At 62.1% G+C, this 56,091-nt stretch carries 61 protein-coding genes and 1 tRNA gene (1 of these 62 only partly in view); 36 read left to right on the forward strand and 26 right to left on the reverse strand.

The genetic code is table 11. From position 1 onward, the window contains the following. A partial coding sequence (locus RI518_RS02485; RefSeq protein WP_310689257.1) for a hypothetical protein occupies positions 1–1,161 on the reverse strand: 1,161 nt, incomplete at its 3' end. A 46-nt stretch (positions 1,162–1,207) separates the two neighbouring features. Then, on the reverse strand, positions 1,208–2,176 hold the full coding sequence (locus RI518_RS02490; protein WP_310689258.1) for a quinone oxidoreductase: 969 nt from the start codon (positions 2,174–2,176) through the stop codon (positions 1,208–1,210). A gap of 109 nt (positions 2,177–2,285) precedes the next feature. Here RI518_RS02490 and RI518_RS02495 point away from each other — a divergent pair, with 109 nt between their 5' ends. Beyond that, the gene (locus tag RI518_RS02495) at positions 2,286–4,307 is read left to right on the forward strand and encodes a cytochrome c oxidase assembly protein (RefSeq protein WP_310689259.1); all 2,022 of its coding nucleotides are present in this window, start codon (positions 2,286–2,288) and stop codon (positions 4,305–4,307) included. Positions 4,308–4,351: 44 nt separating this feature from the next. Here RI518_RS02495 and RI518_RS02500 read toward each other — a convergent pair whose 3' ends face one another. Next, positions 4,352–5,290, reverse strand: coding sequence for a hypothetical protein (locus tag RI518_RS02500; RefSeq protein WP_310672171.1), 939 nt, complete (start codon positions 5,288–5,290; stop codon positions 4,352–4,354). A 66-nt stretch (positions 5,291–5,356) separates the two neighbouring features. Between RI518_RS02500 and RI518_RS02505 the strand changes: the two genes are divergently transcribed. Continuing rightward, positions 5,357–6,655, forward strand: a complete 1,299-nt coding sequence (locus RI518_RS02505; RefSeq protein ID WP_310689260.1) for an AAA family ATPase — start codon at positions 5,357–5,359, stop codon at positions 6,653–6,655. 29 nt (positions 6,656–6,684) lie between these two features. On the opposite strand, the gene RI518_RS02510 is transcribed toward RI518_RS02505, so the two are convergent. Then, a tRNA-Gly gene (locus RI518_RS02510) sits at positions 6,685–6,758 on the reverse strand. 46 nt (positions 6,759–6,804) lie between these two features. On the opposite strand from RI518_RS02510, the gene dcd reads away from it, so the two are divergent. Then, positions 6,805–7,395, forward strand: coding sequence for a dCTP deaminase (gene dcd / locus RI518_RS02515; RefSeq protein WP_310689261.1), 591 nt, complete (start codon positions 6,805–6,807; stop codon positions 7,393–7,395). Here the strand turns inward: dcd and idi are convergent. Further along, positions 7,362–7,922, reverse strand: a complete 561-nt coding sequence (idi, locus tag RI518_RS02520) for an isopentenyl-diphosphate Delta-isomerase (RefSeq protein WP_310672174.1) — start codon at positions 7,920–7,922, stop codon at positions 7,362–7,364. The two genes, dcd and idi, sit on opposite strands and share 34 nt — an antisense overlap. Positions 7,923–8,009: 87 nt before the next feature. Here idi and RI518_RS02525 point away from each other — a divergent pair, with 87 nt between their 5' ends. Genes RI518_RS02525 through RI518_RS02545 form a run of 5 tightly spaced genes read left to right on the forward strand, consistent with a single transcriptional unit; the run spans position 8,010 to position 12,047 of the window. Further along, complete coding sequence (locus tag RI518_RS02525; RefSeq protein WP_310672175.1) at positions 8,010–8,918, forward strand: phytoene/squalene synthase family protein; 909 nt, start codon at positions 8,010–8,012, stop codon at positions 8,916–8,918. Further along, positions 8,915–10,504, forward strand: a complete 1,590-nt coding sequence (gene crtI, locus RI518_RS02530; protein ID WP_310689262.1) for a phytoene desaturase family protein — start codon at positions 8,915–8,917, stop codon at positions 10,502–10,504. The genes RI518_RS02525 and crtI overlap by 4 nt, the downstream gene beginning before the upstream one ends. Positions 10,505–10,513: 9 nt before the next feature. Continuing rightward, positions 10,514–10,840 (forward strand): lycopene cyclase domain-containing protein, encoded by a 327-nt coding sequence (locus RI518_RS02535; RefSeq protein ID WP_310672177.1) that lies wholly within the window; start codon positions 10,514–10,516, stop codon positions 10,838–10,840. Then, positions 10,837–11,169: a lycopene cyclase domain-containing protein gene (locus tag RI518_RS02540; RefSeq protein ID WP_310672178.1), complete on the forward strand. Its 333-nt coding sequence runs from the start codon at positions 10,837–10,839 to the stop codon at positions 11,167–11,169. The genes RI518_RS02535 and RI518_RS02540 overlap by 4 nt, the downstream gene beginning before the upstream one ends. Further along, on the forward strand, positions 11,166–12,047 hold the full coding sequence (locus RI518_RS02545; protein WP_310689263.1) for a prenyltransferase: 882 nt from the start codon (positions 11,166–11,168) through the stop codon (positions 12,045–12,047). The genes RI518_RS02540 and RI518_RS02545 overlap by 4 nt, the downstream gene beginning before the upstream one ends. A gap of 102 nt (positions 12,048–12,149) precedes the next feature. Here RI518_RS02545 and RI518_RS02550 read toward each other — a convergent pair whose 3' ends face one another. After that, a complete protein-coding gene (locus tag RI518_RS02550) occupies positions 12,150–13,556 on the reverse strand; it encodes an MFS transporter (RefSeq protein WP_310672180.1) in 1,407 nt (468 codons plus the stop codon). A gap of 209 nt (positions 13,557–13,765) precedes the next feature. Between RI518_RS02550 and dnaK the strand changes: the two genes are divergently transcribed. From dnaK to RI518_RS02580, 6 genes are all read left to right on the forward strand, one after another. Further along, on the forward strand, positions 13,766–15,667 hold the full coding sequence (gene dnaK, locus RI518_RS02555; RefSeq protein ID WP_310672181.1) for a molecular chaperone DnaK: 1,902 nt from the start codon (positions 13,766–13,768) through the stop codon (positions 15,665–15,667). Continuing rightward, positions 15,667–16,299, forward strand: a complete 633-nt coding sequence (locus RI518_RS02560) for a nucleotide exchange factor GrpE (RefSeq protein WP_310672182.1) — start codon at positions 15,667–15,669, stop codon at positions 16,297–16,299. The genes dnaK and RI518_RS02560 overlap by 1 nt, the downstream gene beginning before the upstream one ends. Before the next feature lie 64 nt (positions 16,300–16,363). After that, a complete protein-coding gene (locus RI518_RS02565) occupies positions 16,364–17,338 on the forward strand; it encodes a DnaJ C-terminal domain-containing protein (RefSeq protein ID WP_310689264.1) in 975 nt (324 codons plus the stop codon). A gap of 24 nt (positions 17,339–17,362) precedes the next feature. Beyond that, positions 17,363–17,833 carry a heat shock protein transcriptional repressor HspR gene (locus RI518_RS02570; protein ID WP_310672189.1) on the forward strand — a complete coding sequence of 157 codons (471 nt, stop codon included), beginning with the start codon at positions 17,363–17,365 and terminating at the stop codon, positions 17,831–17,833. Beyond that, entirely contained in the window at positions 17,833–19,995 is a 2,163-nt protein-coding gene (locus RI518_RS02575; RefSeq protein WP_310689265.1) for an AAA family ATPase, read from the forward strand. Before RI518_RS02570 ends, RI518_RS02575 begins: the two co-directional genes overlap by 1 nt. A 10-nt stretch (positions 19,996–20,005) precedes the next feature. Continuing rightward, positions 20,006–20,581 (forward strand): nitroreductase family protein, encoded by a 576-nt coding sequence (locus tag RI518_RS02580; RefSeq protein ID WP_310689266.1) that lies wholly within the window; start codon positions 20,006–20,008, stop codon positions 20,579–20,581. A gap of 36 nt (positions 20,582–20,617) precedes the next feature. On the opposite strand, the gene RI518_RS02585 is transcribed toward RI518_RS02580, so the two are convergent. From RI518_RS02585 to RI518_RS02595, 3 genes are read right to left on the reverse strand one after another with little or no spacing between them, the layout of a single operon-like run. Next, positions 20,618–21,679 (reverse strand): beta-eliminating lyase-related protein, encoded by a 1,062-nt coding sequence (locus RI518_RS02585; protein ID WP_310689267.1) that lies wholly within the window; start codon positions 21,677–21,679, stop codon positions 20,618–20,620. A gap of 21 nt (positions 21,680–21,700) precedes the next feature. Beyond that, positions 21,701–22,534, reverse strand: coding sequence for an exodeoxyribonuclease III (locus tag RI518_RS02590; RefSeq protein ID WP_310689268.1), 834 nt, complete (start codon positions 22,532–22,534; stop codon positions 21,701–21,703). A 3-nt stretch (positions 22,535–22,537) separates the two neighbouring features. Then, positions 22,538–23,488: a hypothetical protein gene (locus tag RI518_RS02595; RefSeq protein ID WP_310689269.1), complete on the reverse strand. Its 951-nt coding sequence runs from the start codon at positions 23,486–23,488 to the stop codon at positions 22,538–22,540. A gap of 135 nt (positions 23,489–23,623) precedes the next feature. On the opposite strand from RI518_RS02595, the gene pyrE reads away from it, so the two are divergent. Genes pyrE through RI518_RS02620 form a run of 5 tightly spaced genes read left to right on the forward strand, consistent with a single transcriptional unit; the run spans position 23,624 to position 27,124 of the window. Beyond that, entirely contained in the window at positions 23,624–24,130 is a 507-nt protein-coding gene (gene pyrE, locus RI518_RS02600) for an orotate phosphoribosyltransferase (protein WP_310672190.1), read from the forward strand. Further along, a complete protein-coding gene (locus tag RI518_RS02605) occupies positions 24,127–24,759 on the forward strand; it encodes a septum formation family protein (RefSeq protein ID WP_310689270.1) in 633 nt (210 codons plus the stop codon). Before pyrE ends, RI518_RS02605 begins: the two co-directional genes overlap by 4 nt. Positions 24,760–24,793: 34 nt before the next feature. Beyond that, positions 24,794–25,471: an RNA methyltransferase gene (locus RI518_RS02610; protein WP_310689271.1), complete on the forward strand. Its 678-nt coding sequence runs from the start codon at positions 24,794–24,796 to the stop codon at positions 25,469–25,471. 40 nt (positions 25,472–25,511) lie between these two features. Beyond that, positions 25,512–26,804 (forward strand): adenylosuccinate synthase, encoded by a 1,293-nt coding sequence (locus tag RI518_RS02615; protein WP_310672005.1) that lies wholly within the window; start codon positions 25,512–25,514, stop codon positions 26,802–26,804. Positions 26,805–26,827: 23 nt separating this feature from the next. Beyond that, positions 26,828–27,124, forward strand: coding sequence for a chorismate mutase (locus RI518_RS02620; RefSeq protein WP_310672004.1), 297 nt, complete (start codon positions 26,828–26,830; stop codon positions 27,122–27,124). Here the strand turns inward: RI518_RS02620 and RI518_RS02625 are convergent. From RI518_RS02625 to purD, 8 genes are all read right to left on the reverse strand, one after another. Beyond that, positions 27,104–27,697 carry a YqaJ viral recombinase family protein gene (locus tag RI518_RS02625; RefSeq protein WP_310672002.1) on the reverse strand — a complete coding sequence of 198 codons (594 nt, stop codon included), beginning with the start codon at positions 27,695–27,697 and terminating at the stop codon, positions 27,104–27,106. The two genes, RI518_RS02620 and RI518_RS02625, sit on opposite strands and share 21 nt — an antisense overlap. A 12-nt stretch (positions 27,698–27,709) precedes the next feature. After that, positions 27,710–30,016 (reverse strand): phosphoribosylformylglycinamidine synthase subunit PurL, encoded by a 2,307-nt coding sequence (purL, locus tag RI518_RS02630; RefSeq protein WP_310689272.1) that lies wholly within the window; start codon positions 30,014–30,016, stop codon positions 27,710–27,712. Positions 30,017–30,024: 8 nt separating this feature from the next. Beyond that, complete coding sequence (locus RI518_RS02635; RefSeq protein ID WP_310689273.1) at positions 30,025–30,489, reverse strand: DUF3817 domain-containing protein; 465 nt, start codon at positions 30,487–30,489, stop codon at positions 30,025–30,027. After that, positions 30,486–31,181, reverse strand: coding sequence for a phosphoribosylformylglycinamidine synthase subunit PurQ (gene purQ / locus RI518_RS02640; protein WP_310689274.1), 696 nt, complete (start codon positions 31,179–31,181; stop codon positions 30,486–30,488). The genes RI518_RS02635 and purQ overlap by 4 nt, the downstream gene beginning before the upstream one ends. Next, positions 31,181–31,435, reverse strand: a complete 255-nt coding sequence (gene purS / locus RI518_RS02645; protein WP_310671999.1) for a phosphoribosylformylglycinamidine synthase subunit PurS — start codon at positions 31,433–31,435, stop codon at positions 31,181–31,183. The genes purQ and purS overlap by 1 nt, the downstream gene beginning before the upstream one ends. Before the next feature lie 46 nt (positions 31,436–31,481). Further along, positions 31,482–32,276, reverse strand: a complete 795-nt coding sequence (locus tag RI518_RS02650; protein WP_310689275.1) for an SGNH/GDSL hydrolase family protein — start codon at positions 32,274–32,276, stop codon at positions 31,482–31,484. A gap of 89 nt (positions 32,277–32,365) precedes the next feature. Next, positions 32,366–33,229 (reverse strand): phosphoribosylaminoimidazolesuccinocarboxamide synthase, encoded by an 864-nt coding sequence (locus tag RI518_RS02655; protein WP_310689276.1) that lies wholly within the window; start codon positions 33,227–33,229, stop codon positions 32,366–32,368. Continuing rightward, positions 33,213–34,472 carry a phosphoribosylamine--glycine ligase gene (gene purD / locus RI518_RS02660; protein WP_310671996.1) on the reverse strand — a complete coding sequence of 420 codons (1,260 nt, stop codon included), beginning with the start codon at positions 34,470–34,472 and terminating at the stop codon, positions 33,213–33,215. The genes RI518_RS02655 and purD overlap by 17 nt, the downstream gene beginning before the upstream one ends. A gap of 40 nt (positions 34,473–34,512) precedes the next feature. On the opposite strand from purD, the gene RI518_RS02665 reads away from it, so the two are divergent. Both RI518_RS02665 and RI518_RS02670 read left to right on the forward strand, forming a co-directional pair. Next, a complete protein-coding gene (locus RI518_RS02665) occupies positions 34,513–34,887 on the forward strand; it encodes a sterol carrier family protein (RefSeq protein WP_310671995.1) in 375 nt (124 codons plus the stop codon). A 4-nt stretch (positions 34,888–34,891) separates the two neighbouring features. Beyond that, on the forward strand, positions 34,892–35,245 hold the full coding sequence (locus RI518_RS02670; protein WP_310689277.1) for a hypothetical protein: 354 nt from the start codon (positions 34,892–34,894) through the stop codon (positions 35,243–35,245). Here the strand turns inward: RI518_RS02670 and purF are convergent. Both purF and RI518_RS02680 read right to left on the reverse strand, forming a co-directional pair. Further along, positions 35,242–36,699: an amidophosphoribosyltransferase gene (purF, locus tag RI518_RS02675; protein WP_310689302.1), complete on the reverse strand. Its 1,458-nt coding sequence runs from the start codon at positions 36,697–36,699 to the stop codon at positions 35,242–35,244. The two genes, RI518_RS02670 and purF, sit on opposite strands and share 4 nt — an antisense overlap. Positions 36,700–36,927: 228 nt before the next feature. Further along, entirely contained in the window at positions 36,928–38,601 is a 1,674-nt protein-coding gene (locus tag RI518_RS02680) for a hypothetical protein (RefSeq protein ID WP_310689278.1), read from the reverse strand. A gap of 223 nt (positions 38,602–38,824) precedes the next feature. Between RI518_RS02680 and purM the strand changes: the two genes are divergently transcribed. Further along, positions 38,825–39,922: a phosphoribosylformylglycinamidine cyclo-ligase gene (gene purM / locus RI518_RS02685; RefSeq protein WP_310671990.1), complete on the forward strand. Its 1,098-nt coding sequence runs from the start codon at positions 38,825–38,827 to the stop codon at positions 39,920–39,922. Here purM and RI518_RS02690 read toward each other — a convergent pair. The 3 genes from RI518_RS02690 to RI518_RS02700 all read right to left on the reverse strand — a co-directional run bounded on the left by RI518_RS02690 (position 39,919) and on the right by RI518_RS02700 (position 41,226). Continuing rightward, positions 39,919–40,089 (reverse strand): DUF3073 domain-containing protein, encoded by a 171-nt coding sequence (locus tag RI518_RS02690; RefSeq protein WP_310671988.1) that lies wholly within the window; start codon positions 40,087–40,089, stop codon positions 39,919–39,921. The two genes, purM and RI518_RS02690, sit on opposite strands and share 4 nt — an antisense overlap. A gap of 190 nt (positions 40,090–40,279) precedes the next feature. Next, entirely contained in the window at positions 40,280–40,693 is a 414-nt protein-coding gene (locus RI518_RS02695; protein ID WP_310689279.1) for a CrcB family protein, read from the reverse strand. Then, positions 40,690–41,226 (reverse strand): CrcB family protein, encoded by a 537-nt coding sequence (locus tag RI518_RS02700; RefSeq protein ID WP_310689280.1) that lies wholly within the window; start codon positions 41,224–41,226, stop codon positions 40,690–40,692. The genes RI518_RS02695 and RI518_RS02700 overlap by 4 nt, the downstream gene beginning before the upstream one ends. A gap of 108 nt (positions 41,227–41,334) precedes the next feature. Between RI518_RS02700 and RI518_RS02705 the strand changes: the two genes are divergently transcribed. Continuing rightward, positions 41,335–42,042, forward strand: a complete 708-nt coding sequence (locus RI518_RS02705) for a hypothetical protein (RefSeq protein ID WP_310689281.1) — start codon at positions 41,335–41,337, stop codon at positions 42,040–42,042. Here RI518_RS02705 and RI518_RS02710 read toward each other — a convergent pair. Both RI518_RS02710 and RI518_RS02715 read right to left on the reverse strand, forming a co-directional pair. Next, a complete protein-coding gene (locus tag RI518_RS02710) occupies positions 42,015–42,656 on the reverse strand; it encodes a hypothetical protein (RefSeq protein WP_310671984.1) in 642 nt (213 codons plus the stop codon). The two genes, RI518_RS02705 and RI518_RS02710, sit on opposite strands and share 28 nt — an antisense overlap. Next, the gene (locus tag RI518_RS02715) at positions 42,646–43,518 is read right to left on the reverse strand and encodes a DMT family transporter (RefSeq protein ID WP_310689282.1); all 873 of its coding nucleotides are present in this window, start codon (positions 43,516–43,518) and stop codon (positions 42,646–42,648) included. Before RI518_RS02715 ends, RI518_RS02710 begins: the two co-directional genes overlap by 11 nt. 98 nt (positions 43,519–43,616) lie before the next feature. Here RI518_RS02715 and cysK point away from each other — a divergent pair, with 98 nt between their 5' ends. From cysK to RI518_RS02730, 3 genes are read left to right on the forward strand one after another with little or no spacing between them, the layout of a single operon-like run. Beyond that, positions 43,617–44,552 carry a cysteine synthase A gene (gene cysK, locus RI518_RS02720; RefSeq protein WP_310671981.1) on the forward strand — a complete coding sequence of 312 codons (936 nt, stop codon included), beginning with the start codon at positions 43,617–43,619 and terminating at the stop codon, positions 44,550–44,552. Between the two features lie 3 nt (positions 44,553–44,555). Beyond that, positions 44,556–45,095, forward strand: a complete 540-nt coding sequence (gene cysE, locus RI518_RS02725; RefSeq protein WP_310671980.1) for a serine O-acetyltransferase — start codon at positions 44,556–44,558, stop codon at positions 45,093–45,095. 3 nt (positions 45,096–45,098) lie between these two features. Continuing rightward, positions 45,099–45,809 carry a lysophospholipid acyltransferase family protein gene (locus tag RI518_RS02730; RefSeq protein WP_310671978.1) on the forward strand — a complete coding sequence of 237 codons (711 nt, stop codon included), beginning with the start codon at positions 45,099–45,101 and terminating at the stop codon, positions 45,807–45,809. 24 nt (positions 45,810–45,833) lie between these two features. On the opposite strand, the gene trxA is transcribed toward RI518_RS02730, so the two are convergent. After that, positions 45,834–46,220, reverse strand: coding sequence for a thioredoxin (gene trxA / locus RI518_RS02735; protein WP_310671976.1), 387 nt, complete (start codon positions 46,218–46,220; stop codon positions 45,834–45,836). Between the two features lie 123 nt (positions 46,221–46,343). On the opposite strand from trxA, the gene RI518_RS02740 reads away from it, so the two are divergent. The 8 genes from RI518_RS02740 to RI518_RS02775 all read left to right on the forward strand — a co-directional run bounded on the left by RI518_RS02740 (position 46,344) and on the right by RI518_RS02775 (position 53,359). Then, positions 46,344–47,978 carry an amidohydrolase gene (locus tag RI518_RS02740; RefSeq protein WP_310689283.1) on the forward strand — a complete coding sequence of 545 codons (1,635 nt, stop codon included), beginning with the start codon at positions 46,344–46,346 and terminating at the stop codon, positions 47,976–47,978. Positions 47,979–48,101: 123 nt separating this feature from the next. Continuing rightward, positions 48,102–48,566, forward strand: a complete 465-nt coding sequence (locus tag RI518_RS02745; RefSeq protein ID WP_310689284.1) for an isoprenylcysteine carboxylmethyltransferase family protein — start codon at positions 48,102–48,104, stop codon at positions 48,564–48,566. Positions 48,567–48,663: 97 nt separating this feature from the next. Beyond that, complete coding sequence (locus tag RI518_RS02750) at positions 48,664–49,407, forward strand: TetR/AcrR family transcriptional regulator (RefSeq protein ID WP_310689285.1); 744 nt, start codon at positions 48,664–48,666, stop codon at positions 49,405–49,407. A 24-nt stretch (positions 49,408–49,431) separates the two neighbouring features. Next, the gene (locus tag RI518_RS02755) at positions 49,432–49,614 is read left to right on the forward strand and encodes a hypothetical protein (protein WP_310671971.1); all 183 of its coding nucleotides are present in this window, start codon (positions 49,432–49,434) and stop codon (positions 49,612–49,614) included. 79 nt (positions 49,615–49,693) lie between these two features. Then, entirely contained in the window at positions 49,694–50,851 is a 1,158-nt protein-coding gene (locus tag RI518_RS02760) for a Re/Si-specific NAD(P)(+) transhydrogenase subunit alpha (RefSeq protein WP_310671970.1), read from the forward strand. 3 nt (positions 50,852–50,854) lie between these two features. Continuing rightward, a complete protein-coding gene (locus RI518_RS02765) occupies positions 50,855–51,166 on the forward strand; it encodes an NAD(P) transhydrogenase subunit alpha (protein ID WP_310671969.1) in 312 nt (103 codons plus the stop codon). Continuing rightward, complete coding sequence (locus RI518_RS02770; protein ID WP_310689286.1) at positions 51,163–52,536, forward strand: NAD(P)(+) transhydrogenase (Re/Si-specific) subunit beta; 1,374 nt, start codon at positions 51,163–51,165, stop codon at positions 52,534–52,536. Before RI518_RS02765 ends, RI518_RS02770 begins: the two co-directional genes overlap by 4 nt. 19 nt (positions 52,537–52,555) lie before the next feature. Beyond that, the gene (locus RI518_RS02775; RefSeq protein WP_310689287.1) at positions 52,556–53,359 is read left to right on the forward strand and encodes an SDR family oxidoreductase; all 804 of its coding nucleotides are present in this window, start codon (positions 52,556–52,558) and stop codon (positions 53,357–53,359) included. Between the two features lie 138 nt (positions 53,360–53,497). Here RI518_RS02775 and RI518_RS02780 read toward each other — a convergent pair whose 3' ends face one another. Next, the gene (locus RI518_RS02780) at positions 53,498–54,205 is read right to left on the reverse strand and encodes a response regulator transcription factor (protein WP_310689288.1); all 708 of its coding nucleotides are present in this window, start codon (positions 54,203–54,205) and stop codon (positions 53,498–53,500) included. Between the two features lie 118 nt (positions 54,206–54,323). Here RI518_RS02780 and RI518_RS02785 point away from each other — a divergent pair, with 118 nt between their 5' ends. Further along, entirely contained in the window at positions 54,324–55,169 is an 846-nt protein-coding gene (locus RI518_RS02785) for a UbiA family prenyltransferase (protein WP_310671964.1), read from the forward strand. Further along, positions 55,166–56,091: the 5' portion of an NAD(P)/FAD-dependent oxidoreductase gene (locus RI518_RS02790; RefSeq protein WP_310671962.1), read on the forward strand. It continues 487 nt past the right edge of the window; 926 of the gene's 1,413 nt are visible here — the first part of the coding sequence; the start codon lies at positions 55,166–55,168; its stop codon lies off the right edge, out of view. Before RI518_RS02785 ends, RI518_RS02790 begins: the two co-directional genes overlap by 4 nt.

Here is a 56,091-nt window from a genome sequence, read left to right on the forward strand (position 1 = left end):
GTCAGATTTATCGACCCACCTTTCGAGAATGGTTCTCGCCCCAACGGTGTCATTAATCCATATCGTCGCACTGTTGAGGATCCCGTCGTTATACACGGCAGCGAGGTCCCCGTCGTACTGACTGAGGTACCGCCATGGGTCCTCGTGGACAAATGCGTCGACATCGATGTAGAGGAGGGGGCCGCTAAGACTCTCTCGTGCTTGAGACATCCATAACGGCTTGAGCAGTGTGGTGCGCACCCAGTTCTTTTCGGGTTCGACTTCAAAAAAGTGATAGTCCAAACCCAGGCGGTCAAGAGTCGACTTCAGCCTCGCCGCCTCGGCCCGGTAAACCTCATCCGGGGTGTGAAAAGCAATCACCGTGCCGGGCGTGATGTCCACCACGAGGTCTCGCTTAGGCACCAGATTTTCGGCTTTGGGATAGCCCATCTCCACCGCTGTGGATTCGAGCTCTGGGCTTAGCTGAATCTGCTGGATGGCGCGTCTGGTGTTCTTGTCATTAGCGGTCCAGGACGCCCGGTGGGTCATGGCAATGGTGTGCTCCATCAGTGCCGTGAGCGCCGCCTCAGTCTGTCGACCCACATCACCGAGGCCGTCTCTTATCGACTCGATGGCGACGCGAGGCTCGGACTCGAGCTGAGCCCGCTCAATGGTCACCAGAGTCGCCCCGCTGTGGCTTCGCCACGCCTCTAGGCCATCGATCCTGGCGAGCACACCCGGGCCGGTGAGACTCTTCTTTCCGCGGGGACCGAACCGGAAGCGGTAATCAAAGCCATCCACGTATTGGTGTGGCACCCGGTCGTCGCTCGCACAGACGCTATCGCGGGGATCCGCGCTGGTGGCCACGACGACAATGCGTCGGTACCGGCCCACATCCGCCGTGAGTTCTTCGGCGCGGGTGATGTCATCCGGGTGCCACGACCACACGACCGGCTGGAAGTTTCCCTTCAGGGCACTGGCCGCGCTCGGGTGTTCCGGGAGGCCCAGAGACGGTGCTACTCGGCGTATTTCTTCGACCAGGAAATAGAGGCTCGGAAGGTCAGTGCCGGTCACAATCACGTGGGTCGCTAGGTGTCCGCGAAAGACTGCTCGCACCCGGTGGCTGAGCACATTCGCAGAGTCGAGAAGGCGAGTGCGCAGAACACGAAGCCGTTTGATCACCCGCCCAGCCTATCCAGGCCTCTCGCTCACACCCCCGCGGGTGTCGTTAGGGCAGGAGGAGAATTTTTCCCGAATAGTCCCGGGACTGGATGGCCCGGTGGCCGCCGGCGGCATCGGCGAGAGGAAATGTCGCCGCCACGCTCACCTCCAACTGACCCGACTCGATGGCCGCAAATAGCTCACCCGTTCGCCACGCCCGCTCGCTCGCATCGGCCATGAAATGACCGAGTGTCGGTCTGGTCACCACCAAAGACCCCAGGCCGCCTAGCCGCTGGAGGTCAAAGGGCGGCACTGGGCCACTGGCGGCGCCATAAAGCGCGAGTGTTCCCCGCGGTCGAAGGCTTCCCAGGCTGTCCTCAAAAGTATCTTTTCCGACGCCGTCGTAGACCACATCTACACCGCGACCGTCCGTGATCTCGTCGACCCGCTTCGCCCACGGTTCTTCGTCGTAGCGAATGACGTGGGCGGCTCCCGCGTCGAGTCCGCGCTGGGCTTTTTGTGCACTCGAGGTGGTCCCGATGACCGTCCCGCCTTTGGTGCGAATCATTTGGGTGAGTAACAGCCCGACCCCGCCGGCCACGGCATGAACCACCGCGGTGGTGTCCGCTCCCACCGGGTACACGCTGGTCGCGAGATAGTGGGCGGTGAGTCCTTGCAGCATTGCGGCGGCCGCCTGGGAAAAATCAATCGACTCCGGAATCCGGTTGAGTGCGTCGGTGGGGACGCGAACATATTCCGCGTAGCTTCCCGCCACCATTGCCCAACACACCCGGTCACCAACGGACCAACCCTCGACTGCCGAGCCCACCTGGGTAATTTCTCCCGCACCCTCTTGCCCGGGAGTAAACGGTAACGGGAGTGGGTAAGCACCCTCGCGGTGGTATGTGTCGATGTAGTTCACGCCAATGGCGTGGGCCTTCACGACAACGTCGTGCTCCCCGGCCTCCGGGGTCTCGACCTCGACGTATTCCAATACGTCCGGACCGCCTGTGTGTGACACCTGTATTGCGTGCATCGCACCATTGTCCCACCAGCGTCACTGCACCGGGGCCACCCCATCAGGGCCAGCGGTGCGGACTCGCCGCTCCGGGCAGTTGTGTAGCGGGGTGTCTTAACCTAAAAGAGTGAGCGTAACCGTGCAGGCACAACCCAGCCGCCTTCCCCTGGCGGTATTGGCGCTCGCCGGTATTCCCGCAGTCGTGTTCGGCTTGGTGTGGGGTGGCGGTGCCGTTGCACCTCTGGTGGTCGACCCGGGTGTGGGGGTGCGCTACGGACTGCCGGCGGCCATGTTGGTGCTCCGCTTAGCGTCTTCGCTCACCCTGGGAGCGCTGCTCTTTGCGGCCCTGGCCCTTCCCCAGGACGACCCCGCCTATGAGAAAACAATGCAAATCGCGGGCTGGTCGGCTGCGACCTGGAGCGTCTCGAGCGCGCTCGCGGCATTGCTCACGTTTCAGTCGGTGTATTTGGAGCCGATCACCGCGAGCGACCGTTTTGGAAACCTGCTGGCACTGTTTTTTACCGAGACGGAGTTTGGTCGCGCCTGGTTAATGTCCACCCTGCTGGCCGCGATTGTCACCATTGTCTCCATCGCGTCCCGGGCTTATGGACCGGTCTTTGTCGCGGGTGTTTTGGCGGTGGCCGCGCTGTGGCCGCTGGCCGAACTGGGTCACACGGCCGGAAGCGCCTCCCACAACCAGGCCCTCACGTCCGCGTTTTTGCACTACGTCTTTACCGGTTTCTGGGTGGGTGGTCTCGCCGCTTTCGCGATGGTGTTCACCATTCTTCGGCGGCGACCCGAGCTGTTGGTCGCTGCCCTGAAGCGCTTCTCGAGCATCGCCTTGATTTCCGTCGTCGTTGTGGCCTCATCCGGGATACTAAACGCCTACATTCGGGTGGGTTCGGTGGAGCAACTGGCCACGCCGTATGGCCAACTGGTCCTCGCCAAGACGGCCACCCTCGCGGTGTTAATCGCCGCCGGTGCCTGGTATCGCACGCGCACCATCAACAACGTGTCTTCCGGAAGTGTGAGTGCACTGGGGTCGCTGTGGCGAACCGTCACCGCAGAACTGGTGGTGATGGGCGTCGCGGTCGGGTTGGCTGTCGCGTTGGCGAGAACAGAAACACCGGTCGATGAGACCCCCGCCAGTGAACAGTTGGCTCCCACACCGGCGGAATATCTGACCGGCAAACCGCTACCGCCAGAGTTTGACTGGACCAGGGTGTTTACCGTCTGGGAGTTGGATTTGTTGTGGGCACTGATCGCGGTGATGGGCACCGCGTTCTACCTGGAGGGGGTGCGGCGCTTGCGGGCCCGCGGTGACCACTGGCCGATCAGTAAAACCCTGTTTTGGTTCTCGGGGATGGCACTGTTGTTCTTCACCACCAGTTCGGGACTCTACGTCTACGGGGTGTTTCTCTTCAGCGTGCACATGGTCGCCCACATGATTCTCAGTATGGCCATTCCGCTGCTGTGGGTGCTGGCCACTCCCGTCACGTTGGCCGCCCGGGCCATCGAGGTGCGAAAAGATGGCTCGAGGGGTCCCAGAGAGTGGATTCTCACGGCCGTGAATTCGCGCTATTTGGGCATCATTGGACACCCCCTGGTCGCGGCACCACTGTTTGCCGTGTCGCTGATCGTGTTTTACTACTCGCCACTGTTCGCCTGGGCGGTAGAAGATCACCTCGGTCACGTGTGGATGACGCTGCACTTTCTGCTCAGCGGCTACCTGTTTGCCCAAGTGTTGGTCGACGGTGACCCCCACCCGCACCGTCCCGTATATCCCCTCCGGTTAGTCATCGTGTTGGCCACGATGGCCTTCCACGCTTTCTTCGGGTTAGGCCTCATCATGGGCGAGGCGCTTCTGGTGCCCGAATGGTTTGGCGCGATGGGACGCGAGTGGGGACTCCCACCGTTAGAAGACCAACAGCAGGGTGGTGAGTTGGCCTGGGGGTTGGGCGAGATTCCGACCCTCGTGCTCGCGATTTTGGTCACCTGGGCGTGGAGTCGGGGAGATGAGCGCGAGCAAAAGCGTCGCGACCGGCGTGCCGATCGCGACGACGACGCCGAACTCCAGGCCTACAACGCGATGTTGCAGGAGCGCGCCGAGCACGACCAACGAGTCGCCGAGCGCCGCGGGGCGCGCTGAGAACCTCGCCCCGGTCGATTCGTGGCCCTAGTCGGTTCTTGGCCCTAGTCAATTCTCAGCGCAGGGGAGTCGGTGTCCAGACCGGTGACGTCGCCGGTGAGGCCGAAAGCGACGACTTCTTCGTAGGAGCGCAGCGAACCGTCGAATAGTGACTGCACGGTGGCGTTGATGGTGGCCCGGCCGCCCAGTGCCACCATGTTCCAGGTGTAGTGATCGTCTGTGGGTTCGAGAGACACGGCGGGCGGTTGGCTAATGGACCACTCGGGCAGTGTGTAGAGCCGGTCAGTAAGTTGAACGCCAAACGGGCACGAGGAGGGTTGGAGTACTTCTCGAAGCGCACACTCCCCGAGGTATTCGGCCACCGCCGAATGGACCTCATCGAGTAGGGCGCTGGTGGGGCTCGCGCGTAACTCGAGTGACCACGTCGAGGCGGGCTCTGACAGCACAGTGCTGTAGACCTCGGTTTCCAGCCACTGGCTGCGAGCATCGACCGTGTAGTAGCCGGGGACTAACACCTCGGTCTCCAGTGAGCCTTCGTGGTCTAGACCCGTCCCAGAAATGCGCACCTGGTCGAGGCCACTGAGGGTGGTGTCGATTGTCGCGGTGGGGGGTAGCGAAAACTCCCACTGGTCAAAAAGCCCCCACAGGCGCGGCGCACCAGAGAGGGTAAACACCGACGATTCAGTATTTCCGTCCAGTTGATACTCGCTTCTCACGAGGACCCGACCGTCCTGGGTGTCCTGAACACCGCTGATGGTGATCTGGGAGGGCAGAGTGTCGGCATCGGGGAAGACCAGTGGGGTGCGCTCCAGGCCCGCGAGGGCGCTCGCGGCGGGAACATCACCGGCTTCTAGCGTCTCGAGATAGTCGGTCACGACGGCTTCTGCCGAGTAGACGGTGTGGTTTAGCCAGGAGAGCCCGCCCAGCCACACAGAGACCACACCCGCGAGGGCGATCGACCAGGTGATGATGACTCGCCTCATCACCCCAGTCTAAGAAGCGCGGGGACCAACCCCGGTAGCCTGGTCACAGGCAAGAGTCGGGAGACCATGACCACTGCGGCGGACCAGAACGAGGACATCCTCGCCCTGTTGGAGTCCAGTTTTGACCACGTGTTTATTACGGGTCCTGCGGGGACGGGCAAAACCACGCTCCTGCACGCCTTTGTCGAACAGACCGATAAGCAGGTGGTCGTTGCGGCCCCTACCGGCGTCGCCGCCTTGGCGGTGGGCGGCCAGACTCTGCATTCTCTGCTTCGACTACCCCTTGGCATCATCGGCGACCGGGATTTGGGTTTTTGTCCCAAAGAGGTCCTGCAGATGCTGCGCGCTGCCGATGCACTCGTCATCGACGAGGTCTCGATGGTGAGCTCGGACATGTTGGACGCCATCGATCGGCGGCTTCGACAGGCCAAGGGACGAAAAACGGTGCCCTTCGGTGGAGTACAGCTGATTATGTTCGGGGATTTGTATCAGTTGGCCCCTGTGGTGAGCGGCGACACCGAAAAACAGTATTACCGCGATCGTTACGATTCCGCCTGGTTTTTTGACGCCCGAGTGTGGGACCAGGCGGGCCTTCGCACGGTGGTATTGGACACCGTCTTTCGCCAAGCTGACCCCGCGTTTCAAGCGGTGTTGAATTCGCTTCGAGACGGCAGTCTCGATCCGGATACCGGCCGGATGCTGAACGAACGAGGCTCGATTCCCCCGGATGACCCCGACACGATTACGTTGGCGACCACCAATGAGACGGTTCGTCGAATCAACCACAACCGCCTCGAGGCACTCTCCGGCCAGACCCAGATTGCGGTGGCTGACATCGAGGGAGACTTTGGTAAGTCTCGACAGTTTCCCGCCGATGAAGAACTGGCGTTGAAGCCGGGGGCGCAGGTGATGTTTTTACGAAACGACACCGGGAGCGATCAGGGGCCGCGCTGGGTCAATGGTTCTTTGGGGGTCGTGGAGGATATTGCCGACACGGTGACGGTGAACATCGACGGTGATTCGGTGGAGGTGGAGCCGGTCACCTGGGAAAAAATTCGCTACGAATACAACTCGGGGACGAAAGAGATCACCAGCGACGTGGTCGCCGAGTTCACCCAGTTTCCGTTGCGCCTGGCCTGGGCGGTCACCATTCACAAAGCCCAAGGAAAAACCCTCGACCGGGCCATCATTGATTTGGGCCCCAGGGCGTTTGCCGCCGGACAGACCTATGTGGCCTTCTCCCGGCTGACAAGCCTCGAAGGGCTACACCTCGCCAGGCCGCTGAAACCCTCCGACATCATCGTCGACGGGGACGTGAAACGGTTTTTCGCCACCGCGTCGAATGAGGCCCACGCCCTGTGGTGACAGCAGCAGGCACAGCCTTCTGGCAGATGTGGAGCGAGTGACGGGAATCGAACCCGCGCTATCAGCTTGGGAAGCTGAAGTTCTACCATTGAACTACACTCGCCGGCACCAGCCGCAGCTGGTGGGAAGCAGTCTACTAGGCTGTCTTTGTGCTCTTATCGGATGGTGACATTCGCGCTGAGGTCAGCGCACAACGGGTCGTTCTCGACCCGTGGGACGAATCCATGGTCCAACCCTCCAGCGTTGATGTGCGACTGGATCGGTTTTTCCGGCTCTTTGATAACCACAAATATCAGCACATCGATCCGGCAATCGACCAGCCCGATCTGACCCGACTGGTGGAAGTAGAGCCCGCCGAATCGTTTGTGCTCCACCCCGGCGAGTTTGTGCTGGGCGCCACCTACGAAGTGGTGAGCCTGCCCGATGATGTGGCCGCCAGGTTGGAAGGAAAAAGCTCGCTCGGCCGACTGGGGTTACTCACCCACTCCACGGCAGGCTTTATCGACCCCGGCTTTTCTGGACACGTCACCCTGGAGCTCTCCAACGTGGCCACCCTGCCGATCACGCTGTGGCCGGGAATGAAAATCGGGCAATTGTGCTTCTTTCGGCTCTCGTCTCCGGCGGAGCACCCGTATGGCTCGGCGCGCTACGGCAGTCGCTATCAGGGCCAGCGCGGTCCGACCGCGTCACGCTCCTCGGCGAATTTTCACCGCACCGACGTGTCCGGCTCCACCCCGTAGCGACCCGGCCACGCGTCGAGTTGCATCACCAGCCACGGGCTAAACGCAAACGGCGTCGCCGAGACCGCCTGGGCTAACTGCGTCGGGTCGACCCACTCCCACTGGGCCACTTCATCGTCTGCCGGGTGCGGGTCGGATTCGGCGTAGGCGATAAAGACGGGACATATTTCGTTTTCGACGACGCCGGAGGCGTCGACCGCGCGGTAGCGAAAGTCGGGAAGTGCCGGTTGTATCTGCGAAATGCCGAGACCAATTTCTTGTTGGACCCGCCTGGTGACGGCATCGGTCATGTCTTCACCGGGTGCGGGGTGGCCACACACGGCGTTGGTCCACACACCGGGCCAGGTCTTTTTACCCAGTGCGCGCCTGGTCATTAACACGTGGCCGTCTCGGTTGAAGATGTGGCAGGAGAAGGCGAGGTGGAGGGGGGTGTCGGCACTGTGCACGGTGGCTTTATCGGCGACGCCGATGGATTGGCCGTGGTCGTCGACCAATACGACCTGCTCGGAGGATTCTGTTTTCTCCACGCGCTACCCTTCAGTTGGTGGCGTCCTGTTTCGGGATTGTCCTGACAGTATTGAGCCTAGCCACGCAGGAGAGAAAGGTCAGTGTCGATGACGCAATTAGACACTCGAATTGACCTTTATACCAAAGCGGCAGAAGAGACCGCCTCCGGGGTCATTCGGCTCTACTCGACGTCATTCGGTCTCGCTTCCCGTTTACTCGAGGCGCCCTGTCGCCGACACATCGAAAACATCTACTCTCTGGTGCGCCTCGCCGACGAAGTCGTCGATGGGGTCGCCGGTGAAGCGGGAATCGACGCGGCCGAGGCGGGCCAAATGCTCGATCGACTGGAAGCCGACACCGAGCGGGCAATGGAAACCGGCTACAGCACCAACCTCATCGTCCACGCGTTCGCCCACTCGGCCAGACACGTGGGAATCACCTCGGAGCTCACCACACCGTTCTTCCAGTCGATGCGCGCGGACCTGTCCGAGACCACCCACGACGAGGAGAGCTTCTCCCGCTACGTCTACGGCTCGGCCGAAGTGGTCGGGCTGATGTGCCTGAAAGCGTTCGTGAAAGATCGCGACTACACCGAGGCTCAACACGAACAGATGGTCTCCGGTGCGCGGGCACTGGGTGCGGCCTTTCAAAAGGTCAATTTTTTGCGCGACCTGGCGGTCGATTTTGACGCTCTGGGTCGAAGCTACTTCCCCGGCGTGACCCCCGATTCGATGGACGAGGAGACGAAAAACCGCCTGCTCGATGACATCGATGAGGACCTGGCCGAATCGGCCAGGGCGCTGCCGCTGCTACCGGCGGGATCGAGAAAAGCGGTCGGACTCGCTCAGGCGCTCTTCGATGAACTGGGTGTGAAACTGCGCCAGACACCCGCCGACAAACTCTTGACCCACCGAGTCAGTGTGCCCAGCGCCCGGAAAGCGCAGCTCGCGCTCGCGGTGGCGGCGGGATGGCTCCCCGGTGGTAAATGGCGACACGAGAAAAGGACAAAGGCATGACACAGCGAGTGGTCGTAATCGGCGCCGGCATGGGTGGTTTGGCCTCCGCGTCCCTGTTGGCAAAAGACGGCTACGACGTGGTGCTGCTCGAAGCCTTGGATCACGTGGGGGGTCGTGCGGGCAACTGGGAAAAAGACGGTTTCCGCTTCGATACCGGGCCGTCCTGGTATTTGATGCCGGAAGTCTTTGACCACTTTTACAAACTGATGGGCACGAGCGCGGCCGAAGTGTTGGACTTGCAGCGCCTAGACCCCGCCTACCGCGTCTACTTCGAACCAGAGGATGGCCAGGCGGCCGAGTCGGTCGACGTGATGGGCGACCGGGAGTCAAACCTCGACATGTTTGAGTCTTTGGAGCCCGGTTCGAGGCCCGCGATGGAGCGCTACCTCGATTCGGCGAAAGAAACTTACGAGATCGCCAAAAAGTATTTCCTCTTTACCTCCTTCCAAGATTTGCGGCCGCTGTTTGTCGGCGAGGTGCTCAAGCGGGTCACAACCCTGTATCGACTGCTGACCACGCCGATCTGGAATTTCGCCTCCAAGCACGTGAAGTCGCACCGGGCTCGGCAAATTCTTGGCTACCCGGCCGTGTTTTTAGGATCGAGTCCCTATTTGGCGCCCGCCATGTTCCACCTGATGAGCCACCTCGATCTGGAAGACGGTGTGCTCTACGCCCAGGGGGGATTTAACCGGGTGATGGAGTCGATTAAAGACATCGCCGTCGACCACGGGGTCGATTTACGCCTCAATTCCCGGGTGACCGGAATTGAGACCGACAAGAGCTCGGGTAAACCACGGGTCAGCGCGGTGAACTATCACGACAGCGACGGGGTGGTCCACCGGGTCGAGGCCGATCTGGTCGTCTCCGGTGCTGATCTGCACCACACCGAGACCACCCTGCTGGATACAGCCGAGCAAACCTACGGTGAGCGCTACTGGAAAAAGCGCACCGCGGGACCCTCCGCGGTGCTGTTGTATTTGGGAGTGAAGGGCGAAGTGCCGGAGCTTCTCCACCACAGCCTGTTTTTCACCGAAGACTGGGAGGGCAGTTTCGGGAAAATTTTCGCCACTCCACCCCAGATTCCAGACCCCGCCTCGCTGTATGTCTGCAAACCCAGCGTGATTGACCCCGATGTCGCCCCAGAGGGACACACCAACCTGTTTGTCCTGGTTCCCATGCCCGCTGACGTGTCGATGGGTAAAGGCGGGATGGACGGCGAGGGTGATCCCGCGGTGGAGCAGGTGGCCGACCGCGCGATCGAACAAATCGCCCGCTGGAGTGGCGCTAAAGATTTGGCGGAGCGCATTGTGCTGCGCCGAAGCGTCGGCCCAGCCGATTTCGAATCTCACGTGAACGCGTGGATGGGCTCCGCGCTGGGACCCGCCCACACCTTGACCCAGAGTGCGCTGTTTCGGACAGGAAACGTCAGCAAGAAAGTCGACGGTCTGTATTACGCGGGCAGTTCGACCATTCCCGGCATCGGGTTGCCGATGTGCATCATTTCTGCCGAAGTGATGCTGAAGCGCCTGCGCGGTGACACGTCGACGACTGCGCTGCCAGAGCCCCTGGTGCCACAGCACGCGTAGGGCGCCCCGGTGTTGAGCTTTGCGTATCTCACCGCGTTAGTGGTGTCGCTGTTGGGCCTTGGTCTCATCGACAAACGACACCGATTGGCCCTTTTTGGGGGAGAGATTGCGCGCACCCTGATCACGCTGGTCGTCGTAGTCGCCTTTTTTCTGGTCTGGGATGTGGTGGGAATTGCCGAAGGGGTCTTTTTCCGGGGCGGTGGTCCCTACCAAACCGGGCTTCTGATCGGCCCGGAGCTACCCCTGGAGGAAGTGTTTTTCTTGACCCTCCTGGGTTACGTCACGCTACTGTCGTATCTGGGCTTTGAGCGATTTTTTGCGAGGGCGAAGCGATGACCTACTGGTTGATCAACATCTGGTTTCTCCTCGCCGCCCTGATCATCGCGGTGGTGGCCGCACTGTGGCCGAGGCTGCAGAAGGGGGACGGCAGACAGCCTGGCCCCCATTTTCGCGCGATGCTCGCCGCCCTCGCGGTGGTCTTGGTCCTCACGGCGGTGTTTGACAACGCCATCATTGGCTTTGGCATTGTCGACTACGACCCCGGAAAAATCTCCGGTGTTCGCTTGGGTGTTGCCCCGCTGGAGGACTTTGCCTACACCGTGGCGGCGGCGCTGATTGTTCCGGCCGTGTGGACGATGCTGGCCAAGCGCTCGGGTTCGTCGTGACGGCTCTGCGGTCGTTGGTGCTGAGCTCCAGGCCGCTCAGCTGGGTGAACACCGCGTTTCCGTTCGCTGTGGCCTACTACGTGAGCACGCAGAGCGTCGATTGGCGACTGCTGGTCGGTTCGGTGTTTTTCCTCATCCCCTACAACGTCTTGATGTATGGCATCAATGACGTTTTCGATTACGAATCCGATGTGCGAAACCCCCGAAAGGGCGGTGCCGAGGGCGCTCTGCTACCGCCCGCCCTGCACCGCGTGATGCTCGTCACGTCCACACTCCTCGCGGCGCCCTTCGTCGTCTGGTTGGTATTTCAGGGCCAGTGGCCCTCGTGGGTGGTGTTGGCGCTGTCGCTTTTTAGCGTGGTGGCCTATTCGACGCCCCCGCTGCGGTTTAAGGAAATACCGGGCCTCGATTCGGTGACCTCGAGTGTGCACTTTGTCTCACCCGCCCTCTACGGCCTGGCTTTGGGTGGCGGGCTGTGGGCTGGGGAGCCGCTCGGTCAGACGGCAACGCTGGTGCTGCTCGCGTTTTTCCTGTGGGGCATGGGCTCGCACGCCTTTGGCGCCGTCCAGGATGTGATTTCTGATCGGGAGGCGGGAATCGGCTCGGTCGCGACCATTTGGGGTGCCCGCTCGGCCGTCTGGTTCGCAGTCGCCCTCTACGGCCTCGCCGGTGGGTTGATGCTGTTGAGCCCGTGGCCCATTAGCCTCACCGCGATTATTGCCCTGCCCTACCTGGCCGCCGTGCTCCCCTTTGTCACGATTACCGATCAGACTGCGCGCCGCGCCCACGGCGGCTGGCGTTGGTTTTTGGGCATCAATTTTTTCGCCGGCGCCGTGGTCACCCTGGTGGGTATTAACGCCGGGTATCTACCCGGCTAGATCCTGCAGGGGTCCAACGGGCCGCCGGGCTCGTGCGCCCCGATCCTCAGCGGACGTACCTCAGCGGGCGTGCCTCAGCGCAGGTTCCTCAGTGGACGTGCCTCAGCGGACGTGCGCGGGCAGTTTCACCAGGATCATCAGGACCAGGCCCACGGCCAGGACAACCATGATCCCCAGAATCCCCCAATACTGTGCTCCGCCGATGGCGATGAACAGTGACCACAGCGTGGGGGTGAGAAAGCTCACCGCCCTGCCCGTTGTGGCGTAGAGGCCAAAGATTTGTCCCTCCTGTCCGGCAGGGGTCACCCGGGCGAGAAAGGACCGGGCGGCGGCCTGGGCCGGTCCGACCGAGGCACCGAGGACTAACCCTCCGATCCAAAAGGCGAGGGGACCCGCGTCGCGGGAGAAAAACAGCGCCGTGCCGGAGCCCAGCAGGAGCGCCAACGATCCGATGATGACCGCTCGGGGGCCAAACCAGTCGTCTAGTTTCCCGGCTGCCATGGTCGATAGTCCGGCGACGAGGTTCGCGACGATGCCGAAGATCAGGACTTCGGTGGTCGAAAAACCGAAAGTGATCGCGGCGAGTACCCCGCCGAAGGTGAACACACCGGCGAGGCCGTCGCGGAAGATGGCACTGGCGAAGAGAAACCAGAAGGTGGTGGGTGCGCTGCGATATAGCTGGGCGACGTCGCGAAAGAGGATGCGGTAGCTGGCGAAGAAACCGGTCTTCGCCAGTCCCTCTGCGGGCGCTACTTCGGGGACGACGAGCAGGATCGGGATGGCAAAAACCACGGTCCACACCGCACACGCCACCGCGATGGCGCGAATGTCGAGGCCGTTTTCGGAGCCCAGGCCTAAGAGGTCAAATTCGATGAAGCCGAAGTAGGACACGAGCAACATGCTGATGCCGCCCAGGTAACCAAAACCCCAACCGAGTCCGCTCACGCTGCCGACCGTCTTGGGGGTAGCCACCTGGGTAATCAGCGCGTTGTAGTTCACGTTGGCGATTTCGGAAAAAATATTTCCCACCGCGACCATGGTGATGCCGAAGACGAACATGTTCGGCTCGACGGTGGTGAAAAACAGGCTCGCTTGGACGGCGATTAAGAGCGCCGTGTTCACCGCCAGAAGGCGCTTTCGCCGGCCGCTGCGATCGGCTCTTTGGCCGAGCACCGGGGCCAGGATGGCGACGGCGACCCCGGCAAGGGCAATCGCGATCCCCAGGTCCCGGGAGAGTACCGACAGGGCCAAGTCGTATTCGGCGCCACTGCCCAAAGCCCGGATGTCTTCGGGGAGAAACAGCTCCGAGGTGAGGTACACGGAGAAGACAAACGTGGTGATCACGGTCGCGAAGGGTTGGGTGGCCCAGTCCCACAGCGCCCAGGCGAAGATTCGACCTCTGGGGATTTTCACCCCGTCGTGTGCCGTCAGCCCCATGACCGGCAGGACGTCAGCGGTTACTGCCGGGGGAATGTTGCGCGGAGGATTACCCTCCCCAGGGGCGCTCATAGTTCCCACCGTAGTCAACCCGGGGGTCAAATTCGAAAGGAGGGGTGAAATTCTCGGTAACACTCCGTCTGGCCGTCCGCTGGTGGCGAAATATGAGCCGCGGAGGCTCATATTTAGCGGCCGTGACTTGACGAATCTGCGGGGATTATGCAAACTTGAGGCGTGCCGACTCAGATTGTCGGCCCCACGACATAAAAGGAGCACAGTAGATGTCCCGTGCAGTAGGAATTGACCTCGGAACCACCAACTCGGTGGTCTCAGTTCTCGAAGGTGGCGAGCCCACCGTAATTTCCAACGCGGAAGGGTTTCGGACCACCCCCTCAGTGGTGGCCTTCACCAAAGACGGCGAAGTTCTCGTCGGAGAAACCGCCAAGCGCCAGGCCGTGACCAACGTGGAGCGCACCATCTCGTCGGTGAAGCGCCACATGGGAACCGACTGGACCACTCAAATCGACGACAAGAAGTACACGCCGCAGGAAATTTCCGCGCGCATCCTGCAAAAGCTCAAGCGCGACGCCGAGCAGTACCTCGGTGAAGCGGTGACCGACGCCGTCATCACCGTCCCCGCCTACTTCAACGACGCCGAGCGTCAAGCGACCAAAGAAGCCGGCGAAATCGCCGGCCTGAACGTCCTGCGCATTATCAACGAACCCACCGCTGCGGCGCTCGCCTACGGTCTAGACAAGGGCAAAGAAGACGAACTGATTCTCGTGTTCGACCTCGGTGGGGGAACCTTCGACGTCAGCCTGCTCGAAGTCGGAAAAGACGACGAGTTTTCCACCATCCAGGTGCGCTCGACCGCCGGTGACAACCGCCTCGGTGGCGACGACTGGGACCACCGCGTGATGGACTACCTCGCCGGGCGCTTCAAAGAGACCACCGGAGTCGACATCTCCGAAGACAAGATCGCCAAGCAGCGCCTGAAGGAAGCCGCCGAACAGGCCAAGAAGGAACTCTCCGGTTCTACCCAGGCCCAAATTCAGCTGCCCTACCTGTCGCTGACCGAGTCCGGCCCGGCGAACCTGGACGAGACACTCTCGCGCTCCAAGTTCGAAGAGCTCACCGCGGACCTCCTGGAGCGCACCCGCAAGCCCTTCCAAGACGTGATCAAAGAAGCCGGCGTGAAAGTCGCCGACATCGCCCACGTCGTCCTCGTCGGTGGCTCCACCCGGATGCCCGCCGTGACCACGCTGGTCACCGAACTCACCGGCGGGAAAGAACCCAATAAGTCGGTCAACCCCGACGAAGTGGTCGCCGTCGGTGCCGCCCTCCAGGCCGGTGTGTTGAAGGGTGAGCGTAAAGACGTTCTGCTGATCGACGTCACGCCGCTGAGCCTCGGAATCGAAACCAAGGGCGGCATCATGACCAAGCTGATCGAGCGCAACACCGCGATTCCGACCAAGCGCAGTGAAACGTTCACCACGGCAGAAGACAACCAGCCCTCCGTATCGATTCAGGTGTTCCAGGGTGAGCGCGAGTTCACCAGGGACAACAAACAGCTGGGAACCTTCGAACTGACCGGAATCGCGCCTGCTCCGCGGGGTGTTCCCCAGGTCGAAGTGACCTTCGATATCGACGCGAACGGCATTGTGCACGTGAGCGCCACCGATAAAGGCACCGGCACAGAACAGTCGATGACCATCACCGGTGGAAGCTCGCTCGCGGAAGAAGACATCGAGCGGATGGTGCGCGATGCCGAAGAGCACGCCGAAGAGGACAAGAAGCGGCGTGAGGCGGCAGAAGCCCGCAACAACGCCGAACAGCTCGCCTACTCGGTGGAGAAGATTCTCACCGACAACGACGAGAAACTCCCCGAAGACGTCAAGTCTGAAGTGCGTGCCGACGTCGATGCGCTCAAGAGCGCCCTGGCCGGTGACGACGAAGACGCGGTCCAAAAAGCCTCCGACACTCTCGCCGCCAGCCAGACAAAACTCGGCGAAGCCCTTTACCAGTCGGGTGACGAATCCGCTGCAGAAGGCGCCGCCGAGGACGAGTCGGACGAGACCATCGTCGATGCCGAGGTCGTCGACGATGAACCAGACGACACATCGGATAAGAAAAAGTCAGACGACAAGAAGTCAGACGACAAGAAGTCGGACGATAAGAAGTAATGGCGAAGCGCAGCGATAAAGGCCCCGAGGATAAGGGACGCGATCAGGAGCCTGAAGAGCACGAAGAAACGGTCGTCAACGATAAGCGCCGAATCGACCCGGAGACGGGGGACGTCAGGTCCCCCTCTCCGGAGGGCGAACCGGAAGCCTTGGACGACGAGGACCTCGAAATCCTCGACGAGGCGGAGCGCGACCTGGTGGGCGAATACCGGGAACGGGCGGCGAGAGCCGAAGCCGAACTCGCCAACTTTCGCTCCCGCGTGGAGCGCGACCGTCAATCCAACCGGGAGGCGATCATCGTGGAGGTCATTCGCTCACTGCTGCCCGCCATTGACGATTTAGACCGTGCCGAAAAACACGGTGACCTGGCCGGAACACCTTTAGAGATTGTCTCCCAGAAGGTGCGCCAGTCCTTCGAGCGTTACGGAATGATTCCGGTGGGCACTGTCGGGGAAGCGTTTGATCCCGCCATCCACGAAGCCATGGTGCACATGCCCTCTGACGAGGTCACCCTCGACACGGTCGCCGACGTCATCGAAGTGGGTTACCAGCTGGGCGAGCGTCTCATCAGGCCGGCCAAAGTGGCAGTGTCCTCACCGCCGGCGGCGCCCAGCGAAGAAGACGACAAATAACCGCGCGCAGCGGCAGTAGTGACCGCAGAAACCCTAGAGAACAGACCGGGAAGGAGGGGCTACCGTGGCAAGTCAAGACTGGTTAGAAAAAGACTTTTACGCCATCCTTGGCGTGTCAAAGGACGCCTCCGATGCGGAAATCAAAAAGGTGTATCGGAAACTGGCGCGGGAAAACCACCCCGACTCGAACCCCGGCGATAGCAAAGCCGAACAGCGGTTCAAAGAAATTTCCGAAGCGTATTCGGTCCTCTCCGATGCGGAAACTCGGGCGGAATACGACCAGATCCGCGCCATGGCCCAGGGCGGTCCCCGCTTTACCGCGGGTGGCGGTGGTGCCAGCGGCTTCGAAGACATCTTCGGGGGCATGTTCGGCGGCGGTTCTCCCCGCGGCGGACCCGCCGGCTTCGGCGGCGGTCTCTTCGATGGTCTCTTCGATGGCGGTATGGGCCAGGGCGGACCGGGGGGCTACCCCCGCTACCGCGAACCCACCAAAGGCCAAGACGTTCAAGCCCGGATCACCCTGGATTTAGCGACCGCGGTGGAAGGAACCACCGTGTCGGTCGAAGCGGCTGCCGGCAAAAAAGTCTCCGCCAAGATCCCCGCGGGAGTAAAAGACGGTCAAAAAGTCCGCCTGCGCGGTAAGGGCCGGCCGAGCCCCGACGGCGGAAAAGCCGGAGACGTGATCATCACCGTCGGCATTCCCAAGCACGCCGTATTTTCCCGGGAAGAACAACACCTCCGCGTCGTGGTGCCGGTGACGTTTAAAGAGGCGAGCCTGGGTGACACCATCGAGGTTCCGACCCTCAGCGGTGAGACCGTGAAGGTCAAAGTGCCACCGGGAACCCAAAGCGGGCAGGTCATGCGCGTGCGGGGTCGCGGAGTGACGTCGAGTGCGGGAATCGGGGACCTGCTCGTCGAAATTCGAGTCGCTGTTCCCAGCCACCTGTCCAAAACCGCGAAGGCGCACCTCGACAAGCTCTTTGAAGCACTCCCTCAGGAAAACCCGCGGGATGACCTGATTGCGAAAGCAAAAAGGTAGGAGGTGAATATGGTCTCGCCCGAGATGGATGAGAACACACCCCTGTTTGCCATCGCCACGGCAGCGGAGCTCAGCGGACTACACCCCCAAACGCTTCGCCAATACGACAAATTGGGGCTGGTGAGTCCCACCCGGACGGCCGGGCGCACCAGACGGTATTCGATGCGCGACGTGGTTGCCCTTCGAGAAATTCAGACGCTGGGCAACGAGGGGCTGAATCTGGAGGGCATTAGACGCATTCTGGAACTGCAACGAGAAGTGGCCGACCTCCACGGTCGTGTCCGGGAGCTGGAGAGTGCTCTCGCCGATGAAGTACTCAAACGCCAAGGCCGAAGAGTATTCGCCGCCGGCGCCGAAGGGGAAGTGATTCCTCTCCGAGCGGGCGAGAGGGCCCAGCGCGGCGGCCAAATGATGGTCTGGAACCCGCTGTGGCGGATGTGGAACGAATGGTTTAGTCCCCCCAAATCTGGTGGGACAGAAGTGGAGAAGCGCTAATGGCAGAAGCACAACCCCCAGGGGGAGAAAACCAGTCGGCGTTAGAACAGTTTGGCCACAACCTGACCGAGGTGGCCGCTCAAGGAAAACTCGACCCGGTCATCGGACGTGACCAAGAAATCCGTCGCGTCTCGCAGGTGCTGACCAGGCGGACCAAGAACAACCCCGTCCTCATCGGTGAACCCGGTGTGGGGAAAACGGCTGTCGTGGAGGGCCTCGCCCAACGCATCGTCGCGGGCGATGTCGCCGATTCTCTGAAGGATAAACAACTCATCGCCCTCGACATGGCGGCACTGGTGGCCGGGGCGAAATACCGGGGTGAATTTGAAGAGCGCCTGAAAGCCGTCTTGAAGGAAATTAACGACGCGGAGGGGCAAATCATCACCTTCGTCGACGAGCTCCACACCCTGATGGGAGCCGGCGGCGGCGAAGGCTCGGTCGCGGCCGCCAACATGCTGAAGCCAATGTTGGCCCGCGGTGAACTGCGACTCATCGGCGCGACCACGCTCAATGAATATCGCGAATTTATTGAAAAAGACGCGGCGCTGGAGCGCCGATTCCAACAGGTTTTTGTCGGCGAACCCAGCGTGGAAGACACGGTCGCCATTTTGCGCGGACTGAAAGATCGCTACGAGGCACACCACAAGGTGGCCATCGCCGATAGCGCGCTGGTGGCCGCCGCGATGCTCTCCCACCGCTACATCCCCGCCCGGCAACTACCCGATAAAGCCATCGATTTGATCGATGAGGCGGCCAGCCGCCTCAAAATGGAAATCGAATCCTCGCCGGTGGAAATCGATGAACTTCGACGCATCGTCGACCGGATGAAAATTGAAGAACTCGCGCTCAAGAAAGAAAAAGACGACGCGTCAAAAGAGCGCTTGGCCAAACTGCGCGACGATATGTCCGAGCGCGAAAAAGAATTGGATGCGCTCCAGGAGCGTTGGGCGAGCGAGAAGGCGTCCCTGCAAGACGTCGGGGAGTTGAAAACACGGCTTAGTGAAGCTCGCATCGAACTCGACCGCGCGATGCGCGAGGGCGACTACCAGCAGGCGTCAAAACTGAACTACGAAGTCATCCCCGGGATCGAAACGTCGATCTCTGATGCCGAATCGGCCGAGCGCTCGGAGGAGCGAATGGTCAACGATCAGGTCGGCGACGAAGACATCGCCGCGGTGGTCGCCGCGTGGACGGGAATCCCGGTCGACAAACTCACCCAGGGGGAAACAGAACGGCTCTTACAGCTCGAATCCGAGCTGGCGAAACGACTGGTGGGGCAAAAGGATGCGGTTCGGGCGGTGAGCGAAGCGGTCCGTCGCACCCGCGCGGGCCTATCCGACCCGGACCGACCGACCGGTTCGTTCATGTTTTTGGGCCCCACCGGTGTGGGGAAGACAGAACTCGCGAAGGCGCTCGCGGATTACCTTTTTGACGACGAAAAAGCACTGGTTCGCATCGATATGAGCGAATACGGCGAGAAGTTCTCCGTCTCCCGCCTCATCGGCGCCCCTCCGGGTTACGTCGGCTACGAACAGGGCGGTCAGTTGACCGAAGCGGTGCGCAGGCGGCCCTACTCGGTGATTTTGCTGGACGAGGTCGAAAAGGCCCACCCGGAAGTGTTCGATTTGTTGCTTCAGGTCCTCGACGATGGCCGACTCACCGACGGTCAAGGTCGAACCGTGGACTTTAGAAACACGATCCTCATTCTCACCTCGAACCTGGGCTCTGGTTATTTGACCGATCCCGCATTGAGCTGGGGGGAAAAAACCGACGCGGTCCACCAGGAGGTGCGAAAAGCCTTCAAGCCGGAGTTTGTCAACCGCTTGGATGACATCGTGGTGTTCTCGACTCTCAGCACCGAAGAGTTGGGCCAAATTGTGGAAATCACCATCGACCGACTGCAAGAGCGACTGAGCGAGCGTCGCCTGGAACTCGCGGTGACACCCGCCGCCAGGGCGTGGTTGGCCGATAACGGTTTCGATCCGACATACGGGGCGCGCCCGCTTCGCCGACTGATGCAGCGACACATCGATGACAGACTGGCGACAAAGCTCTTGGCCGGCGACATTCACGACGGTGACACCGTCAAAGTCGACATTAACGACGAGCACAACGGCCTCGAATTGACTCGTTTCGAGCTCGAAACCACTTCCGAACAGTAGAAAGATGCAGATGGACCCCTCCGCACAGACCGACTACCCACTGATGCCCGAATTGGCCACCAGACGAAGCCCCCGAGCGTTTGACCACGACGCCACCGTCACGGATGACCAGTTGGGATCGCTGTTGGAAGCCGCTCGTTGGTCGGCTTCCTCTGGCAATTCGCAGCCGTGGCGGCTATTTGTCGCCAAGCGTGGGACACCACTGTTTGATGCCGTGGTGGAGACCCTGGCGTCGGGTAATCAGGCCTGGGCCGCATACCCCTCCGCGCTCATTGTGAACGTGGCGAAGGTGGTCACCGACGAGGGCAAAGAGGAAAAGTGGGCCGTCTATGACGTCGGTCAAGCCGCGGCGCACCTCAGTATTCAAGCCACACACATGGGTTTGATCGTCCACCAGATGGGGGGTTTCGACCGTGAAGCCCTGCGTCAGGTGCTGGGTGTCGATGAGGGCCACCAGCCGTGGGCAGTGCTCGCTGTGGGCCACCACGGTGACCCCGCTCTGTTGCCGGAGAAACTCCAGGAGAGAGAAAATAACCCGCGTGTGCGCAAACCCCTCGACGAGGTCGCCCCGGGCTGGCGCCAGTAGCCACCGCCACCGGCTACCGAGTGCGTTGAGGGCTCATCACCGGCCCAACACGGTGTGAATGTCGGCAATAAATTGCTCGATGTCATCCTCGGTGGTGTCAAACGCACACATCCAGCGCACTTCACCGGCCGCCCGGTCCCAGTCATAAAACTGGTGGGACTGCCGCAGTTGGTCGGCGGCAGCATTGTCCAGCACCGCGAAGAGCGCGTTTGCTTGGGTGGCGTGGGAAAAGCTCAGGCCCCCAAGCTGCCCGCGAGCGATCGCGTCGTCTAAACGCGAGCGCAACAGCGCGGCCATCGCATTGGCGTGGCGGGCTAATTCGAGGCCCAAGCCGTCATCGAAGAGGGCTTGGATTTGAGCGGAAATAAACCTCATTTTGGAGGCCAGTTGCATGCTCATTTTTCGCAGGTAGGCCATCCCCTCCACTGCGTCCGGGTTGATCACGACCACGGCCTCTGCGGCCATCACCCCATTTTTTGTCGCGCCGAGGCTCACCAGGTCGACCCCGACATCGGTGGTGAATTCCCGAAAAGAGGCCCCCAGGGAGGCGGCGGCATTCCACAGCCTCGCGCCATCGACGTGGAGGACCATGCCCCTCTCGTGGGCGAGCCCAGCGAGGGTGCGAATTTCTTCCGGGGTATACACCGTGCCGAGTTCGCTCGATTGAGTAATCGACACCGCGAGGGGTTGCGCGTGGTGTTCATCACCGCGTCCCCCCGCCTGGCTGAGGAGTCCCTCCGGGGTGAGCTTCCCGTCTACCGCCGGTGTGGTGAGGAGCTTCAGTCCGCTCACCCTCTCGGGGGCGCCCCCTTCATCGGTGTTGATGTGTGCCGAGTGGGTCGCAATCACTCCGCCCCACCGCGGCATAGCGGCGGTCAGGGCGATGACGTTTGCCCCGGTTCCGTTGAATACGGGGAAGACCTCGGCGCGCTCACCGAATTGCGCTCGAATGGTCCCGGCGAGCCGGCTGGTGACGTCGTCGCGGCCGTAGGAGGTTTGGTGACCGCCGTTGGCATCCTCTAGTGCGCGAAGGACCAGGGGGTGGACACCGGCGGCGTTATCGCTTGCGAAACTGCGAGTGGGGGCTGGAGTCGTCATCGGTTCACCCTTCGTGCGTGGTTAAAACACCATCGGTGCATCAAAGTCTTCTTCTCCTTCGTCTAGTTCGACGACGACGGGAACGTGGTCACTGGGTTGTTCGCCGGTGCGCTGATCACGCTCGATCGACGCGGCGAGGACGCTGTCGGCGACTGCCTGGCCGCCGAAGAGGAAATCGATACGAATCCCGTGGTTTTTTCGAAACTTACCCTGCTTGTAGTCGAAGTAGGTGAAACCCTCCGGCACGAGGGGTCGAACCAGGTCATAAAGCCCCGCCGTGCTGAGCAGGGAGGCTAAGGCGCCTCGTTCTTCGGGAGAAATGTGGGTGGAGACACCCTCGATGAAGTCTGGATCACCCACGTCTTCTGGACGGGGTGCGACATTAAAGTCGCCGCCGACCAGTGTCTGGATGTCGGGGTACTGACGGGAGTAGTCGGCCATCGCGTGGCCGAGGGCGTCTAGCCAGCTGAGCTTGTAGGCCATGTGGGGGTCGTGTAGTCCGCGACCGTTTGGCACATACACACTCCACAGCCGCATATCACCCACCGTCGCGGAGACGGCGCGGGCTTCTGGTTGCGGGTCGACGCCGTGTTTATCGAAACCGGGCATTCCCGCAAAACCCACTTCGCCGTGGCTGAGACCGCGCCTCGAGACGATGGCGACCCCGTTCCACTGGTTAAGCCCCCAGTGGAACACTTCGTAACCGGCCGCTTCGAACTCTTCTATCGGAAACTGTTCGTCGGTGCATTTGGTCTCTTGCAGGAGCCCGACGTCGATATCGGCCTCGACCAAAAAATCGACGACCCGAAGCTTCCTGGTCCTCACCGAGTTCACGTTCCAGGTGGCAATGCGCACCGGCTACCCCCTGTGTGTCCCTCGACGGCCACGCCATTTACGAAGCCGTGCGGCAAGTTCTAACAGTAACCACTGCCATTTGAGCCTCCGGTAGGAGCGCAGCGCCTCTCCCGGTGCGAGCGAGCCCCGCCGGGAGATCTTCTCCAGAATGAACTTATCGACGGGAAGGTGCAGCATGAAACTGCCCTCGAACGCGTGAAACGGCGCCTGGTGGTGCTTGGTGGGCATATTCCAGTACCGCGCGACCACACCGAGACTCCCCGCATCATCAATGCGGTAGCCCTCGTGCCGGAGGATGTCCAAAGCCGCCGCCTGGTAAGGCTCGTTGCCGACCCGCGCCGCCGTGGGAATGAGCTCCAGGTAGCGCTCATAAATGTTTTCCGACGCGCGCGTAAGCGCACTGAAGAACTCTGGCGGGCCGGCCAAGAATTCTCCACCGGACCAGCGACCCGGACTGGGCCGACCCAAGATGTCCTCTAATTGACCGCGCAGCGCATCCGCGCCGGCTGAGGGGGCCACCTGCGCGGTGATGTCGTAGGCGAGGGCCACTCCGTTGTCGACGTAGTAGCGAAGAGATTCCGGCGGTGGGTTGATCGCCAGCATGTCCAAGTCAATCGCTGCCATATACCGATCGGTGTGTTGGCCGAGGTAGCGAAAAACGTCCAGTTTGTAGTGGCCGGAGAAAAAACGCACCCCTTCGGGGACGCGAGTCGAAAACGGTATCGAGGCGATGGTGAGCTCCGCTGCCGCCTCGGGATGCGCCGCGCGAATCAACTCCGGCTCATTGGTCAGCAGAGTAAACGACAGGTCATAGGCGCCTAGTGAGCGGCTGACCGCGAGGGCGTTCGAGGCGTAAATGCGCACCTGGTCCACAAAGGAGGACACCTGCACGTTCACCGTGGAGTGTTGGGTGTCGCGAAGGTGGAGAAAGCCGTAAAACTGGATATCCATCATCGAGTGTGCCCCCACCTCCTACCGACCCCCCATCCTACGAGCCATCGACACCCGTCGCGGGGACGGCGATACACTTGCCCCGTGAGCGGCCACGACACAGACCCCCGGGGACAACTGGCCCGCCATATTTCTGACATGGCAGTCCAGCGCGGGGACTTCACCCTCACCAGCGGCAAAAAGGCCACCTTCTATATCGACTTGCGCGAAGTGAGCCTCGACCACCGGGTTGCTCCCCTGATCGGCGACGTCATGCTCGATGTTCTCGACGAGTTTCCCGACGCCGAAATCGTGGGCGGGCTGACCATGGGGGCCGACCCCATTGCCTCCGCCATGTTGCACCGGGCCGTGCTGCGCGGGCGAGTACTCGATGCCTGCGTGGTGCGCAAAGAACCCAAAGATCACGGTATGGGTAAACAGGTCGAAGGTCCCGATGTGGCCGGAAAAAAAGTCGTCGTCGTCGAAGACACCTCCACGACCGGTGGGTCCCCCCTGAAGGCCGCCCAGGCGCTAGAAAAAGCGGGCGCCACCATCGTCGCCGTGTTGGTCGTCGTCGACCGCGACACCGGAGCCCAACAGGTCATTGAAGACGCCGGCTATCCCTACCGAGCCGCACTGGGACTAAGCGACCTCGGTTTGGCGTGACCGAGCGCACCCACCCCCTTCGCTCACGGTGGTTCATCGTCACCGCCGTCGGTGTTCTCCCCGCGCTCGCCGCGGGGTATTGGCTAAGCGCCACCCTCACAGAACAGGCCACGCCTGCAGAATCCGACACCACCCCGCACACCGCGCCGGGGAACACTGGGCTGGGGGACACTGGGCTGGGGGACACTGGGCTGGAGGGCACGGCTGCTGCAGATACTCCGGTGGGTGAGTTTCCGGAGCTGGGAGGTACCCCGCGAGCAGCCGGGGTGTGGTCGTGGGAGGAGCTTCGAGGCGGCGAATGCCTGGAGTACTTTGAGGGGCCTTTTGTCGAAGACTTTGATGTGGTCGCCTGCGATCAACCCCACCGGGCAGAATTTCACCGCGCAGCGCTACTCGATGACGACCCGGCTGCCCGGTACCCGGGTGATCAGGCAGTGCGCGATGAAGCCCGCCAGTTGTGTGCCGAGTGGGACCTGGATGAACTCAACGACCCCGCGCGCTACGACGATCTACTGGTTGTGCCCGGCTATTCGATCGGTGAGGCCCCGTGGCAAAGGGGCGAGCGATTGGTGGGCTGTTTTCTCTACCGCGAGAGTGGGGAAGTGCTCGATGATCAACTGGTGGGCTGAGGCTCTAGTGCCCATTCGCACCTAGGCTGAGCCCGTGAACGAGCAGCCGCAGAAGCATCCGGGCAATGACCCGGAGGGTCATCCCGAGCGTTCCACCCACGGGGTGGGGCCGTGGGTGGGCCCACGCCCGGAGGGTGTGGAATACGACCCGGAGCTTCTCGACTCGGGTGATTCGAGGAACGTGGCCGATCACTATCGCTACTGGACGATGGACGCGATTGTTGCGGATCTGGATCAGCGCCGGCACGCATTTCACGTCGCGATCGAAAATTGGCAGCACGATTTGAACATCGGCTCGATTGTGCGCACGGCCAATGCGTTTGTCGCCACAGAGGTCCACATTGTGGGGCGTAAACGCTGGAACCGTCGAGGGGCGATGGTCACCGACCGCTACCAGCACGTCCAGCACCACCCGGAAGTCAGCGACTTTGTCGACTACGCGAGGGGTGCGGGTCTTCGCATTATCGGCGTGGATAATGTCCCGGGTTCGACTCCGATCGAAAAGACGGTTCTTCCCGAAAACTGTGTGTTTCTTTTCGGCCAGGAAGGCCCCGGGCTCTCAGAGGAAGCCCTGGCCGCGTCTGATCAGGTCATCGAAATCACCCAGTTTGGCTCTACCCGCTCGATTAACGCATCCGCGGCAGCGGCCATTGTGATGCACCAGTGGGTGATGCAAAACCATTTCGGTGTGCCACCCGCGCCTGGCGACTAGACTGAAAAGGTTGATGCCCGAGGTTAGCTGAGGATTTTGCATGTCTGCAGTGGTGATTGTGGGCGCCCAGTGGGGCGACGAGGGCAAAGGGAAAGCGACCGACCTTCTCGGTGATCGCATCGACTATGTCGTGAAGTTCAATGGCGGCAATAACGCCGGCCACACGGTCGTCATCGGCGACGAAAAATACGCTCTGCACTTGCTGCCCAGCGGCATTTTGACCCCCGGCGTCGTCCCCGTCATCGGTAACGGGGTGGTGGTCGACCTCGACGTGTTGGCCGAAGAGTTAGACGGTCTCGCGGCCCGCGGCGTCGACGTGTCGAAACTGTTGGTGAGCTCAGACGCCCACGTCGTCACGCTCTATCACCGCACGTTGGACAAAGTCACCGAGCGGTTTCTCGGAAAACGCCAGATCGGGACCACGGGTCGGGGAATTGGTCCAAGCTACGCGGACAAAATCAACCGTATTGGTGTGCGCATTCAAGACATTTTTGACGAGGGCATCCTTCGCCAAAAAGTCGAAGGCGCCCTGGATGTGAAAAACCACCTCCTCGTGAAGGTCTACAACCGCCGGGCGATCAGCGTCGACGAAGTCGTCGATGACCTTCTGGTCCACCGCGAACGCTTGGAGCCCATGGTGGCCGATACCGCCCTCGAGCTCCACCGGGCACTCGATCGGGGTGACTCGGTGCTCTTTGAGGGTGGCCAAGCGACCATGCTGGATGTCGACCACGGGACGTATCCGTTTGTGACGTCATCGAATGCCACCGCGGGGGGCGCCGCGACCGGTTCGGGTATCGCCCCGGGGCGACTCGACACGGTGGTGGGAATTGTGAAGGCCTACACCACCCGGGTGGGCTCTGGTCCGTTCCCCACCGAATTAGAAGATGAGTGGGGCGACTGGTTGCGCGAGCGCGGTCACGAGTTTGGCACCACGACGGGACGGCCTCGTCGCACCGGGTGGTTTGACGCCCCCATTGCGCGCTACGCGACGAGAATCAACGGCATCACCGATTACGTCTTGACCAAATTGGATGTGCTCACCGGCTTGGAAGAAATCCCCGTCTGTGTCGGCTACGACGTCGAGGGCAAACGGGTGGACGAGGTGCCCTGGTCACAGAGTGATTTCCACCACGCGAAGCCCGTCTATGAGACCTTTCCCGGCTGGAGTGAAAACATCGACGGGGCGAAAGACTTCGCCGATCTGCCCCAGGCCGCACAGGACTACGTCCACGCCCTGGAGGAGATGATTCACCAGCGCATTTCCGTCATCGGTGTGGGCCCAGGCCGCGATGAGGTCATTGTCCGACACGATCTACTGGGCGGGGCCTAAGCCCGCGGGTTAGGCTGTCAGACATGTCGCCTGATCCCATGGCCGAACTTCACGAAATTCGAGGCAGCATCGACAACATCGATGCGGCCCTCGTGCACCTGTTGGCTGAGCGGTTCAAGAACACCAAAAAGGTGGGCCGGCTGAAAGCCGAATCGTCGATGCCGCCGTCTGACCCGGAGCGAGAAGCCGCCCAAATTGCGCGACTGCGCCGGTTGGCCGAAGACGCCGACCTCGATCCGGCCTTCGCCGAAAAATTCTTAGAATTTATCCTCGCGGAAGTGATCCAACACCACGAAGCCTTAGCTGCGGATAGCGAGTAGGTCGCCGTAGAGGCGGTGGGCGGTCTCCTGTAGTCGCTCGATGAGGACTTCATCTCGGGTGACCTCAAGAAATTTTGGCCCCGGCCAGGCGGGCTCCATCACACTGCCCTTTTTGACCCGCAACATCCACGCGAAAATACACACCTCGGCACCGGTGACGAAAAGTTGCCACTGGACTTGTCGGTGATAGTTGCCGGGGACTTTGGCCCAGCGCTCCCAATCACGACCGGTCGTTTTCACTTCGGCAATCACTTCGTGGTTGGAGGACAGCCCGTCAGGGGTGGCCATCATCCACTTTTTCTCCGCTGTGTCTCTCGAAATCAGCCAGTCATTGGGCTGAATGTCGACAAGCGATTGCAATTTTTCGATAATCGGGCCTTCTTGTTCCCGACCAAAGCGCATGTAGTCGTTATCGGGAATATCGGTGGGTCGACGTAGCTGGTCGAGCACCTCCCGGTAGCCATCGGGGGTGACTGCTTTGGACACCGCGGTCGCGGTGACACCCTGTTGGCGGACTTCCAACCATTTTTCTCGCTCACTGGAGGAGACGAGGAATCGCTCTTGTTCAATCACGGTGACTTTAGGTTAGACCTGTCCACCGACCACGGGGCCGAGAACACCCGGCAGCGTGGATTCGTGGAGGCTGTGGAGCTCGTCCATACTGAGCGTTCCCACTTCCGCGATATCGAGAGCCATACCCGGTTGGTCGGTCACCCCGATGCGTGTGACGGGAACACCCCGGCCGGCACACAGACCGCGGAACTTCACATCGTCTTCCCTGGCGACCGAGACGATCACGCGGGTTTGGGTTTCAGAAAACAGTGCCGTGACCAGGTCGATGTCGTTTTCTTCCAGCACTTCGCCAAGCCACACCCTGGCTCCGACCCCCCGGCGCAGACAGGCTTCGGTGAGCGACTGGATCAAACCACCGGTGGAGAGGTCGTGGGCGGAGGTCACCAGGCCGTCGTGGGCGGCGTGGTGGAGCAGGCCCGCCAGGGCTTTCTCTCTGGCGAGATCAACCCCGGGGGGGTTACCCCCCAGATGCTGATGAATCGCATCGGCCCAGATCGACCCGTCGAGTTCTAACGCGGTGCTACCCAGGAGGTAGATGTTTTCCCCGTCGTCTTGCCAGCCAGAGGGCAGGCGCCTGGCGACTTCGTCGATGACCCCCATGACGGCGACAACCGGGGTGGGCTGGATGGGGCTCTCCCCGGTTTGGTTGTAGAGGCTCACGTTTCCGCCCGTCACCGGAATATCCAGCACCACGCAGCCATCGGCGAGACCGGTGACCGCTTCGGCAAACTGCCACATCACTTCGGGGTCTTCCGGGCTACCAAAGTTCAGACAGTCGCTGACGGCGACCGGTGTCGCACCGGTCGCGGCGACGTTTCGATACGCCTCGGCGAGAGCGAGGATGGCGCCTTGGCGGGGGTCGAGTTGGCTGTATCGACCGTTGGCGTCGGTGGCGAGGGCGACACCGAGACCCGAGTCTTCATCCACGCGGAGCATGCCCGCGTCATCTGGTGTCGATAGGGCCGTGTTTCCCAGCACGTAGCGGTCGTATTGGTTGGTGATCCACGCCATCGACTGCAGGTTCGGGTGGGCGAGGACACGTCGAATCTGGTCCATTGCTCCGGCAGCTTCGTTATCCCGGGGGGTGTCGTGAATGCTGTCGGCCTGGAGGGCATCCAACCAACCGGGACGAGACATCGGCCGGTGGTATACCGGAGAGTCGATGGCGACTGTTTTGGGGTCGACATCGACAATGGTGTCGCCTCGCCAGTGAATGACGAGGCGATGAGTGTCGGTCACTTCGCCCAGCACGCTGGTTTCCACATCCCATTTGTCGGTCACCGCGAGGAATGCCTCGAGCTTGTCGGGCGAGACGATCGCCATCATCCGCTCCTGCGATTCCGACATCAGGATTTCTTCGGCGGTGAGGGTGTCATCGCGCAGGAGGACGTTGTCCAAGTCGACGACCATGCCGGTGTCGCCGTTGGCGGCCAGTTCACTGGTCGCACAACTAATCCCGGCAGCACCCAGGTCTTGGATGGCTTCGACCAGGCTGTCCTGGAATAACTCCATGCAGCACTCAATCAGGACTTTTTCCACAAACGGGTCACCGACTTGAACCGCGGGGCGCTTGGCGGGTCGGCCGTCGTCACCGAAGGTTTCGCTGGCGAGGATGGAGGCGCCACCGATTCCGTCACCACCGGTCCGGGCGCCAAAGAGCACGACTTTATTTCCCACCCCGGTCGCGTTGGCGAGGCGCAAGTCTTCGTGGCGCATCTTCCCGACGGCCAATGCATTGACCAGGGGGTTTTGCTGGTAGCTGGCGTCAAACCAGGTTTCGCCGCCAATGTTGGGTAGTCCCAGGCAGTTGCCATAAAAGCTGATGCCGGAGGCGACGCCTGGTAGAACACGCGCGGTGTCTTCGTGGTCGAGCTCCCCAAAGCGCAGAGCGTCCATCACCCCGATGGGCCTCGCGCCCATCGAGATAATGTCGCGGACAATTCCGCCGACGCCGGTGGCGGCGCCTTGGAAGGGTTCGATGAAACTGGGGTGGTTGTGGCTTTCAATTTTGAACGTCACCGCCCAGCCTTCACCCACATCGACCACGCCCGCGTTTTGACCCATGCCGACCATCAGGTTTTTCCGCATCGATTCGGTCATTTTCTGACCGAACTGCTTCAGGTGCACCCTCGAGCTCTTATACGAGCAGTGCTCCGACCACATCACCGAATACATGGCTAATTCGCCGGAGGTGGGTCGCCTACCCAGTAGGCCCACGATTTCTTGATACTCCTCGTGGGTGACACCAAGCTCCGTGTAGGGAAGCTCACGCTCTGGAGTATTTTCCGCGTTCGTGACCGAATCGATTGCCTGGGACATCTGGTGGATCACCACTCTCTCGGGGGTCCGAGGGCGAGAGCCACCGCGGTGAGTACCACGACGACGGCCACAATGGTGAGAAGTAACAGCGCGGGTCTGGCGATAAACCAGCGAAAGAGCGGGTCGGGGAAGCGCTGATCGCGCGGGTCATCGCTCGCACTCGTACGCCAGTCACCCTCCAGCAGTCCCCGTTTATGTAATGAGCGATCAAAGGGCACCGTCAGGTAGGGCGGTATGGCCGAGGCAAACGCCAGGAGCAGTCGACCAAACGACCAGCGTTGATTGTGTCCCACAATCAACGCCACCGTGCAGTAGGCCAAGAACACTGTGCCGTGGGAAATACCGGCGAAGAAAAACCACGATCCGTATTCGCCAAAGCCGTAGCGAATAATCATCGCGATAATGAGACCCGTCCAGGTCACCATTTCCGACACCGCGACAATGCCGTAAAGATTTTTCGGCTTCAGCGTCATCGAAGGACCCCCTCCAATGCCACTGAGGTGAACATGGTGAGCCCGTCGACACCGCTTCGCATCGCGAGTGCGGTGTCGGGGCCAAAGCCCGCCTCCACGGCGTGTTCGGGGTGTGGCATCAGACCGACGACGCGGCCCGAGTCGTTTCGAAGCCCCGCGATGTCGTGTAGCGAACCGTTGGGGTTTATCCCCGAATAGCGAAAGACGACCAGGCCGTCGCCTTCGACTCGCTTCAGGGTCTCATCGTCGGCGATGTAACCGCCTTCGCCGTTTTTCAGCGGAATCGTGATGTGTTGGTTCTCGTGGAAACCCGCCGTCCACGCCGTGGAGGTGTTTTCCACCACCAGCTCCTGGTCGCGGCAGACAAACTGTCCGTGGTCGTTGTGAATCAAGCCCCCGGGGAGAACACCCGCTTCGACCAGGATTTGAAACCCGTTACAGATACCGAGTACCGGGGTTCCCCGCTCGATGGCCTCCAGAATGTCGACCATGATGGGTGAGCGCGCGGCGATCGCCCCGCAGCGTAAATAGTCGCCGTAGCTAAAGCCCCCCGGCAACACAATCGCGTCCACGCCCTGCACGTCGTGGTCTTTATGCCACAGCGCCACCGGAGTGTGACCGGCGAGGCGAACAGCCCGCAGAGCATCGCGGTCATCGAGTGAACCAGGAAAGGTGACAACCCCGACTCGCATCAGGGCGTGTCCTCCACTCGGATGGCGACCACGTCCTCAATCACCCCGTTGGAGAGCAGGTCATCGGCGAGGGCGCGGGCTTTATCGAGGTGGGCTTCGGTGACCTCACCCTCGACGCTTAGTTCAAAGCGCTTGCCGATTCGCACCGCGCCGAACTCGACGTGACCGTCTTGTTGCAGTGCGCGGTGGACGGCTTTACCGGCCGGATCCAAGAGTTCACGCTTGGGCATCACATCGATGATGATGGTCGACACCAGATGTCATCCCCTAGGCCTGTGTGGGCAGTACGCGAGCTTCAGTCTATCGGGAGGTCAAGTGGGCAAACCCTCCTCGACCCGCCACATAATCCAACGCGAAGCCCGCCCAGATGCGATACCCCTCCGCACTCGGGTGAAAACCATCGGTGGCGAAAAACCCGGCTGGATACTCCGTCGGCGGGGGAGTCATCAGCGCAAAGCGCCTCGCCTCCACCAGGGGACGCAGCTGGCGCTCAATTGCCTGGGTGTGACCGGCCATGATGGCGCGAAGCGGTTGGGGCAGGGACTCAAACAGGTGAAAAGCGGGCAGCGAGGAGACGATTACCAGAGCGTCGGGGTAGGAGGTGTGCAGGGTGTCGATTGTGCGGACAATGTGTCGAATGGCCGCCCCGGCCGAGGCCAGATTCTTGGCGTCGTTGGCGCCAATCGACACGAATGCCACATCGACCCTGTCGTGGTCGGCGAGGGCCCCGGGCAGGTAGTCGGCCACGAGCTGAGAGCTGGTAATTCCTCGTTGGCCCACGCTGTTCCAGATGACACCTCTTTGGGTGTGGGCGTAGAGGTTTTTGGAGAACTGGGAGGTGAGACCGAGCATTGGATCGTCCACTCCGACCCCCGCGATGGTGGAATCGCCCAGACCGAGAACCTGGATCGGTGAGGGGCCCTCGATGACCCCCGACCAGGGCATAGGGGCGTTGGGTAGTCGACCCCTTTTCGCCCGGGCTAATCGGCCTTGACCGATGAGCAGGGGAGCGAGCAGATATCCGGCGGGTCTTGAGGCCTTATGCCAGAGCCTCGCACCGGCCACGCGGGGCCCGGAGTCCAGATTGACGACCATTACTCCATTGTCTCGTGAGTCGAATGTGCGCTACCCGACACCCGGTGACGAGGGGCGGGCTCGATGTGAGCGTCTCCCTCGGTCGGACATCAGCCGCGAAGGCGCTGTTCGAGCTCGAGGTAGCGCTCCTGCGTGGTCGAGACGATATCTGCCGGCAGGCTCGGCGGTGTGCCTGTTTTATCCCAGGCGCTCGCCAACCATCGGCGAATGACCTGTTTATCGAAACTCTCCAAGCGGTCGTCGCCTCCCGCCTGGTAGCGCTCCACGTCCCAGTAGCGACTGCTATCGGGGGTGAGTAGTTCATCGGCCAGAATGATTTCGCCTGGCTTTTCGCCGCGGCCGAATTCGAATTTTGTGTCGGCCAGTACCAGCCCGCGCTCCCACGCCACCTGGTGGGCCCGGGTATATACGGTGAGGCTGGTGTCCCGGAGGGCCCTGGCGTTATCGGCACCGACGAGGTCCACCACCTCGTCGTAGCTGATGTTTTCGTCGTGGTCGCCGAGCGCGGCCTTGGTCGCCGGGGTGAACAGCGGTTCGGGAAGCCTGTCGCCTTCGCTCAAGCCCTCGGGCAGCGCGATTCCACAGACGGTCCCGTGCTCCCGGTAATCCTTCCAACCAGATCCGACCAAATACCCCCGCACAACACATTCCACCGGCAGCATGGACAGTGACTGGGCGATGACCGCCCGATCCGCCACCTCTTCTGGTGGCGATTCGTCCAGTAAATGCTGGGGAATATCGGAAAACACGTCCATCCACCACGCGCTGATTCGAGTGAGCGCGGCACCCTTTCCGGGGATATCGGGGGCGAGCACCACGTCGAAGGCACTCACTCGGTCGCTCGCGACAATGAGCAACCGGTCGGCGCTCGCCGCACTAGATGCAGAATCTGGAATATACAGGTCGCGTACTTTGCCCTGGTAGCTAAGCGACCAGTCAGCCAGCGTGGTCATCGCTCACCCGTTGGGCAATGTCCAGGCGGTAGTGACCACCTTCCAGGGTGATCGCCTCCAGCGCCTCGTAGGCACGCGCTCTCGCGGCATCGAAGTCACCTCCGGTCGCAATCACGCTCAACACGCGACCGCCGGTCGCGATTAGGCCCTCGTCGGTGTGGGCGGTCGCGGCGTGGGCGACCGTGACGCCATCGATTGCCAGTGCGTCCTCGAGTCCGCTGATCAGTCGCCCGGTGTGGGGCTTTTCCGGATACCCCTCACTGGCGAGGACAACCGTGAGGGCGACATCGTCAGAAAACGCGGGTGGATCAGACTCGGCCAGCGTGCCATTCGCGGCCGCCAGCAGCAGCGGCGCGAGGGCGGAGGTGAGCCTGGCGAGCACCACCTGGGTTTCTGGGTCACCGAAGCGGGCGTTGAATTCGATGACGCGGACACCTCTATCGGTGACGATTAGCCCGCAGTAGAGCAAGCCGACAAACGGCAACCCGCGACTGGCCAGTTCGTTGATGGTGGGACGGGCGATCGTGTCGGTGACCTGCTGGATAAAGTCTTCTGCCAACCACGGCAGTGGACTGTAGGCGCCCATTCCCCCGGTGTTTGGGCCCTGGTCACCATCGAAGGCCCTCTTGTAATCCTGGGCGGGGGCGAGAGGCATCACGGTGTGGCCATCGGAGAGGAAAAACAGGGAGACTTCGGGGCCGTCTAAAAACTCTTCGACCACGACGGTGCCGTCTTGGAGGTAGTAACCGGCGTGGTCGATGGCAGCCTGCCGGTCCTGCGTGACCAGCACCCCCTTGCCGGCTGCGAGACCGTCTGCCTTCACCACGAAGGGCGCACCCATTCGATCCAGAGCCGCGAGGAGTTCTTCCTCGCTGGAGACTGTCTCGCTGTCGCCGGTGGGAACACCGGCGGCCGACATCACGTCTTTGGCGAAGGACTTGGAGCCTTCGATCGCGGCGGCTTTATGCGAGGGGCCAAACACCGCGATGCCCTCTGCCACGAGGGCATCGGCGACCCCGGCGACCAGCGGTGCTTCTGGTCCCACCACCACGAGGTCCACGTCGAGATCGCGGGCGATCTCGACCACCACCGACTTATTGGTCGGATCAAGCGCCACATTTTCGGCCAGTTCGGCCGTCCCGGCATTGCCCGGTGCGGCGTAGAGGGTGTGGGTGTGTTCTGCGGCGAGGGCCATGATCAGCGAGTGCTCTCGTGCCCCGGAACCCAGAACCAATATCTTCACGACGCCACCCTACACAGCCCCCATTGTTAGCGTGAGGGCTATGTCCAGACGAAAAATTCCCGACAGCGAGGGGATGCAGGCGCTTGCGACCTGGAGCGAGAAGCACCAGGAATCGCCCCTGGACAGCGCAGACGTGGCGTTGGCGGTGCGCTACGCCCTCCAGGTCCTCCACACCCGCGCCCCCGGAAAAAGCGTGGAAATCCGGGTGCCCCCTTTTGGTGCGGGTCAAATCGTCGAGGGCACCCGACACACCCGAGGCACACCGCCGGCAACCGTCGAACTGAGCCCAGACGCGTTTTTGCAGCTGGCGACGGGCACCAGTAATTGGGAACAACTACTGCGGCAAGGGGCCATTCAGGCCTCCGGTGAGCGCTCGGATATTCGAGAGTTTTTCCCCCTCTGGCCGTTAAGCTAACCGCGTGAGCACCGCCACCAGCAGCGATTCTTCGCCAGACGACGAGCCCAAAGGCAACGACAACGACGGCGTCGACAGCGGTGATCGCGCCGGGGCGAGCGAGCAGCCGATGCGCCTGCGCCGCGCCCCCAAACTTGCCCCCTTTGTGTTGCTGGGTGCCGGGCTGGGATTGATCGTGACGTTGACCCTCACATCGCTCTTTCCGGCCGACCCGAGTGTCGGATTTTCGGTCCTCGCCGGCTACTTTTCGCTCTATGGCGTGACCGGGGGAATTGGTCTGGGCCTGCTGTTCTGGTTGCTCCTCGATCGCCGGTCAAAAAAACGCGAGCGCGACATCACCGCGGAGAAAGAGGACTAGCTGGACTGGTTGCCCTCTAACCAGTCCAGATATTCCTGGTCGACCGTCCCGGTGCAGTATTCGCCGGTGAAACAACTCATGTCGAGCTCGGTGATGTCGGAGCCTTCGAGGATGGCGTCTTTCATGTCGTCCACTTCCTGATAAATCAGGTGGTCGGCGCCGATTTCTTGGGCAATTTCGGGAATGGTGCGCCCGGCAGCGACCAGTTCGCTGCTGCTGGGCATGTTGATGCCGTAGACGTGGGGGTAGCGAACGGGTGGGGCTGCCGAGGTGAAGGTCACCGATTTGGCTCCCGCGCGCCGCGCCATTTCCACAATCTCTTTCGACGTGGTGCCCCGAACAATGGAGTCGTCGACGATGAGGACGTTTTTCCCCTCGAATTCGCTGGGCAGGGCGTTGAGTTTCTGTTTCACACTTTTCGTCCGGTGGGTTTGTCCCGGCATGATGAAGGTGCGCCCGACGTATTTGTTTTTGTAGAAACCCTCTCGGTATTCAATGCCGAGTTTCCGGGCGACCTGCATGGCCGCCGGTCTCGCCGAGTCGGGTATCGGCATGACCACGTCGATATCACCCACGGGCGCGTGTTCGGCGATGGTGGCCGCTAAGCGGTCTCCCAGTCGAAGCCTGGCCTCATAGACCGAAATACCGTTCATGGTGGAGTCTGGCCTGGCCAGGTAGACGTATTCAAACGAGCAGGGGAACAGGGCGGGTGTGGGCGAGCACTGCCGCTCGAAGAGTTGACCGTCGGTGGAAATAAACACCGCCTCACCCGGGGCGATGTCTTTGACGATGTCGTAGTCACCAGATTCCAACACCAACGATTCGCTGGCGACCACCCATTCGGTCCCCAGTAGCCCCGCCTGCCTGCGGCCCAACACCAGTGGTCTGATCCCAAACGGGTCACGAAAAGCCAAAAGACCATGTCCTGCGATCAGCGCGATTGCCGCATAAGAGCCCTCGACGCGTTCATGCACGCGAGTGATCGCCGTGAACAGCTGGGCGGGGTCGAAGTCTTTATCGTCTTGGGCGACTTGGAGCTCACGCGCCAACACGTTGACCAGAAGTTCAGTATCCGACGTGGTGTTTAAGTGCCGCCGGTCCTGATCGTGCAGTTGGGCGGTGAGTTCGCGAGTGTTGGTGAGGTTGCCGTTGTGAACGAGGACAATGCCGAAGGGTGAGTTGACGTAGAAGGGTTGGGCTTCTTCTTCTCGTTTGGGGCTGCCCTTAGTGGCGTAGCGCACATGGCCAAGCCCGGTGGTGCCCCGCAGTTTTCGCATATCGCGAGTGCGATAGGCCTCTTTGACTTGGCCTTTTGCTTTGTGGATGTGAAAGCCGCCGCCCTCGAGGGTGGCCATGCCGGTCGAATCTTGACCGCGGTGTTGGAGCAGCGCGAGGGAGTCGTAGAGGTCTTGGTTAACGGGGCCCGTAGAGACCATGCCCACAATGCCACACATGCCCCGGCCAGACTCCCCTTCGGAGGTCTCCTGATTCACACCAGAAGAATGAACCTTGACTGCCAGTGTGGCATAACCATCCATCCGCGTGCGTGCGCACGGGGTGCTTCACACACCGTGTTCGACGCTGCCTGCCTGTTCACTGCGATGTTCACCCCGATATTCGCCCCAATATTCGCACCGATATTCACACCGGCGATGCAGCGCACGAGACAGTGCGGCGGGCCACTACGAGTGGCGTTCTTCGCGGCGTTCTCCCCCGCGTTCTCCTCGGCGTTTCCAGGCGAACAGTATTGCCCACCCGATAAGTCCCACACCCGCCAACACCCAGACCCACCAGAGGCCCCGCCAGAGGTTGAGCTCTGGCGGCACCGACGCCTCGGTGACCTGGGGCAACTCCGGGCTCTGCGGTAGCGGTGTGGTCGGCCCGGATTCTTGAAGCCGGAAGTCTGGCTCTGGCGTGTCCTCCTCCAGGCCCGCCGCATCGTCGGATTCCACGGGTTCTGCTGCGGCGGGTTGTGGTGTGGCGGGCGCTGGCATTGCCGGCGTGACCGGAACGACGGTTGCCTCCGAGTCATCATCATCCCGGTTGGAGTCGGAGTTGGATGTGCGCTCTGTTTCTTCCTCAGTGTCCGGCTCTGGCTCAGGCTCTGGCTCCGGTTCTGGCTCCGGTTCTGGTTCTGGTTCTGGCTCGGGTGCTTCGGCGACGGTGAGGGTGATGTCGGAGCTAAGCGGCGCATCACGCAGTGTGTCGCCCCCGTCTGGTGTTTCTCGCCAACTGCGCAGGCTCAGCGGATAACTTCCGGCGGTCTCTTCTGCGCTCGCTGTCAGTGTGAGAGTGGCCGGGTCTGATTCGTCGTCGATGCTGGAGTCGAAAAAGTCGGGGAGGCCCTCCAGGGAGTAGCGACGGCTAGATCCTTCCGGGTCCACCACTGCCTCATCGAGGCTCAGGGTGATGACCTCCGGGTCTTCTTGACCGCTGGTGTAGTCCCAAGCGGTGTTGGTGACGCACTCGGAGTGGACGGGAATGACGGTGCCAAACCAGGCGGTGGGGTCTGCGGCAATCTCTGCGGCCTGGTCCAGTGCTGCCTGTTTCGCACACGGGTCGTAGTCGATGACGAACGCGTGAACGACGACGTTCACGCTCGCCCCACCAATATTTCGCACATACGCCGTGGCCTCATCGTCACCGTCTTCTAGCGGATCGGTGTGCAGGGCGCGAGCGCCGATCAGGGCATCGCCATCATCGGAGTCGACGTGGAGTACGACCACAGCGTTCTGATCAGACGAATCCGAGGCGATGACCGACTGCGAAATCGAGTCGTCGTAGACGATGTCTGCACCGGCGGCGAAGTCGACGTTGAAATACACCCGCTGGGTGACCATCGAATTGGGAAACACGTCCTCGAAGTCGATATCAAACCGCAGTGAGTTGCCCTCCGCGGTGATGGTGGGTTCGACTTGGGCCCGGCGGGTGCCATCGATGATGATGCGGTTATCCAATTCCATCGTGTGGGAGACGCCCTGTTCGATGGTGATCGTTTCGTTGCGGTTGACGTATTCCTCGCGGACGGAATCGAGGCCGTAAGCCGTCATGGCCAGACCGAACTGACCAATGGCACCGAGTGGCCCATCCCGCCAGCCCTCTTCGGACAGGTCAAAATCGACCGGGGTCCCACCCGTCCACACGGCGGTGTCCGAATTGGCGCTGTCCCACGTCAGACTCGCCGTCTGTAAGACCCCCTTATCGTCGGCGAGAGCCGAAGGGCTCGCCAGCCCGAGAACTAATAACACCGCGACACTCGCGCTCAGCGGCAGGGCGTGTGGGCGAGAGGGGCGCACCTGGCGGCCACGGTGTGGCCGGGTGCGGTGAGTGCGAGATATCGGTGTGGTCGGTGACATCGGGTCCTCCGGTTGTGACAACGCGTGCGGGCACGAGCGTAGAAACGCTCCGGCGCCAGCCGCCGGAGTTATCCACACACGACACCCACCGGCGCTCGCGGTGCGAAGCGACCCCACTCACCACCAGCGATCCCCGGCAGACCCCGGTAGCCAGGCTCTTCTCGGCCAGGCTCTGCTGGGCCAGGCTCTGCTGGGCTAGGGTCCGCTCGGCTAGGCTTGGGGGGTGAGTGAGCCCACCGCCTATCAGCGCTCCGGTGTGGATACCGCCGCCGGTGACCTGGCCATCGAGCTGATGCGCGCAGATGTGCAGCGGACCCACAGCGACCGGGTCCTTGGTGGCGTGGGCGGGTTTGCGGGCCTGTTTGACGCCGCAGCGCTGAAGAACTACGACCACCCGGTGCTGGCGACCTCCACAGACGGGGTGGGCACCAAAGTGGCGATTGCCCAGGCGCTCGAGCGACACGACACGATCGGCCAAGACCTGGTTGCCATGGTCATCGACGACATTGTCGTGGTCGGGGCGACTCCGCTGTTTCTCACCGACTACATCGCCTGCGGGAAGGTCTACCCCGACACGATTGCCGCCATCGTGTCGGGAATTGCCCGCGCCTGTGAACACAGCGGTGTGGCCCTCATCGGCGGCGAAACCGCGGAGCACCCGGGACTGTTGGGTGAGCGCGACTACGACGTCGCCGCCGCAGCCACCGGTGTGGTGGAAAAAGATGCCCTGCTGGGACCAGAGCGGGTACAACCAGGCGACGAGGTGGTGGCCATTGCCTCCAGTGGCCTCCACAGCAACGGGTATTCCCTGGCGCGAAAAATTGTGGCCGATGCCCACCTGTCACTTCACGAGGAGGTCCCCGGTCACGAACAAAGCCTCGGGGACATGCTGCTGGAGCCCACCCTGGTTTACACCCCGGGCATCGTGCACGTGCTGTCCACACTGCCGGGGGTGGTCCACTCCGCCAGTCACATCACCGGGGGCGGTATCGCCCAAAACATTCAGCGCGTGTTGCCACCGGGAGTGGCAGTGACCCTGGAGCGTGGGAGCTGGCGGGTGCCCGCCGTGTGTTCGATCCTCACCGCCCACGGGGGCCTGGGCCTCGGTGAGGTCGAAGATAGTTGGAATCTGGGCATCGGGGCAGCGCTCATCGTGACCGCGGGCTCCGGCCCCGACGTCGTCAAGGCTCTCGCCAGCACAGGTCTCAGTGCGTCAGTGGTCGCCACCGTGCACGACGATTTGGCTGGCGGTTCTCCTGCAGAAGCGGCGAAGGGCGTGAAGGGTGGGCGCGTGGAGCTTGTCGGAGCCTGGCCGAGTTAGCGCTCGTCTTCGGTGTCGTCCGCCCAGCGGTCGACGTATTGGTCTTCACCTTCACCCGACTGCGCGGCGAGTTCGCGCTCTAGTTGGGTCAGGTCGGTATCCGGGGTGCTGTATTTGAGCTCCCGCGCGACCTTCGTGTGCTTTGCTTTCTGACGTCCGCGACCCATGCCACTCCTCGAAAAAGGCCACCGTTTCCCAGCGAAGGGACGCGCCTCAGGGGGCGCGAAATCGTTGACACTGTAGCACGCACGCCCCTGAGCGAGACGTGGACAACACCGTAATGACCACCGCACCACGAGGGCATATCGCCCCGCAGTATTACCAGACATCCCTTTCGCCCGCGGCGACGCGTAAGACTCAGACCAGGCCGGCCAGGGCCATCCCCGCCCACACCCCGGCGACACCACCGACGAGGTGGAGTAACAGCAGAGTCAGGCCGGTGCGAAGCCGGCCGCTGTGAAAGGAGCCGGTTCGAAAGGAGCCGGATCGGGAGGAGACAGGTCGATGACCCCTCGGTGTGGACCATTCGACAACGTCGACGGCGAGGGTGGAAAAAGTGGTGAGCGAACCCCACAGCCCCGCCGCCAGCAGTGTTCCCCACATTCCCCAGTCAGCGGCGAGGCCCCAGCCCGCCGCAAAGGCCCCCGCGGTGTTGACCACGACGATCATCAGCGCCCGCCGGTAGTGGGTCACCCAGGCGCTCAACAGAAAACGAAGCAGAGCGCCCAGTGCGCCCAAACCGGCAATAGCGAGCCACTCCGGGCCGGTCATCGGTGAGCCCCCTGCCGTGCCACACCCCAACGAAGCCCCCACCACGCGGCGATGAGACCCAGGATCAGGGTGGCGCCCAGGTAGAACACGGCGAGCAGCACGCTGCCGGCCCCCTCGAGTAGAGCGAGCTGGACCATCACCGCCGACCAGGTGGTAAACGCCCCGAGAAAACCGACCGAGACCCCGGAGTACCACGCCGCCTCGGGGGTGGCGACGTGTGGTCGACGCAGGAGTCCGAGGGCGAGTGCTCCGAGGGTGTTAATCGCGAGGGTCACGACCAGCGTGCGGGTGTCAAACGCTCCCGCCCCCAACCATTCGCCAAGTCCCACCCGGGCGAGTGCGCCAAGGGCGCCCCCGATGCCGATCGACACCGCGACGAGCAGGCGATGAGAAGCAGACGGCCGGGGTGTCGGGTGTTGAGTGGCGGGGTGCTGGTTGGTGGGGCGCTGGTTGGTGGGGCGCTGGTTGGTGGGTGGCCCCGTCTCGCCGTCAGGCTCGGGGCTGTGATCAGGTGTGTGGTCGACCGGTGACACGGTGAAAGGCTACTGGCTCGGCTTTAGACTCGAGGGCGTGTCGGAAAATGCGCCAACTGCTCACTCTGCAGGGTCGGATGTCAGCCGGGCGCGAATGCGGGTGCGGGTGTGAGCGAGCGAACACCTGCTGGGCGCTCCCGTTTTCTTGCTCACCGGGTGGTGCGCGGTGTGCTCTGGAGTATCGCGGGGCTACTGGTACTCGCACTGGCAGTTGGTGCCTATGTCGCCTGGCCGATTCTTTTTCCAGGCCCCAGTGGCCTCTCCGGTCAACAGCCTGTGAGCGGCTTTCCCCACTCGGTGGAAGCGACCGGTGAGGACGGTCGGACTCGCACGCTCTCTGTCGCCGGGTACGACGGTGCAGACGTCGACCTTTCCGCGGTGCAGCCGGGCGACCGGGTGGTGGTGAGCGGTGCGGGATTTGACCCGAACCAGGGTGTGTATGTCGCTGTGTGTGCCATTCCCGATGACCCGACGATGCGTCCGGGGCCGTGTCTTGGTGGGGTGCCAGGCGCTGAGGTGACCGACAGTGAGATCGCGGAAGACGTTGGTGAGGAAGTGGTCACCGAGGGTGAGCGTGCTCCGCAGTGGGCGGCGGCCAACTGGATTAACGACGACTGGGCGTGGAAGCTTTTCGGGGCGAGGGGGTTTGACGATCGGGAACTGGGGACCTTCACCGCCTACATCGAGGTTCCCGCTGCAGCCGACGAATACGTCGACTGCAGGCGTGAGGAGTGTGGTCTGTTCACCAGAAACGATCACACGGCGATCGATAACCGCATGCAGGATCTTTACCTGCCGGTGTCTTTCCCCCGGTAGGCGGGCACCCGCAGGGCGGGAATCGTTCGATGAACGAGCGGTCCAATACTGAAGGCAAAGACAATGGTGCCGAGCCCGAAGTTTCCGCCCAGCGCCCAGCCGATGAGTAACACGGTCACTTCGATACTGCTTCGCACGGCCCAGATGGGCCACCCGAAGCGCGCATTCGCTCCGGTCATCAACCCGTCACGGGGGCCTGGGCCAAAACCCGCGCCGATGTAGAGGCCACTCGCGATCGCCAACATCATCACCCCGGTGGCAAAGACCAGCCAGCGCTGGAGAAGCGTTTCCGGGGTGTCGATGTAGAGCAGGCCCACTTCCATAAAGGGCCCCACCAGCAGGGCGTTCAACACGGTGCCAAGGCCCGGGCGTTGGCGAAGGGGAATCCACAGCAGCAAGACCACGAGTCCGAGGATCACCACCCACCAGCCGATACCCACCCCGGTGGTGAGCATTAACCCTTCGGCCAACACCGTCCACGGGTCCACGCCGACTTGGGCGCGAAGCATCATGGCGGCGGCGAAACCGAAAAAGAACAGTCCGATCAGGAGCCTGATGACCCGGTGGGTCAGGTGAAGGGCTCGGGGCGCACTGCGGCCTGCGCTATTGGGCAAGGAGCATGCTCGCAATCAGGGCGAGGGCTAAGCCCACCCATTGGATGGGTTGGATGCGCTCGCGCAACACGAGGGCCGCCAGCAGTATGGTGCCCGCCGGGTAGAGGGCGGTGAGGACGGCGACAATGGTCATGTCGCCGAGCCTGAAACCGGTGAGGATCAGGATGTTCGCGGTGACGTCCAAGACCCCGCCGAGGATGACGAGGCTCCAGAGCCTCCTCCACGACATCACCCACTGGGTGTCGGGTTTGATCAGGCTTCGAAAACCTTTGCGACGCACCAACGCCAGAATCACCACGACGACCAGTGCGCTTTGAATGGCACGGTTTGCCACCAGCGGGGTAATTCCCGACTCGGCGGGGGCGATGTCGATGAAGATATAAAACAAGCCGATCAGCAGTCCGGAGCCCACCGCCATCATGAGCGCCGTGGCGGTGGGTCGAATGGCCCGCTGGTCGGGAATAAACCCGACCAGTACGGCAGCGACCAAGGCGAGCGCCAGTGCGGGGTAGACATACGCGGAGAGTGCGTCGCCGGTCAATGCCCCCCAGGTCATCGGCACCAGTGCGGAGAGAACCGCCGTTGTGGGCGAGAGCACACTCATGGGACCGCGGGCCAAACAGGCGTAGAGCAAACCGATTGCCCCCAGGCCCGCTAATCCGGAGAGGCCACCCCAGAGGGCCGATTGCACGCTCCAGGTGTCTCCGGCGAGCAGCGAGACGCTCGCCAGGACGATCAGTCCCACGAGGGCGACGACACCGGTGACGGCGACGGCGTGGAGTCGTTTGGCCCCCATGCCGCCCGCGAAGTCAGCAGCGCCAAAAGCGAGCGCAGCGATGAGACCGATGAGAACGGTCAGCATCGTGTATCCAGCATGCACGTAACACTACGTCGTGTTCAGCCCATTAGGCCTACGCTGGAGGGGCTCTTGTCGGGACCCCAACACCCCAAGGAGGCGAATTGGCTGCCGTATACGGTGACATCACCGAAGCATTTGGTCAGACTCCACTGGTTCGACTAAACCGCGTGGTCGGTGACACACAGGCGACCGTGCTCGCGAAACTCGAGTTTTATAACCCGTCGGCCAGCGTGAAAGATCGGCTGGCGATTTCGGTGGTCAACGCGGCAGAAGCCTCCGGTGAGCTTCGCCCGGGGGGAACCATCGTGGAAGCGACCAGCGGTAACACCGGAATCGCGCTCGCCATGGTGGCCGCCGCCAGGGGTTACAAGGCCATCCTCGCGATGCCCGAGACGATGAGTACCGAGCGGCGGATGCTCCTTCGCGCGTACGGCGCAGAGCTGGTCCTCACTCCGGGGCCAGAGGGGATGACCGGTGCACTCGAGGTGGCCGAAAAAATTGTCGCCGACACTCCCGGTGCGGTCTTGGCCAAACAGTTTGAGAACCCGGCGAACCCAGAAATTCATCGCAAAACCACCGCCGAAGAAATTTGGCGAGACACGGACGGCAGTGTCGACGTGTGTGTCGCCGGTGTGGGTACGGGTGGGACGCTGACCGGCACCGGTCACGGGTTAAAAGCGAAGAAACCGCTGGTGCGGGTGGTGGGCGTCGAGCCCGCCGAATCTCCCCTGCTCCACGGTGGTGAGGCGGCGCCGCACAAAATCCAAGGAATTGGCGCGAACTTTATTCCGGAGATTTTGGACCGCGACGTGGTCGACGAAGTGATCGACGTCGCCAGCGAAGACGCCATGGTGATGGGTCGCCGGTTAGCCTCCGAGGAGGGAATCTTGGGCGGTATTTCTTCCGGGGCGACCGCGCATGCGGCGATCGAACTGGCTAATCGGCCCGAGTTTCAGGGCGCCACCATCGTGGTGATTTTGGCCAGCTACGGCGAGCGTTACCTCTCGACAGCGTTATTTGAAGGACTCGGCGACTAGTTAATGCCCGCTCGCACTCGCCTCGGCGAAGACATCCAGGCCACCCTCGTGCGCGACCCCGCGGCGAGAAATGGCCTGGAGGTGTTGCTCACCTCACCGGGTATTCGCGCACTGTTTTGGCACCGGGTGTCCCATCGGCTGTGGCACGCCGGCTGGATGCTCCTGGCGCGAATGATTGCTGCCGGGGTGAGGCGTCGCACGGGGATCGAAATCCACCCCTGCGCGACGATTGGCCGTCGCCTGGTCATCGACCACGGGATGGGTGTGGTGATCGGTGAGACCGCCGAAATCGGCGACGACTGCGTGATCTACCACGGGGTCACCCTGGGGGGTAAAAAACCGGGGGAGCGCGATCAGGCGCCCGGTCGCCGACACCCCAAAGTGGGCTCACAGGTGACGATTGGTGCCGGGGCACTGCTATTGGGCGATATTGTCGTGGGGGACAAAGCACGGATTGGTGCACAATCTGTCGTGACGAGTGATGTTCCCCCTGGTGCGTTGGCGATGGGGGTGCCGGCGACAATTCGAGAAGGGCGGGCGTAGCGCATGTTGAAATTTGCGTCTCGAGCGGTCCTCTCCCCCCTGGTGCGGGTACTGTTTCGCGCCAAGGTGGTGGGAAAAAAGAATGTTCCCCTGCACGGTCCGGTCATTTTGGCCAGTAATCACCTGTCCTTCATTGACAGCGTGGTGATTACACTCTTGGCGCCGAGGACGGTGTCGTTTCTGGCAAAGGATTCCTACTTCAACGGCACCGGGCTGAAGGGGTTCGCCTCTCGGGCATTTTTTCGCTCGATCGGCGCCATCCCGGTCACCAGGGGGGTGGGTCAGGCGGCCCAGGACGCGCTGGATGCCGGTTTGGAATTACTGGAAGAACAGAGCGCCTTTGCGATCTACCCGGAGGGCACCCGGTCGTTGGATGGCCGGTTGTATCGGGGTCGAACGGGCGTGGCGTGGTTGGCGCTGAAATCCGGCGCACCGGTCGTGCCGGTGGGCATTGAGGGGACCGATAAAGTCCAGCCCCCGGGCTCGAAGGGGATCTCGTTTGCCCGGATCCGCATTCGCTTTGGCGAACCACTCGACCTGTCGGTGTACGGCAAAGCCGATTCGGGGAAGGCTCGTCGCCACGGCACCGATGCGGTGATGGCGGCGATCGCCCAGCTCACCGGTCAAGAAGTGGCCCCCCACTACAACGAACCGCCTCCCAAGGGACTTGTGGAGACGGTTCGCCGGCGGTTCTTCGAGCGCTTCAAGCTGTAGCGCAAGAGGGCAGCAGCCGAGCTGTTAGGCCTCGCTGGTGGAGTCTTCTTTCGCCTCGGCTTCTGCCAACTGCTTGCGCACGTCGTCCATGTCGAGGTCTTTCACCGCGGTGATGACCTCTTCGAGGGCGGGTCCGGGCAGGGCGCCTGGTTGGCTAAAGACGAGGATTCCGTCGCGAAACGCCATCAGGGTCGGAATGGAGCGAATGTTCGCGGCCCCGGCCAGTTGCTGTTCGGCTTCGGTGTCGACCTTTCCAAAGCGGACGTCGGTGTGCTGGTTGCTGGCCTCTTCGTATACCGGAGCGAAGGCCTTGCAGGGGCCACACCATTCGGCCCAAAAGTCCACGAGGGTGATCCCGTCTTTGGTGACGGTGTCTTCAAAGTCTGCGGCGGTCAGTTCAATCGTTGGCATTACTGTCCTTTCGTCGCCCCCAACTATACCCCTTGGGGTATAGGCGTCAATGGCCTCTGCCTCGCTCGTAGCGAACAGCGGGTATGCGTAGCATGGGAGATCAGGCAAGAAAGCAGGTGTCTCGTGCGACCCGTTGACAAAGTGGTGACCGGTGGTCTCATTCGCACCATGGACGAGAAAAACCCCGAAGCCCACTGGATGGCGATCGAGCGAGGCCGGGTCGTGGCCGTCGGGTCTATCGATGAACAGCCACCCGAGGCACGGCAGGTCGAAGACGTCTCGGGCCAGACGGTCGTGCCGGGTTTTCACGACGCGCACTGTCACACCATGTGGTTTGGCCTGTCCCTGGGTGATGTCGACGCGGCCGCCTGTAACAGCTTTGATGAGCTCTACGCGGCGCTCGCCGAGCGCGCGAGCACGACTCCACCGGGTCAGTGGGTGCGCGCGACCGGCTACAACCAAGCACTCTTTGGCGGCGAGTATCCCGATATCGACCGGCTCGACCGCGTCCTTCCCCACCACCCCCTGTTTATGCGCCACACTTCCGGCCACGCCTGCATCGTCAACAGTGTGGCGATGGACGTGGTGGGGCTCGAATCCGCGGGGGAAATCGACGGCGGGGCCGTCGTGCGCGACGAACACGGTCGGGCCACTGGCGTATTGGAAGAGCGCGCCCAAGCCATCGTGCAGCAGCACCTCTTGCCGCTCTCCAACGCCGATATGGCTCAGGCCCTGGGTCGTGCAAGCGAGCGCTACGGCCGTGAAGGGCTCACCAGTTTCACCGAAACGGGGATCGCCGGTGGGTGGATCGGCCACAGCCCACGAGAGTTGGCCGCCTACCAGAGCGCCAAAGAACAGGGCGTGTTGGCCCAGCGGGCACAACTCATGGTGGTCTCCGACGTCCTGCACGACCTCGACGGCCACGCCGACGACCCCCGGGTCTTGGGTCTTGACGCCGGAATTCGCACCGGGTTTGGCGACGATTCGCTTTCGGTGGGCCCGATGAAGATTTTCTTAGACGGTTCGATGTTGGCTTGGACGGGTGCCGTCTCGGAGCCTTTTTCTGCCGGACCGCCGGATAACTACGGGTACTTCCAAGCAGAAGAGCAGGCCCTTCGAGACACCATGCTGCGTGCGTCAGCCGCCGGCTGGGCGGTGGGCGCCCACGCGATCGGCGATCGCGCGGTGGCGCTCGCGTTGGACACTTTTGAGGAGGCGCTCTCGCGTTTTGGCGCGCCCGTGGTGCCCCACCGGATTGAACACGGAGGGGTGGTCACCGACGAACAGGTGGCCCACGCCGCCCGACTGGGGGTGGCGATTGTCACCCAACCGGGGTTCATGCCGGAGCTTGGTGTGCAAATGCGCGCGGCGATGGGCCCCGCCAGGGAGGGGCTTATCCACCGCCACCGCTCGCTGCTGGATGCCGGTGCGATGGCCACGGGCAGTTCGGATCGTCCGGTGGCGACGGGTGTGCCGCTACAGATTATTCAATCGATGGTGGAGCGACTGGACTCCGAGGGTGTCGTGGTGGGCCCCGATGAGCGAGTCAGTATCGAACAGGCGCTCTGGAGCTACACGGTGGGCTCTGCCCAAGCCACCGGTTCGGCGGGCTCCCGGGGCATGCTCGCTGCAGGGATGTTGGCCGACTACGTGGTGTTGGCCGCCGACCCGGTGGCGACACCGGTCGAAGAGTTATCCACGATTGGAATTACTGGAACCGTGGTCGGCGGCACCCGAGTGTTTGGCGAGCACGGCTAAGAGACAGAGCCGGATGAGGCCCGAAACGACGGTGACACGGCTGGCATCCAGGGGTGAACACGCGGTGGTGGTTTCTGCGCGGGGGTTTTCTGCCTAAGGGTTTTCGGCGTAGCGTGAGGGATTGTGAAACCCGCTACCGCCTGGAGCCTCGTTGTCCTGCAATTTGTCTTTATTGGGGCGCTGGTGGCGCTTCCTCCCGGTGGGCTGTGGCCCACGGGGATACTGATCACCATCATTGGTGGGGTGCTGGTGAGTGCGGGTGTGGCGTTTGGCGCACTGGCGGGGCGGCGTTTAGGAAAAACCCTCACCCCGAGCCCCATTCCTCGAGAAGAGGGTCACCTGGAAACCTCCGGGGTGTATGCCTGGGCCAGACACCCCATTTACACCGCCCTGTTGACGCTGTCTTTGGGCTTAGTGCTGTGGGGCGCGTCAATCGCCCACCTGGCAGTTTTCTTTTTTCTCGTTGTGCTCATAAAGTTTAAGGCGCAAGCTGAAGAAAATATGCTTTTCAAGAAATACGAGGCTTATGCTGAATACGCGGCTCGGGTGGGACGTTTCTTCCCTGGTTTTGGCCTGGTGAGGAAGTAATGTCCTGAGTGCGCACTGCCACGTCGCTACGGTGTTGTGGGAGACGGGTGTTGTGGGAGACGTGCGGCAGTAATGACGCGACGGTAAGGGTGAGGTGATGGCGAGGAGACGACTGAGCGACACGTCGCACCCTGATACGAAACTGGATGATCAGTACTGGTTGCGCTTTGGTGACCTGCCGCAGCCGCCCATGCGGGACAAAATCATTTTCCTCACCGCCGAAGAGGTCGCCACGGTCGGCCCGGCCGAGTTCAACGTCGCCAGCGTCTGCGATCGACTGGGTGTTACCCACCCGATGGTCAATCACTATTTCCGCGGTCGCGATAACTTGCTGGCAGAGACGGCCTACGTGGTCTATCAGCGCTACATCGACAGCCTGTGGAAGGCGGTGCGCCAGGCACCGCCGGAGCCACGCGCGAGGCTTCGCGCCTGGATGTCCCAGCAGATTACGGGCACAGACGAACTCGGTGGCTGGGGTGGGATTTTGAATTACCCGGCGAGCTCCGTCCACATCAGTGGTTTGCTCGAAGAGCGCTACGGCGAGGACATCCGGGGCCTTTTTGAAACCAACATCATTCGATTGGGTGTGCTGGTGGAAGATGTGCGCCGTGAGCTGACGACGTCGCTCGATCAGATCGACGTCGCCGCCCTTCGGGCCCAGTTCCTGGCAGACCCGCAGATCATGGCCCGGGCGGCCACGGTGGCGTGGTCGACTCTCGGGGTGGCGGTGTGGAACGCGGGCCAACACTTAGCCTCGTCCAAGATCGAGGAGCTCCAGGCCAATAAAGAGGCGCTCATTGAGGCGCATATCGACCGAATGATCGCCACTATCTTAATTTGATTTAGTTAATGGTATTCTGGGGCTGTGGTCCCCGCCATTGTCGACTTATCCCTCGCCCTGCCGATCGCCGGCGGGCTACTGATCGTTGCGGGAGTGCTGGCCGTCATCGCGGTGGCTATCCACCGCCGACACAACCCACCCCCGGAGGCGATCCGTCGACGCGGGGTGCGCACCGCAGACCTGGAGGATGGCTCCGAAGTTCGTTAACGCAATCTGCTAGCGTTACGTCGTCGCTGTCCATGGCTTACCGCGCTGATGCGGTGCCAGCGAACGCTGGGAGAACAAGATGATTGTCGGTGTTCCCACCGAATCCATTAGCGGTGAAAACCGCGTGGCACAAACCCCCGAGACGGTGAAACAACTCGTCGAGATGGGGCTCAAAGTCCAAGTCCACAAGGGCGCAGGAGTCGCTGCCGGGTACCCCGACAAGGACTACCAAGAGGCAGGGGCGAGCCTTGTGGCCACGCTGAACCTCGAAAAAGTCGACGTGCTCACCCACGTGCGACCCTTAACGACCGCGGTGGTGAATAAGTTGCCGGCGGGGACGATTACGGTCGGGCTCGGCTCGCCCGCCTCCGAGGGTCCCGTCGTGAAAGCGCTCGCCAAAAAGAAGGTCACGTCTTTCGCCCTCGAACTGGTGCCGCGCATTTCCCGGGCCCAGTCGATGGACGCGCTGACCTCACAGGCCCTCGTCGCCGGCTATCGCTGCGTGCTCGAAGCGGCCATGCGCTTTCCTCGCTTTTTCCCCCTCTACATGACCGCTGCCGGTACCGTGCCACCCGCCAACGTGTTGGTGTTGGGAGCGGGCGTTGCGGGTCTACAAGCCATCGCGACGGCGAAGCGACTGGGCGCCAAAGTCCAGGCGTATGACGTGCGGGCCGCCAGCGCCGACGAAGTGCGCTCGATGGGTGGACAGTTCATCGAACTCGATCTCGATGCCCAGGCCGACGGCCAAGGCGGTTACGCCAAAGAACTCTCCAGTGACCGCCAGGAGCGACAGCAAGAACTGCTCACCCCCTACGTCACCCAGGCAGACGTCATCATCACGACCGCCGCGATTCCCGGTCGACCGGCTCCGCGGTTGATTACCAAAAAGATGATGGCGGACATGAAACCGGGCTCGGTCATTATCGACCTGGCAGCAGAAACCGGCGGAAACGTCGAAGGGGCCGTCGCCGGTGCGGACACTCCGGTGAAAGTCCAAGGCGGTAAAGGACACGCCACCCTGGTCGGTATGAAAGATGTGCCCTCCACGATGGCCTACGACGCCTCCCGGTTGTACGCGAAAAACATCGCCAACCTGCTGGCCCTGATGAACGTGGACGGCGCCATTGCGCCCGACTTCGACGACGAAGTCGTCGCCGGCGCCTGCCTCACCCACGACGGCGATATTCGACACGAACCCACCCGCGAGGCCCTGGCCTCACCGAAGAAGGGGGCTTAGACCATGGACGGCATTACGCTACTGACCTTTTTCGTGCTCTCGGTGTTTGTCGGCTTCGAGGTCATCTCGAAAGTCTCCAGCACCCTGCACACCCCACTGATGTCGGGGGCAAACGCCATCCACGGAATCATCCTGGTGGGGGCCATCCTGGTCGCCGGCCAGGCAGAGAGTGTCTTCATTCTCATCGTGGCGCTCCTGGCGGTTCTGATGGCCACGGTGAACCTCGTGGGAGGCTTCGTCGTGACCGACCGGATGTTGGAAATGTTCTCGGGTAAGAAAAAACCCACCCCCACGACTGAAGGGGCCGCCAAGTGAATCTCCTCAGCCCCACCGTCACCGCGCTCGCCTACCTTGTCGCCGCGGTCCTCTTCATCCTCGCCCTGAAGGGTCTGAGCTCACCGAAGTCAGCCAGGCGAGGCAACCTGCTCGGTGCCCTCGGTGCACTCATCGGTGTCACCACCGTGTTCCTGTCTCATGAATTGGACAACATCGGCTGGATCCTCGGGGTGATCGCGGTGGGTGCGGTGCTCTCCGTTCCCGCCTCCCGCATGGTGCAAATGACTCAGATGCCGCAGTTGGTGGCGCTCTTTAACGGTGTCGGCGGTGGCGCAGCCGCCGTTGTCGCGCTCTTGGAGCTCCAGCACGCCGACACGTTGGGCTTCCTGGTCGCCGTGGCCTTCACGGTGTTTGTGGGAAGTGTGTCCTTCTCGGGTTCGATCATCACCTTTATGAAACTCCAAGAATTGATGACGACCCGGCCCGTGACCTTCCCCGGCCAACAGTTCGTCATGATTGCCCTGGTGCTCGTTGTGGGCCTCGGGTCCTACTTCGTCATAGCCGATGCCAGCTATACCTGGGCGATCGCGCTGATGGCGCTTGGCCTCCTGGGCGGTGTCCTCGTAGTGCTGCCCGTGGGTGGTGCCGACGTTCCCATCGTCATTTCGCTGCTGAACGCCCTCACCGGCCTGGCAGTGGCCGCGTCCGGTCTCGTCCTCGGAAACACCCTGTTGCTGGTGGGTGGAACCCTGGTGGGTGCCAGTGGAACGATCCTCACCCGCGAGATGGCCCAAGCGATGGGTCGCAGTGTGACCAACACCATCTTCGGCGCCTTCAAGGGAGGCTCCACGGCGGGTTCGACCGAAGCGTCGGATCGTCCGGTGCGCTCCAGCTCGGCAGAAGACATTGCGATTTTGCTGGGCTACGCCAACCGGGTCATCATCGTCCCCGGTTACGGCCTCGCCGTCGCCCAAGCACAGCACACCATTTCGGAGCTGCAGCAAGCCCTCGAAGCCAAGGGCATCGAGGTCGTCTATGCCATGCACCCGGTGGCCGGACGTATGCCCGGTCACATGAACGTGTTGTTGGCCGAAGCGAGCGTGCCCTACGAGCTGCTCGTGGAAATGGACCAGGTCAACCCGCAGTTTAAAAACGCCGATGTCGCGTTGGTTGTGGGGGCAAACGACGTGGTGAACCCGGCCGCGAAGACCACCCCCGGTTCTCCCATCTACGGCATGCCGATTCTGGACGTGGCCGAGGCGCAGCAGGTGGTGTTCCTGAAGCGCTCCATGCGTCCAGGGTTTGCGGGAATCGAAAACGAGTTGCTCTTCGAGCAAAACACCACCCTGCTCTTTGGTGACGCGAAAGATTCGCTCACCAAGGTGTTGGGTTCGGTGAAGTCGCTCTAGGAACGCCCGGGTCGACGCCGTGACCACACCGCACGACCAGACCACCAAACGCGTACTGATCACCGGAGCGAGCTCCGGTATTGGGGCGGCGACCGCCACGGTGTTGGCCGATCGCGGGTGGCAGGTCGTGGCGGTGGCACGGCGAAAAGACAAACTCGACGCGCTGGCCGACCACCCACAGATCGACTCCTACGCCTGTGACATCACCGTCGACGATGACGTGTCGGCACTCGCCTCGTGGGTGGAACAGGGCGGTGGCATAGATGTGTTGATCAATAACGCCGGTGGTGCCGTGGGGATGGAATCCGTCGAAGACGGATCAATCGACGACTGGCGCTGGATGTATGAAGTCAACGTCTTGGCCACCAAGCGAATGATTTCGACCTTTCTGCCCATGTTGCGCCGGGCCGCTGACCGCAGCGGTGGTGCCGACATTGTGACGGTTACCTCGACAGCGGGATTTACCCCCTACGAGGGCGGCGGAGGCTACAACGCGGCAAAATATGCCGCCCACGCGATGATGCAGGTACTCCGCTTGGAGCTAAGCGGTGAGCCGATTCGGGTAATCGACATTGCCCCGGGCATGGTCAAGACCGACGAATTTGCCCTGAAGCGCTTCCGCGGGGACGCGTCGCGCTCAGAGTCGGTCTATGCCGATGTGGACCGGCCGCTTCTTGCCGAGGACGTGGCCCTGACGATTGCCTCCGCACTGGAGCTTCCCCCACACGTGAACCTGGACCTGGTGACGGTGAAACCGGTGGCCCAATCCGCACAGCACAAAACCCATCGCGGACCGCTTCGGACTAAGCCCACCGTCAACTAACAACAATCCCGTCACAGGCAGTGAGGCCGCCAGCGCAGGTGGGCGCGGAGGTGCCGAGAGTGGGTGTGCCCGGCGCGGGTGGGCTCAGAGCGAATGAGCGCAGCGCGGATGTGTCCAGTGCCGATATGCGGAGAGGCTTTAGGCCGAGTGGGCGAGGCCTACCCGCTCCGGCTGCGGCGAGGCGGCGAGGAGGAAGTGCCTGGCCGCGAGTACCCGGCGGTTTCCTTCGCCCCCCGTGAAGTTGATGTTCAGCTGATCGAAGGTGCGTCCGATCAGTGTTTCCACTGAGCGCACCTGGGTGCCTCGAAGGAGAGCAATTTCTTTATTGGAGTGGCCTTTGGCGATGAGGCGTAACACGTCGATTTGTTGGCTGGAGAGGTCGTCCCACTCGGCGGCGTATTCGCGGTCGTGCCGGGGGACATCCCCGTGGCCGCGAAGGACGTGGTCGAGGGCGGAGACCACTTCGTCGCTTCCTGAGAGTGAGGACTTGTGTAAAAAGGCTGCGCCGCCGGGTAGACCCGGGTTGTCGGCGTCGATGATGCGGGGGTGTCTCACGTCGGTCAGGAAGACCAGACCGATCCCCGGGGAGTGGTCCAAGAGTGCCTCGGCAAATGTTGCTCCGCTTTCGCACGACTGGATGTTGTATTCGAGAAGAACGGCGTCTGGGTCGTGGCGGAGGAAGGCGTTCCAGGCGTCTTCTGGGTCAGTCGCTCCCCGCGCGTCGAAGCCTTCGTGGGTCAAGGTGCCCACGAGGAGGTCTCGAAGCAGGGGTTGGGGCTCGAAGACGAGCACGCGACGGACCGGAGCCACAACGCCCTCGATGAGTCTGCTTACTTGTTCGGTCACTCCACGCCTCCCTACCACAACTATAGTCACTTTAGTTAGTGCTGAGGGGGTGAAAAACCAAAAATAGTCCGATTCATAACCGGAATAGGGCTTCAGGACAGGGGGCTAGAGTGAGGGGGTGTTGCGCCGCCTCGTGGAAATTTCTCGACCCGTCCTCTGGGTCAACACGATTGGAACCACCATCATCGCGATGTGGTTATCGGGATACCTCTGGACGTGGGACATTTTGCCCATCCTCATCTGGGTCACCTTCCCCTTCAACCTCCTGATTTACGGCATCAACGACATTTTTGACCGGGACACCGATGACCCCAACGCCCGCAAAGGAGGTTACGGCGGGGCAAAGATTGTCGACGGTGAAGTGCGATCCATCGCCTGGGGCGTGGTGGTCACGAACATCCCCTTCCTCGTCTACTTCGTGGTCACGCTGCCGTGGCCGGCGTGGGCGTGGATGCTCGCCTACGCGTTTTCTTTCTGGCAGTACTCGTCCACACCGCTTCGGTTCAAAGGACGGCCGGTGTGGGATTCGATTTCCAATACCGACTATGCCTATCCGCTTGTTTTTGTCCCCTTCGCGCTCGGTGAGCAGCCCGTCTGGGCGGCCGCTATTGGCCTGATGGCCTGGAGTATGGCCAAACACGTCTACGACGCCATCCAAGACATCGATGAAGACGCCGACGCGGGTATTAGAACCACTGCGGTCGCCTTTGGGACCAAAGGCGCCCTGGCGTGGTCGGCAGTCTTCTGGACCATCTCCACGGTGTTTTTTGCCCTGGTGAACTGGCCAGTGGCCGTGGTCAACGCGCTCATTGCCGGTTGGTTGGTCATCGCCCTGTGGCGCGAGCCGACCACACCCAAAGCGCGCGATATTTACCGCTTTTCTGTGGCTTTCCCCTACGTTGCGGGTGCTGTGGCCGGATTCCAGCTGGTTGTCGGCCTCGTTGTGGGAAGCTACCCAGCATGAGCCGTCGCGTCGTTGTCCTCGGAGCTGGACTCGGCGGTCTCGCCACCAGCGCCCTCCTCGCCAAAGCAGGATTCGACGTCACCGTCGTCGAAAAAAACGACTGGGTGGGCGGTAAGTCCCGTCGAATCAGCGTGGCGGGACAGCGCATCGACACCGGACCCTCCCTGGTGACCTTCCCCCAAGTACTTGAGCGTTTCTTTGACCGCTACGACTCGCTGGGTCCGGGGCTTCCCGCCCGGGAAATCGCCGACTTGCACTTAGAGCGACTGCCGGAAGTGGGTCGCTACTTCTACCGCGGCCACGTCACCGATATTCCTGTCGCCGCCGATCACCCGTGGGCAGAGGCGTGGTCGGCATTTCAAGACGAACACGCCACACTGGGACCGGTCATCACCGACCTGCTGACGACTGACCCGCTCAGTGCCGGGGTCATGGCACCGGCGGGAAAACTGGTGTCCTCCTACGGCAGGCACTTGAGCACACAGGCCTACCTGGACCACCGCCCCGACCTTCCCCAGGAACTGCGCGACATTATCGCTATTCACACGCTCAACGCGGGGGTATCCCCCGAACAGACTCTCGCCCTGTATGCCACCATGCCCGCTGTGATGGCCGATGAGGGGGTCTTTGTCCCCACCGGAGGTGTCTGGGAGATCGCCAACTCCTTACACCGCCTCGCCGAGGCCGCAGGAGCACAGTTCAAGCTCTCTGAAGGGGCAACCGCTGTGTCGAAGAAGTCGGTCACGACAGAGCACGGCCACTACGACGCAGATTTTGTGGTGAGTTCCCTGGATGCGGGAGTGCTCGAGCGACTGATGGGACACCCCCGGCCAGACCCCCAGAATCTCTCCTGCTCGGGAGTCGCCGTGTTTGCGACACTGAGCGAACACTTACCAGCCGACACCGTCACGCATTCGGTGGT

The sequence above is a fragment of the Pontimonas sp. genome, from assembly GCF_031581085.1.
Classification (GTDB): Bacteria; Actinomycetota; Actinomycetes; order Actinomycetales; family Microbacteriaceae; genus Pontimonas.

Excerpts from the sequence above, each read along its gene's own strand:
- RI518_RS02490 (WP_310689258.1), bottom strand. The coding sequence starts at position 2,176 with ATGCACGCAATACAGGTGTCACACACAGGCGGTCCGGACGTATTGGAA.
- RI518_RS02500 (WP_310672171.1), bottom strand. The coding sequence starts at position 5,290 with ATGAGGCGAGTCATCATCACCTGGTCGATCGCCCTCGCGGGTGTGGTC.
- RI518_RS02505 (WP_310689260.1), top strand. The coding sequence starts at position 5,357 with ATGACCACTGCGGCGGACCAGAACGAGGACATCCTCGCCCTGTTGGAG.
- RI518_RS02525 (WP_310672175.1), top strand. The coding sequence starts at position 8,010 with ATGACGCAATTAGACACTCGAATTGACCTTTATACCAAAGCGGCAGAA.
- crtI (WP_310689262.1), top strand. The coding sequence starts at position 8,915 with ATGACACAGCGAGTGGTCGTAATCGGCGCCGGCATGGGTGGTTTGGCC.
- RI518_RS02540 (WP_310672178.1), top strand. The coding sequence starts at position 10,837 with ATGACCTACTGGTTGATCAACATCTGGTTTCTCCTCGCCGCCCTGATC.
- RI518_RS02550 (WP_310672180.1), bottom strand. The coding sequence starts at position 13,556 with ATGAGCGCCCCTGGGGAGGGTAATCCTCCGCGCAACATTCCCCCGGCA.
- dnaK (WP_310672181.1), top strand. The coding sequence starts at position 13,766 with ATGTCCCGTGCAGTAGGAATTGACCTCGGAACCACCAACTCGGTGGTC.
- RI518_RS02560 (WP_310672182.1), top strand. The coding sequence starts at position 15,667 with ATGGCGAAGCGCAGCGATAAAGGCCCCGAGGATAAGGGACGCGATCAG.
- RI518_RS02570 (WP_310672189.1), top strand. The coding sequence starts at position 17,363 with ATGGATGAGAACACACCCCTGTTTGCCATCGCCACGGCAGCGGAGCTC.
- RI518_RS02575 (WP_310689265.1), top strand. The coding sequence starts at position 17,833 with ATGGCAGAAGCACAACCCCCAGGGGGAGAAAACCAGTCGGCGTTAGAA.
- RI518_RS02580 (WP_310689266.1), top strand. The coding sequence starts at position 20,006 with ATGGACCCCTCCGCACAGACCGACTACCCACTGATGCCCGAATTGGCC.
- RI518_RS02585 (WP_310689267.1), bottom strand. The coding sequence starts at position 21,679 with ATGACGACTCCAGCCCCCACTCGCAGTTTCGCAAGCGATAACGCCGCC.
- RI518_RS02595 (WP_310689269.1), bottom strand. The coding sequence starts at position 23,488 with ATGATGGATATCCAGTTTTACGGCTTTCTCCACCTTCGCGACACCCAA.
- pyrE (WP_310672190.1), top strand. The coding sequence starts at position 23,624 with ATGGCAGTCCAGCGCGGGGACTTCACCCTCACCAGCGGCAAAAAGGCC.
- RI518_RS02615 (WP_310672005.1), top strand. The coding sequence starts at position 25,512 with ATGTCTGCAGTGGTGATTGTGGGCGCCCAGTGGGGCGACGAGGGCAAA.
- RI518_RS02620 (WP_310672004.1), top strand. The coding sequence starts at position 26,828 with ATGTCGCCTGATCCCATGGCCGAACTTCACGAAATTCGAGGCAGCATC.
- purL (WP_310689272.1), bottom strand. The coding sequence starts at position 30,016 with ATGTCCCAGGCAATCGATTCGGTCACGAACGCGGAAAATACTCCAGAG.
- RI518_RS02635 (WP_310689273.1), bottom strand. The coding sequence starts at position 30,489 with ATGACGCTGAAGCCGAAAAATCTTTACGGCATTGTCGCGGTGTCGGAA.
- purQ (WP_310689274.1), bottom strand. The coding sequence starts at position 31,181 with ATGCGAGTCGGGGTTGTCACCTTTCCTGGTTCACTCGATGACCGCGAT.
- RI518_RS02650 (WP_310689275.1), bottom strand. The coding sequence starts at position 32,276 with ATGGTCGTCAATCTGGACTCCGGGCCCCGCGTGGCCGGTGCGAGGCTC.
- RI518_RS02655 (WP_310689276.1), bottom strand. The coding sequence starts at position 33,229 with ATGACCACGCTGGCTGACTGGTCGCTTAGCTACCAGGGCAAAGTACGC.
- RI518_RS02665 (WP_310671995.1), top strand. The coding sequence starts at position 34,513 with ATGTCCAGACGAAAAATTCCCGACAGCGAGGGGATGCAGGCGCTTGCG.
- purF (WP_310689302.1), bottom strand. The coding sequence starts at position 36,699 with ATGTGTGGCATTGTGGGCATGGTCTCTACGGGCCCCGTTAACCAAGAC.
- RI518_RS02680 (WP_310689278.1), bottom strand. The coding sequence starts at position 38,601 with ATGTCACCGACCACACCGATATCTCGCACTCACCGCACCCGGCCACAC.
- RI518_RS02690 (WP_310671988.1), bottom strand. The coding sequence starts at position 40,089 with ATGGGTCGCGGACGTCAGAAAGCAAAGCACACGAAGGTCGCGCGGGAG.
- RI518_RS02695 (WP_310689279.1), bottom strand. The coding sequence starts at position 40,693 with ATGACCGGCCCGGAGTGGCTCGCTATTGCCGGTTTGGGCGCACTGGGC.
- RI518_RS02715 (WP_310689282.1), bottom strand. The coding sequence starts at position 43,518 with ATGCTGACCGTTCTCATCGGTCTCATCGCTGCGCTCGCTTTTGGCGCT.
- cysE (WP_310671980.1), top strand. The coding sequence starts at position 44,556 with ATGCCCGCTCGCACTCGCCTCGGCGAAGACATCCAGGCCACCCTCGTG.
- RI518_RS02730 (WP_310671978.1), top strand. The coding sequence starts at position 45,099 with ATGTTGAAATTTGCGTCTCGAGCGGTCCTCTCCCCCCTGGTGCGGGTA.
- trxA (WP_310671976.1), bottom strand. The coding sequence starts at position 46,220 with ATGCCAACGATTGAACTGACCGCCGCAGACTTTGAAGACACCGTCACC.
- RI518_RS02750 (WP_310689285.1), top strand. The coding sequence starts at position 48,664 with ATGGCGAGGAGACGACTGAGCGACACGTCGCACCCTGATACGAAACTG.
- RI518_RS02760 (WP_310671970.1), top strand. The coding sequence starts at position 49,694 with ATGATTGTCGGTGTTCCCACCGAATCCATTAGCGGTGAAAACCGCGTG.
- RI518_RS02765 (WP_310671969.1), top strand. The coding sequence starts at position 50,855 with ATGGACGGCATTACGCTACTGACCTTTTTCGTGCTCTCGGTGTTTGTC.